Below are 57671 nucleotides of genomic sequence, written 5' to 3' on the forward strand. Positions count from 1 at the left end.
TATAACAACAATTATGCGCCTCCCCGCGGACGGGGCAACTACCGTAATGCCCCTAACCGTCCTTACTATAATAATCGTCCTTACAGCGATTGGCGCGGCCCTAACGATAATGCGGGCTATAGCGAATGGAGAAATGCACCGGCTTCAAGCATGGATCAAAATTATAAAGGCGAGCAAAGCGCTGACAATCGCGAAGAAGGGGATCAAGAGGGAAATGACTCTTATAAAGGAGAGTCTATGGACACAAATTATCGCCACACCAATCAATTTAATCCAGGCGGCCCTATGCAAGAAGACAGGCGGTTTGGAAATGCCCAGCGCCAGCCTATTGAAGTACAAGAGAGAACCCTTTCTATTATTAAGCCCGATGCCGTCCGTCAAGATCACATCGGTGATATTATCTCTCGCTTCGAACATGCGGGTTTGCATGTTGCCGGAATTAAAATGGTCCATTTGAACAAAAATCAGGCCGCTCAATTTTATCGCGTCCACCGCGACCGCCCATTTTTTCCTGGACTAGTGGATTTTATGGCATCCGGCCCTGTCATTGTCCTGGTTTTGGAAGGCGATCAAGCGGTTGCTAAAAACCGCCAGCTCATGGGAGCGACGGATCCCAAAAAGGCTGAAAAAGGAACAATCCGCGCCGACTATGCAGAATCGGTCAGCCAAAATGCAGTCCATGGCTCGGACAGTCCAGAGGCTGCTAAGGAAGAAATTCTGTTTTTCTTCCGCCCCAATGAACTTTATTCTCATACAAGTGAACAACAACAACAACAATAACTTCTTCTTGGCAGGACTCCTTTACGGAGTTCTGCTCTCGTCTTGAAGTTCGCTTTTTACATCTTAAAATTCGTTCCCAGATAAGTCCGCCGGACATTTTCATTGTGAATCAATTCGTCCACAGTCCCTTCTACCGTCACTTTTCCCTCTTGGACCAAATAACTTTTATCGACAACCGAAAAAATTTCACGGGCATTATGATCTGTAATTAAAATGCTGATATCTTTTTTGGCGAGCAGCTGGATCAGATGCTTGACATCTTGCACGGACAAGGGATCGATATTGGCGAAGGGCTCATCCAACATTAAAAAGGATGGATTAGTCACAAGCGACCGCGTAATTTCTACACGCCGGCGCTCGCCTCCTGAAAGGGCTGCCGCTTTCTTCTTTGCCAAATGTTCTAAGTGCAACTCGCCGAGCAATTGCTCGAGGCGCGCTTTGCGCTCTTGCTTTGAGAGCGGCAGGGTTTCTAAGATGCACAAAATATTCTGTTCAACAGTCAAGCTGCGAAAAACAGAGGGTTCTTGAGCCAGATATCCCATTCCCATGCGGGCCCGTTTATGCATGGGAGATTGGGTGACATCTTTTTCTTGAAAAAACACTTTTCCCTCATCCGGCCGGATTAACCCCACGGTCATATAAAAAGCCGTTGTTTTTCCAGCCCCGTTAGGACCCAATAACCCCACAATCTCGCCTCGACGCACTTGAAAGGACAAGCCATTGACAACCCGCCTGCCGCCATAATTTTTCACAAGATTCTCAACACTTAAACAAATAGAATAAGACTGGTCTGCCATGATAGCCTAAGGTTATTGGGATTTATCATCTAAGCGGAATCGCTGCCGCAGCTGATCCATTTCCTTTTCGATAAAAGTAAAACGCACGTCTCCTATGCCTTGGATGGATCCTTTCTGGCTCTTTTCATCGTGCCGAATTTTTAGGGAAGGGGCGCTCATTTTGACATTGTTTACCTTATCAAAGAATAACACGCGGCTGCCAGGCGAGCTGGATAGCAAAATCTCTTGAACAGCAGGAAAAAATTCTACGCGATCGGCCAGAGCATATTGCAGGACAGAGCTCGATTCTTGAAAATGACCGTCGAAGCGGTTGAGCATTTGCACATGCCCTTCCAGAGTGATTTTTGCAGGCACCATTTTTCCCGATTCCAAAGAATAAACGAGATGCATCCGATCGGCATACATATCGCCTAAGGCATTTTCAAAATAAATCTGCTTTCCCTCTTGAACTTCTCCTTGCAAATCCGTTGGGCTTTGCATCCGCATTTCATATTTTTCATGATCAATTTCCACTGGGCCGCAGCACACGACTCTATGAGCAATTCCTTTCTTGGAATCCATATAGGTCAACTCCGTATCTTGAGAAGAAACAATAGAGCGTATGTTCTTTTTACTGCCAGCGCCTCCCCTTTGAATGTCCGCTTCGTGATCAGTCTTAACATGGGCAATCCCTTCTTGATCGATGCGAATATGCCCTTTTAAATGCATACGCTGCTCTGTATCGAACCAAGTGAGTTCGTCTGCATTAAACCGAACATTCTGCCGCTGCTGATCCTTGCTTAAAGTATATAAAGTCCCCTGGGGCTGTGTCAGATGTAAGGAACGCTGGACTGTATCGACAACAATGCTTTGAGATTGAATGCGGTCGCCATTTAAATTTGTCGCCTGGCAAACAGGATGAGTTAGACCTGCAGACAGCGTCAAGAGGCCCTTAGTCGGGCTCATTTGAGAAGGCAATCGCTGATAAAACGCTTGATCTGCCAGAAGCAAATAATCTTGGTTGTAATGAACGCGTACATTTTGATTGGCTTGAATGGATTGCACAAGCGTCTTTAATTTCCCCTCTGATGGCTGGCGGATCAGATTAAATTGCATTTGCTCGCTTTTTACAATCAAAGGCGCACGCGCATGGAGCGTTTGGCCGTCTCTTTCGCCCGCATTGCTATAAATGACATCAGGCTGCCGAGCGTTTCCTAAAAAGATTCCTTGAAGCTTAAGAGAATCCACTTCTGCCTGCTGGCAATGCAGCTGTCCCCCTCCCTGCAGCTCAATGCGGACATCATCGCTAATTTTTAAAAGCGAAAAGCGACTTTTTTTATTTCCCTGGTCGGAAGGCATGACGATCAAGCGATGGGCAGAGATTTTCCCCAAGCCATGCTGGACTTCGACCGTTCCTACAAGAGAAATTTCTTGGCCATTATATTCGGCTTCCCCGGATGTGATCACCATTTGCTCTTCTGCTTCTTCTTCGCCTTTTAACTGCGCGTTTAAACAAGCAAGGACTAGCAAGGCTTTTATAATAATTTTCCACTGCCTCAAAATGCTTTCTCCCAATCTTGAAAGGTCGCTCGTATTCCTTGGGCTTTAAAAGAGGGCTCGCTTGGTGAAAAAGAGAGTTGGATGCGCTGCGCCTGGCCCTTCATGACAGGCTTAAAAGAGTCAAAAATATCCACCCATTCATGGCCAGGAATGGAGTAGCGAGCAAGGTCGACATCTTCGGCCGCCAATTCTTGGGTCTTATAGTGGTAAACCGCTTGTTGCGCCTGAAGGCAGCGGATCAGTTGATGAGAAGCGGAAAGATTGCCTTCTTCCTCTCTCTTTCCCTTTCTTTGATTAAGAGAGAGATTCAATGATTCCTGGCTTTCGCTTTGAGAAAAAATCAGTTTCTCCTGCATCAAACACGACACATTTTTAAAGTGTTCAACTAATTCCATAGAATCCGCCTGCTGTCCAAAAGTCAGCTCGGAGCTCGCGCTTTTTAAGCGCCATTGCAAGCGGCCTTGATCATTAATAAAAAAAATTTGCTTGGATACTTGGGAGCGTTGCTGCCTCGTTGTAAAAGGCTTTTTTTTATCCGTTTGCTGTTTGGAAGAATCGCTGTATTCTAGGAGCTTCAGATAGCGGTCGTGATCTTCCAGGCTAGGAGAATGGAAAAACCACAAGCTCCCGGCAACTAAAGCCGCTAAAATGCATATTAAGCCAACAATTTTTCTTTTAAACATATTTCCTTAAATTGATGGCTTATCCACTTTATTTTGCCTCTGAATCAGCTCATACAGTTCTTTAAATTGCGGAAGCAACCTGTCCAGCTCCCTAAAATCCATGACCGACGCGGCATCGCTTTTGGCCTCTGCAGGATTTGGATGGGATTCGATGAATAAGCAATTGGCGCCTGCCGCTAAAGCAGATTTAGCTAAAATGGGAATAAACTCCCGGTCCCCTCCAGACATTGTCCCCAGCCCGCCCGGCTTTTGCACGGAATGAGTGGCATCAAAGCAGATAGGATAGCCAAATTGCTGCATAATGGGAATGCCCCGCATGTCGCTAACCAGATTGTTATAGCCAAAGGTTGTCCCCCGATCGACTAAAATAATTTGATAATTGCCAACAGACGTAATTTTATCGACGACATTACCCATATCCCAGGGAGCCAGGAATTGCCCTTTTTTCACACTAATAATCGATCCTGTTTGCGCAGCTGCGATAATCAAATCGGTCTGGCGGCATAGAAAAGCAGGGATTTGGAGAATGTCACATACCTTCCCAGCTGCTGTTGCCTCTTCTACGGAATGAATATCTGTCACGACAGGCAAATCCAATTCTTTTTGCACGCGCTCTAAAATGCGCAGGCCTTCCTGCAGGCCGGGGCCGCGAAAAGAGCTGTAAGCGGACCGATTGGCCTTATCATAGCTGGATTTAAAAATTAAATGAACGCCGTGCTTGGCAAACATTTTTTTTAATGTTTCAGCGGCTTTAAGACAATGGTCTTCGCTTTCAATCACACACGGACCGGACATCACCACCAAAGGCTCATCGGGTCCAATAGCAAAATCTTTAACGGGAATTCGATGCATAATGACTCTCATGTAAATGACGGAGAATCATATTAGCCAACTTTATCATTTTTCTCCAGCAAGGAAACCATTTGCTGCGAATGACTTAATAGAGGATCGATCAACTCTTTTAAAAGATAGGATTCCCGCAGCTCTCCTCTTTTGACATGGACGCATGGGGTCAAATCAGCTAGCGGAATCAGGACAAAGAGGCGTTCTTGCCAACACGGATGCGGGATTTGCAACTCTTCATCCACATAAGCCATTTCGCCATGAAACAAGATGTCAATATCGATGGGCCTAGACGCCCACTTAGGCTTTGGAATTTTTCCCAACTCTTTTTCAATACGCTGGGTTTGCTGCAATAAAGCTTTGGGCATAAGAGTCGTTTGAAACGTACAAGCGGCATTGATAAAGAAGGCTTGATTTTCATTTCCCACAGGAGACGTCTGATAGAAGGAAGAAACGCGTAAGTCTTGCACATCGGGGACGCGGGCCAATTTTTCAATCGCTTGCTCTAAGAGCGTCCATGTCTTCGCTTGATTGCCGCCTAAGCTCAAGTACACTTGAGTAACGTCTCGTGTTTCCCCCTCTATCATTTTCCTTTTCATCAAATCCTTCTCAAAATCAAATTAAAATAAAAAAAATAAAATATATAGTTAACTAATTTAAATCAATACAAATGACTTCAGAAACAATCCTGCAATAAACAATTTTAATTTTAACAAATTAAATAATCCAAGTCCAACGCAACCAGCTCCCTTATTTGCGTGAATATTTTATGAAAAATTCCTTTTTAAATAAGCTCTTGGATATTTTGAACTTTAATCAAAGAGATGATATTTGCCGCTGTCAGTGTGATCGGACTGTTTTTATTGAAAAATAAATAAAAAATTTAGATTCGACAAGACCTTCTCTTTCAAGGAGGTCTTATGCAAGAGAACGTCAACAACAAGAAAAAATTAAAATTGAAGACACTCTGGTCGTGCTAAACAGGTAAGGCTCATAGCGTGAGATTGTAATGACAGATAAAATATTTGATCATTCCAATATGATTCTCTAACTTCTTTGAAAAGGATAATGTTTTTCTTACTAACCTGTGTTTAGAGTTTTATAAAAAACACACTTTATAGTTGTTATTTTTAATGAGGAAGGAACTCTTTGAGTCTCGGAAGTCTTTTTTTTATTTTAGCCACTTGATTCGGTGATAAAAAATTTCTAAATTCCAATATTTCTAAATTGAGAAAGGGAAGCCCATAGAAAGCATGAACGCCCCCCATTCTAAGGATTTTAAGTTGAGGAAATGCCTTGCCATTAAAGCTCACGGGAAATAATTGGAACCACTCTAATTCCTCCAGATTCGGTAAATTTAACTCATCTACATGACTAATCTGCGTATAGCTTAAATCAATTTTTCTAAGATTGGGACACCTCTTAGCAAGGGTGAGAATTTCATTTTCCGACAATTGTTCGCATGCCCTTATTGTTAACTCTCTAAGTTGAGATAAGGTCAAGCCTTCTAAACTGTCAATGTTCGTTCCTCCCAAATCTATTTTCTTAAGATTTGAAAATTTCTTTGCAATCTGGAGAAATTCCTGAACAGGCAATTGTTTGCAGTAACTTAGTCTTAACTCTTCTAGAATCGGCGAATCTAAGCCTTCTAAAGACTTTATATTGGAATCACATAAACTAAGTTTTCTCAAATTCGGACACTTTTGATGGAGGGGAAGTTTTCCTTCAAAGAATTCGCAATTCTGCAAATCTAACTCTTCAAGCTGGGGAAAATCCAAGCCTTCTATGCTTTCAATCTTATTACACCTCAAATTAAGCCGTTTAAGAGTTGGACAATTCTTTTTGAGGCTGTAGAAAAAATTTTCTGTAATTTCAAGGTGTCCTCCCTCCAACCTTAATTCCTCAAGATTTGGTAAGCTAAAAAATATTTTTGGATCTTTTTTTGAAAAATCATTAAAAATTAAATTAAGTTTCTTGAGATTAGGACTTTTTTGCTTGAGACTTTCAAAGAATTTTTCATTGATAGCCGTCGTGCATTTAACCAGATTTAATTCCTCAAGCTTTGGTAAATAAAAGTCTTCTATCAATAGGGAAGTCTGATAGAGATCAAGCTTGCTAAGATTTGGACTTCTTTGTGCAAGTAAATCAATATTACACTCAATGCCGTTCATTTTTTCGCGGGAATTTAATTTTAATTCTTCAAGTTGTGGTAAATGTAATCTTTCTACGCTATCAATCTGAGTTTGTTCTAGATTAAGCTTCTTAAGATTTGGACATGTCCTTGCCAGCTTGCTAAATTCCTCCTTAGGAAGATCTTGACAATCAGTCAAATTTAATTCTTCAAGTTGTGGTAAATCTAATCCTTCCAAGCGATCAATCCATGTCCATTCTAGATTAAGCTTCTTAAGATTTGGACAGGTCTTTGACAACTTGCTAAATTCCCATCCAGGAAGATTATGGCAATTAGCCAAATTTAATTCCTCGAGCTTTGGTAAATTTAAACTCCCTAAGCAAGCAATTTGAGTTCGTTCTAGATTAAGCCTCTTAAGATTTGGACATCTCTTTGCCAGCTCGCTAAATACTTTGCGGCAATTCGCTAAATTTAACTCCTCGAGCTTTGGTAAATCTATTCCTTCTAAGCTATCAATCTTAGTATTAGCCAACCCAAGCTTCTTGAGGTTAGGACACATCTTTGCCAGCTTGCTAAACTCCTCTTTAGGAAGATCGCGGCACCGATATAAGTTTAATTCTTCAAGCTCCGGCAAAGCTAATCCTTCTAAACTATCAATGCGAGTCCACTCTAGATTAAGTTTCTTCAGATTTGGATACGTCTTTGCCAGCTTTCTAAACTCCTCTTTCGGAAGATTGCGGCAATTCGCTAAACTTAATTCCTCGAGCTTTGGTAAATTTAATCCCTCTAAACAATCAATCTGCGTGTCCGCCAAGTTAAGCTTCCTTAGATTAGGAAAGATTGTGTTAATGCTGCCTAGCTCTTGAGCAGAAAGGCTATTGCATTCTTTTAATATTAGCTCTTCAATAGGAAAAGTGAATTCTTCGATGGATGGTGGCTCCTCACTAGGCTCTTCTTTAGGATAAGGAATAGAGAAAGAAAGAAAGTATCCTAAAAGATCTTCAGCTCCTTGATGGAGAAAATTAAGGGATTTGAATAAAAGAGAGGAAGTCGCGGAACTAAAGGATGAAGCAGCCTTTTTGGCCTTCAATCTCGTCATCTTAGTCCGCGAAAGATCGAGCCTTTTGAGCCGAGGGAATCTCTCTCTGATTAGCGCTATTTCTCCTTCAGGTACATTTAAGCAGTTTTGAAGATCTAACTCTTCAATCTGATTTTGTTCAGTACGCCTTAATTCATGCAAGCGGCTCATTTCTGTGCCTGATAAATCCAGGCTTTTCAAACTTGGGAGGGCTTGCAACATACTATTGGCAATTTCTACAATCTTTTCCGGTTTGCCTCTCAATAAGGATCTAATTGGCGGGATATGCGAAAGATAATGATTGGGAAAATAGGGAAGCAGCCTGAAATCTTTGCCTTGCTTGATGATATCTTCAAATATTTTTGCTGCTAAATCAGGAGGAAAAGAATAGGACTCGAGTTGCTTTAGCTCTGTTTGATCGGCTAGACTAAGCGCATCTATGTCTTCAGGTAAATATCTTACAAAAACTGCAGTGGCTTGATTTGCTAAACTAGAAACCATGTTTAACCTTATATGAATTAGAGGATGGATGTATTAAAACGCATAATAATCGATAGTTGAGGTTATTTTCTCCCTAGGAGGCAATAGGAGAGAACGCGAATCTAGGGCATTAGTGGTTTTAATGCACCTTCTTAGAGATTGAAGGTGTTTAGATTCAAGATTATTTTCTCCTAGAAAGGGATAATCTTGAATAGACAATTAGCAAGTCAAAGATCATCTCTTAATACTTATCCTAGATTTTATGCATAGCCATCACCAGGCTGTTCAACAAGTTTTCGAAATTACTTCCTTGATTGCAAATCAATTTAAAGAGAAAAGTTTTATATAAAATTTCTTTTTTATTTGAGTTAATAACCTCAAATTTGGGATTAATTAATTACAAATTCTAGTTGATTTCATAATTTTTAGAAGAATATGATAGGGCAACTTTTTTGAGGAGATCTTATGCAAACTACTCTTCCCCGCTTGTCGACATTGCCAATTGGAGCAACGCTTGATGGCCTGATGGGATATGCCTATGGTTATCTTGTCAAAGTCGATCCCGTTCTATCGGCATCTGTTTTTGTCGCTCACCATCTCGCTCAGCATATTCTTTTTCAAATTTGCAATTTGACTGTGGGGAACCGTCTGCTCCGCCCTGAAACCGTTCATGTCATCACTTATTCCCTTGTCTCCCTTTCTTTTGCGGCCGCTTTGCGGATTCTCAATTTGATCCATCAAACCGGATTCATGCTTCTAACGGGAATTTATACTGTTTCCATTATAGGCAAAATTGTCCGCATTCACATTCGGAATGAACATGCTCAGGCCGAAGCAATGGCTAGAATGGTCCAGGTATAAGGGAAAATTGAAACCTTTAAGGCGTATCTTCAATTAACCAATAACTTCTATTCGGTTATTTTTTCTCTCTAGAAAAGGGAAAAGAATGCGGATAGCGTTCCTAGTCATTGATGGCACGCCCCTAGAAACTAGAAAACGCATTTGAATTATCGCTGTTTAAAGACCTTTTGAGAGGGATTGGCAAAATTTTACTCTTTGAAAAGGAAAAATGCTTGAAAATAACCTTCTTTCCCCCTATCATGCTAGATTTTATTGCGATAACCCTTCTATTCTATCTTAACCTCTTGGACTGATAGCTCAGTGGATAGAGCACCCGCCTTCTAAGCGGGTGGTCGTAGGTTCGAATCCTACTCAGTCCGTTTGATTCCTAAAATGGTTTCCTAGCTATGTCAAAACTATTGAGCTCATCCTCGAATTGTATTTTAAGCAATTTTATTCCTCATTCGAATTCCTTTCCCAATCTGGAATCTGTCATTGCGTCTTTTCGAGAGCCGGCTTTTTTAGATCTCACCCTCCGCAAGCGTTTTAGAAAAGTCAACGAAACCTTATGCAAATTGATCCAAGAAGCACCTACCCAGTCATTTTTGCTTAGAGAAGTCTTAGATTTCATTGATCGCGTCAATCGAGAAGAAGTTTTAAACAGACCGTTTACTTTCACTTCCTTTGAATTTTGGCTGAACAATTTCTCTGATTTGTCCGAGCAGGATAATTATCAAGTGCGTGCTAAAATTGCAGGAAAATGGCTTCCTCGCAGCGACTACCAAGCTTTTTTTCCAATAGGCATGGACCGCTTTTATCAAGGGACGCATTTCGTGGCCGCACATCTCTCTCCAGACGTAGATACGATGATCGCCTCATTTTGGGGCTGGCTGGATGCTTTCGCCGCCCGCATTGGAACAAGCTTGCATCAATGGAGCCTGCCAGGAGGCCCTCCGGACTCTCCCGTGACTTCTATTTTCCGCGAGGTCTTCGGTCCTGGGGTTTTTGCCTATCTCCCGCATACGGCCCAGGCCTTAAGTTTAACAGCCATGGACCTTGTTACCCAAAAAAGTTTTAAGAAGGAACTAGGGAGTACTTTAACGGGAGAAATTGACCATGGCTTGAATGAAAAGTCGATCATTTTGGTCAATGAGCAGGGCCATTATTTAGGCGATTGGCGCAGCTCTGATGTGGAAATTGTCAGACAAATCACCATTTTGTTTAAATCTTGCTTGAGATGGTTTGAAAATAATCTTCACACGCAATTGATCTCTTTATTTGCTAAAGAACATCTTTCGGTTCAAGATTTCCCTGCTTTTAATTCTTCTATTTTCGATGTCAAAATTAAAGATTGCGAGCCTGCCCTTGAATTTAATGAAAGGCAAAAGAGCGACTTAAATGACTTTTTTCATAAAATTTTAGGGGTAGAGAAAGGGCTGGAAGGAACTTTTCGCGACCTCAACGAAGCACTCAATAAGCTTTCCCTTCCCGAGCTCGCCCGCTTTCAGGAAGCAGTAGAATCCTTGCCCTCCAGCGATATCTTTGACAAGCAAGGCCGCCTAAAAGAAGACCGCCCTCAAATTTTCCATTACTTGAAAAACATCATTGGTCAGTTAGATGCCGCTATCCATAGCGTGCGCAATTATGTGGAGCGCCTGGATGTCGTCCTCGGCATTAAGTATAAAGTATTAGATTTCCCGCTGCTTTACATTAACATGCGCAGCGATGTCGATGAGATGCGGCATAAAATTCAAAATTACGACTTCCTAACCGTCATTATTCAAGAACAAGACGATTCTCTTTTTCCAGTTGGAATTGTCAGAGCTGAAGATTTGCGCAAGACCGGCCTAGGAACTGTGAGCTTGAGGGATTTCTGCAATTTAGAAGAAATTAGAATGGCCCCTTATTTGGAAGTGATCAGCGTTATCGACCATCATAAGAGCCATTTAAGAACGCAAACGATTCCCGCTGCTTTAATTGGAGATGCCCAATCGTGCAACGTGTTGATTGCGGAGCAGGCATTTGCGCTTAATGACCAATACAGCTTAGGAGGCATGACGCCCGAGCAAATTGAAAGGCAGATTAAAGAAGTCAGCTCTTCTTTGAATTCTCCTAGCCAAATACGCATTTTGCAACGTCTATTACAGCGCCGCATAGCTGCGCAAAAGAATCAGCCATTTTATGTCCATCCTAAGCGGGAATTCGATGAATATCTTTTCTTCCTGCATGCCATTTTAGATGATACAGACCTTCTAACCAAGGTTTCGGCCCGCGATGTGAACTGCGTCGCCCAGCTTCTCAATCGATTAAAATCGCTTTCCATAGGCCAAGAAACCGAAATCGTCCATTTTGACGATCTTCCCAAAGATAAAACGTTTGCTAAGAAAGCTGCCCAGCGCATTTTGCAACAAGAAGATATGTATGCCCTCTATAAGAGCATTTACAGCTTCCGAGAATCAGAAGTAGAGTCCAACTTAGGCCTCTGCATTAATGGCCATTATTCGAATATTTTCTTAGATGCAAAAGAGCAGAATGGCTGTGCCCGTGTCGGTCAAACCAAGATATTTGCTTCCAATTTTCCTTATTTCTCAGAGCATGCTCACGAAATCCAAGAGATTTGGTTTGACAAATCTAGAGAAGTTAACCGCGAGCGCCCAGAAATTGACTTGCATATTCACATGATTAGCACAATTGCAAGCGCGGAAGAAGTCTATAAGAATCAAGTCGGCAATTACGCCCACCGCGATGAGGTTTGGTTTTGGATCCCCCCTACCCAGCAAGCCCACGACCACCTCAATAGCTTCTTAGCAGGATTCCAATTTGCCGTTAAAAATATTATTGAAAGCATGTCGTTAGAATTCTTAGGCCCAAATGCTAAAGAATACGCGCAAATCTTCTCGCACCATTTTTCAAGCGTTCCGCGAACAATCGTCGACAATTACCAGCAGGGAATTCCCATCGCCGTTTTAAAATTTAAAGCAGGGACTCTAAATTCCCGCAAATCCATGATTACCCCCTTCCTCCCTCGCTTATAAAAGAAACAATCAGCAATCCGATTTTCCAAGCAGACGAAAGGCAAACAAAATAGACAAGCGATCTCAAGAAATTGAATCGCTTTCTAAAATAAAACGTAGAAATAAAGTTGTCTTTTCTTAAAGTTCCCAATCGCCTAGCTCCAAGCGCGGACAGATCGGGAATAAATCAGAATTATTAAAAAATGGGAATAAGCGGTAACGCTATCAAGTTGGATTAAGAAGCACTTATTATTGCTACCAAACTTGACTGATAAGGAAGCTTAGGAATTATAGCAACCATGCATGCGCACAAAGCATGCGTCAAAGCGTAAGATGCTTTTATAACATATTACGCTCTAACTTGTCTTATTCCGGTCTTGAGTTTTCTTCTAAAATTTCTAAATTAACGCGAATTCCATTACGGCTTGCTACGGACATAAGAAGGGTGCGAATCGCATTAATCGTTTTGCCTTTTTTTCCAATGATCTTACCGATATCGGATTTTTCAACTGATAACTCGATAATCAGTGTTTGTGTGCCGCCAATCTCGTTAATCTTTACTTTGTCAGGATGATCCACCAAATTCTTGACTATATATGCTACAAATTCTTTCATAATTCGATCCTTTACAAATATGAAACGTTGATAACCTTCGACGTCGTATGCAATACAACTAAATTGCCCATTTGAACTGACGATAGCGGATTATTCTATAATTTTCTACTAAAAAACATTAAAATTATTTTTAGAAATTTAAGTTAGATTAACTTTTTCCTATAGCACGCCGTCAATTAGCCTTTTGATGGCAATCTTTACTTTATCTCAGATTCAATTAATAAAGTAACGGGGCCATCATTAGTTAAGGAGACCTGCATATCTGCACCAAATTCTCCTGTTTGAACCACTTCAATTTCCCTTTTTAACTCATCAATAAAGCGATGATAGAGGGGCAATGCTTGAGCGGGGGGAGCCGCTTGAAGAAAGTCTGGTCGCCGTCCACCCAGGCAATTTCCATACAGGGTAAATTGACTGACGACGAGAACATGGCCTTTAGCTTCTTTCAAGCTAACATTCATCTTCCCTTGGGCATCGCTGAAAATGCGCAAATGCGTCAATTTATTGACGCACCATAAGACTTGCTGGATTTGATCTTCTCGGTGTATGCCAAGTAAAACAAGCAATCCAGGCCCAATTGAGCTATATAATTGCTGGTTTATTTTAACAGAGGCCTCTAAAACACGCTGAATGACTAAACGCATTGTCTTTCCCTATGAGCTAACCTCTGCCCATTCCCTCCAATTCGGGCTAATTTTTTTGATAAAACGCAGCATGTCTTCAGGAGGATTTGCTTTAAAAGTCAATAATTGACCTGTTAAAGGATGCTTAAAGCGAAGAGTCGAGGCATGCAATAATTGATGGGAAACGGAATAATAATGATTGACGGAGGATTGACCATATAAAGGATCTCCTAGAACAGGCGTGCCTTTATATTTTAAATGGACGCGAATTTGATGCGTACGGCCTGTTGTAATGACCACTTGAACCAAGCTCAACTTTTCATTCCAAGCCAAAGTCTTGCAAATTGTTGTGGCAGGCCGCCCATTCGGAACAACGGCCATTTGCTTGCGATGAATGGGATGGCGTCCGATAGGAGCCTGTATTTCTCCATCCGGAGGCCTTCCAATACAAATGGCTAAATACTCTTTATAGACTTGCCGCGAAGCAAACAACTCAATGAGCTTTTGCTGAGCTTCCAATGTCTTGGCAGCGACAAGCAATCCCGATGTCTCCTTATCGAGCCGATGGACGATCCCTGGCCGTAAAGACTGCGGATCAACCGGCAAATGCTGGCAGTGATAGAGAAGCGCATTGACAAACGTGCCCGACCAGTTGCCAGGCGCCGGGTGGACAACCATGCCCACCGGCTTGTTAATCACCATCAGGTGCTCATCTTCATAAATAATGGCCAATGGAATGTTCTCAGGCGCGAGATTAATCTCTGGCAAAGCAGCAAATTGAACCTCTACCTCATCGCCCGCCTCTGGCTTAATCCTTTTTTTCACCGGAGATCCATTAAGCAAAACGAGATGCTCATCAATGAGATATTGAAAATAGGTGCGGGAATGAATGGCGCTAAAACGCCTAGCTAGGATTTTATCTAAACGCTCACCCGCTTCTTCTTCGGTAATCAGTAAAATATCTGTCTCTTCCATATTCCTATCACTCTATTCTCTCATTCCTTGCTTCGCTAGCCTGAGAGGGTTTCTTAAAACTCAGAATCGCCTATTTTTAAGAAATTCTCTGAGGGACCGCTAATAAGACCAACGGACAGCCGGCATAATCAAAGGCCGGAACAAGCCGCCTAAGCAAGCTGTAGATGTGGGCTTGCAGAGACTCAAGAGAAGACAATTCAACAAGCTGCCCCGCATACTTGCCCAGATAGATCTGATCCTGATAGGCAATTTTCTGTAAATAAGCGGGATCCCCTCCTTCAATAAATAGAGCCAGTTGGGACGCATCTAACTCCGTCAATGCTTTTTGATAACTAGAAGTCAAAGGAAATCCTAAGAATAACTGGTAGTCGAACATGACCTCATCTCAAGTTGATAAAAGCTTTTTCACTATAAAGCCGAGTTTTTTTGACCCTTTCAATTGCATCAAAGCGAGAGCTTTCCTAGCAGTCTAAAAGGAAAAATTCAAAACTCAGATTATTAATCTTTCACATGCTTATTGATTGGAGCTGCTAAAATTTTACCACGATGAAAACTTGAATCCAAGGTTTTTTAGAAACTAGCTTCTAATTCATACTAACCTGAGTTTGGAGCTTTTTTGCTCTTTCGACTGCGTCAAAGCAGCGGAGATGAACAAATGGCAAGGCGGCCAATATTAAAAAATAGGGACCGTCTTGCCATTTTTTATTTGCAAAAGCTTTCACGTCAGTCCAAAGGGCAAAAAAATTCAAACTCAGGTGAATAATCTAGTTTTCTTAGGAAAAAGGACCCGAATTCAAATCAGTAGAAATTTTAGGATTGCTTCTTAGGAAAATAAATTTATAGAAGGGATAATAAGGCTTTTTCTTTTAAGAAAATTACTATTCCCTTTCACAAAGGCACAAGAAGAATTTTATTTTCCTTCCGCGTCTTGTGATGCCTTGCGCCACATCTCTTTCAATCGCTCTTGATGATGCTTCATGTCATTACAGATATTCATGGCAATCCCCTGCATCATTTGCTTGTAAACGGCAGGAGCCGCTTTTTTAAAGGCGTCCAAGTTAGAATAACTAGAATTGGGAGATAAGGCTGTTCCATCGCCTGTAGTAGGCGTTTGGCCAGCCTGCGTCGCATCCGCAGCAGGTGCGGCTCCAGCTGTAGGATCTTCTGGCCCAGCAACGGGTGATGTATTTGTATTGGCAGACATACACAACCTTCTTAACTAGCTTAATAGAGAAATTCTATACTCTCTAATTCTAGAATAGCATATTTGTTTATAAATCACAACTTGGATTGAAGAATAAATTAAAATTTAGTAAAAATAAAATTATACATTACAGATCCAAACTTAAATATAATTAAATTATTGAATTTAAAAAGCTATCAACTAGAAAGTGTCAATCAATATATTCGTTCTAATAGTAAATAAATAGATAAATTTTTTAACAAACAATGAGAAAACAAAATTTTATAGTACATTAAACACTAAGATTAAACATTACAATAAAACTAAGGGAGCATCTTTTAAATCTTTTGAAGAAAAAATCAAAGAATTTTCCTCTCATATTCTCTCTACCCCTGCCTCAAATGCAATTCAAAACAAAAAAGAAGCCAAACAGCATTCAATAGAAGAGGAAAAAGAGGAATCAGAAAAAAAAGAAGAAGGATCGGAAAAGAAAGAGGAGGGATCGGACAGCGCTCCTTTACCAAAACCCATTCAAGCAACAAATGATACCTTGCCTACTCAGGTTTTACTTCCTCCTCAGTCCAAGAAAGATAAATTAAGCACGAAGGAAAAAGACAATCTTTCTTTAGAAAGATCTACCCAACACACGAGCACTCTTAAAGTTTCCCCCCTCTCCTTTGCAAAGCTCAAGTCAAGCAGAACGCCCTTTCCCTGAAGATTCACTGAATTCGGTTAAAAAAATGAAAGCTCAATTGATTCATTTTTATGTCAATCAACAAGTAAGATTAATGGATTTAAAGGAAAAATTGGCTTCTGCCTCTTCTAGCCAAAAAAGCAGTATTGAAAAGGCGATTTTAAAAATTGAACAAGCTGATATTAAAAGAGCTAGAATAGCTTTGAAAATTCGGGTGGCCCCCTTCTATTACAGAATTAGCTCAATACTTGGGAAAGTCTACAGTTTCTCTAAAAGGCATTCTTTTGGGACAAGCTTACGCCAAATCCATTTTAGATCGAACATCTCAAATCATTGATTGTCTAACGACAATCCAGCCAGAGGAATTTGGAGAATATGGCCATGTGATAGACAAATTGAGCCAACTAAAAGGCCAGAATGCCACGATCGATCAAATTGCCACTTTATTAAATATCAATAGACAAGAAGCTGTTGAAGTAGTGACCGGTTTATGGGCAAAAGCACAAAATACTCCCAAATTAGAGCTAGTCCAGGATTTACAAAGTCAAATTGAAAAGGAAGTAGCAGATTCTCTGAATATTAAAAGCGACGATATTATTGACTGGCTATCAAATATAGAAAAAGAAAGGCAACTTAAAGCAGATATCACTCGTTTAGGAGAAGAAAGAGTAGATTATTCTTCTCATTATTATTCTACAAATTATGAAATAGCTACAAAAAACACCTTCGATAAGCATCATATGGATTATATTTCTTCAGGAGTATGGACATTGTTTTCAAAAGGACCAGTACCGGCGGATAAAAATCCAGACCTTCAGTGGAAACTATTCTTAAATCCCAAATCTTCTGATTTTCAGCCCACCTTAGATTGAGCTCTTAAAGCTTTAAACTCTATGCCTTATATCAATGGAAAAATCGTGCAATCGGATAAGATTAAACGCAAATCTGATCAAACTGTCCTTGAAGATCCTTGCGAACCTAAACTTTTATTTTATTTTAATGGCCCAAATAGAGCAGAAGATTTTAAGAAGGCGATCAAACTATTAGAGAAGGAATTTGCCGATGCGGACTTAATTGGAGCTCCAGCAGGGAAGAGGGATCAAGGTCGTGGAAAAGTTGAGCAATGGGGTCCTTCTTTTACCAACATGCGCAACCGCCTCATGTTTTATACTCAAGGAGGATTTACCGAATCTGGTCGAGATCACGCTATAAGGGAAGGCAAGTTAAGCCAGTTGTTCGAAGGAACCAATTATTATTTACATAAAGGCTCAAAAGACCCCCTCGCAGATTTGCCTTCTACAACCTATTCTATGGATCAATTTTTACAAGATTTGGAGAAGCAGGTCGATTTATTTGATCAACCTTTTCATTTAATTAAGCTGCAAAATATTTTAAACAGGTTAAATCAAGATCCTCGCCCTTCTAAGCAAATTGAAAGTTGGAAAGGTAGTCTAAAGACACTGATCGAAAAGACAGCTTCTAATATGAGCCTTAACCGACAGCGAGCCATGCAAAAGCTGTTAGAAAATTGGGAAAATATGGGAGATGTCAATAATGCTGTGGCTAAAGAATTTTATAGAGATCTTGGCAAAAATTTAGAGGAGATTGACACTAATCGGGGAGTGATCAAGGGCAAGTTAACGTATATCTCTGAAAAAGCTCAGCAAAAAATTACTCTTTTAAAATCTGCTATTCTAGATGGGTCCAAAACGATCCCTGAACTAAAAGAGATGATTCCTCCTTCTTTTTTTCCCCTTTTTATTGAACAAGTAAAAAAGGATAATCCTGTTAGAGATATCCGATATCATTTAATTGATCAATTCATGGAAGCCTTTAATGCAAAAGCATTGGAAAAAGGAATTGTCCTCACTGAAATCGAGAAACAAAAAATTAAAGAACAGGTTAAAGAAGATACATACCTCAACGATGATTTTACTTTATCATATATACACGAACATGTGGGACCACGGTCTTATACATTTTCTGGATTTCTTTCGTCAAAGTCGCATAAGGATTCTCCTAATCTCTTGAAATTGGAAAAAGAATTAACAGAATCCGGAAGATCAAAAGAAGAAGAACCGAAATTTACCTTTGATGGCAAATTAAATTTTAAGTCTGGAATCGAATTGGCTATAGAGAAATTGACTAACGTTCAGCTACGTCAACAAGAGCGCTTACAAGCTGCAGAAAAAGGAGAGGCTGTTTCTATTCCCCAATACTTTCACACAACTAATGCTGATGCCGCTACTTCAATTGCTAAAACAGGTATTGAAGCGCTACCTGCCCAATCTGGATTTGGTGCTTTCTTTTCCACTGCCCCTGAATTTCGCTATGGTCATATTGCTTTTGGCCTACCTCGAACAGTTGAATTTGATAGTGAAAGGACAACATATTTGACTAACTCAACAGTGCCTTATCTTTTAAATGAAAAACATATATGGGTTGCATTGAAGGAATTAATCAACATCCATCCTCACATGATGATTCTTCGCCAAAATTTCTCTACTGCAATTCAACAGGCTATTGCCAAGACAATGGAAGATGTAGATACAACCGCCCTATCCTTAGAGCAAAAAATTGAGTTTGAAGAGCGGTTAGCACTTCTTTTAAATCGCTCTATAGCGTTCAGAGCAACGCCTCCTTCCGATACAGATGAGGAAAGATGGACTCTCAATTATCGAGATTTAGATAAATATAGTCATTTACCCCAAGGACGTATTCATCACATTTATAGCGATAAAAGCAAGAATAATTGGGTAAGTCGCATGATTAGGATGACTTTAGAAAAGTGTAAGATAAAGCCATCTACCGTCCCCAACTTAAATGATACATTTAACACTGAATTCGCTAAACACTTTAAACAGCACTATTATCATGCCGAAGACCCACGAGATGATTATAGCGTAAAAGGCCATACCAAAGAAAAATTAAGGGCGTGTGTCATTGCTCCGGATGATGAATTTAGGAAACATTATAAAAGTGACTATGACGCCCGCAACATAAAATCCAAATCAAGTGATTTTCAGACCTTATCTGAAGTTAAAAAGCAATTCAAGGAGGCTGGTATGGACGAAGACATAATAGAATTCATTCCTTTGAGCGAAATGTTGATAGAAAGAGATTTCTTGATAGCAGCCGATGCTAAAGTTCCTCAAAAATGGTAAAATTTTCAAGATTCTGATTGGTCACAAGAATACAAGACAGCCTGAATCAACTCAAAAGGGTAGCCTTTTCGCATGAGAGCAGCAAATACTTTTTGTTTTTCCTTGTATTGAGATAAATCTTTCGAGCGGTACTTGGTCTGAATTAAGCGGCGAATCGCCAGTGTTTCTTCTTCAGGATTTATCCATTGCTCTCGAATGTGCTGCAAATTCTCAGTAGATAGTCCTTTTGCCTGAAGTTTGGCTAGGATAACGCGCAGTCCTTGCTTTTTTTGATGAGCCCGAACAAAATTTTCAATCCAGGCCTCATCGTTGAGATATCCCCATTCTTGGCATTCTTGAATAATTTTTTGAATGGTAGGAGGCTGTACCAGCCGCTCGCGAAGAAGCTTATTCAGTTGCTCCGAGTGATAACTCTGAGCAGCCAGTCTGCGAATGACATAATTTTTCACCCGTTTATATTCTAACAGCTCAAATGCCGCCGTCCATTCCTGAATAGATAAACAGGTGGGAAAAGCGGGAAAACGCCCAAAAATGGCAATATGGACATCCCGCCAGGGTTCTCCGTCTAGAAAGACGGTTAGAATCTCTTTTCTTTCCGCTTTGGGCTTGCACTCTATCTTCAATGTTTCCCTCTAAGATTTGACCAAAACCAATTTTTTCACTTCTCTGTTTGCCATTCTCACCCCCTTGGCGGTCACCCCCTTAATGGCAACACTGTCTACCTGAAATTGCGCTTTTGTCACGGTCATGCGCGGTTTAGGAATAAACTGCAATTCAAGAGTATTCTGAGGCTCGGTCGAGATAAATTCCAAATTCATGCCTTCGTCCAAGTAACGGTACACTTTATCCAAAATAAATTTATCGATAATGAAACGCTTGGCATAGACATAATGCGTCTCCGGATCGCGATAGGCTACTGAAATGACCGTCTTTTTATCCGCAACTCCTACATAGACGACCTTATTGCCATTATGATGGACGTACTGCTTTTCCGGGATGTTAATCACTTGATAGGTTCCATCTTTGAAAATGACTAAGATTTTATCAAAGTTTGTACATTCGATCATGTGCTGGCTGGCCACTTTTGTGCCGACAAATCCAGAGGCTGGATCGAAGCCGACTTTGATCTGGCGCGTTTCCATTGCCCGTGTATTGACTTGCTGGATCGCCTGGACCTCTGTCCGTCTTGGATGGTCTTTGGTAAACTTTTTAATGAGTCCTTGCAGATAGCGGATGGCGACTTTTTTAATGCTCTTCAACTCTTTTTCAACGCGTGCCAGCTGCGTTGTATAAGATAAAATTTCTTCTTGGTTCTTCGTCAAGTCGAAACGAGAGATGCGGCGAATCGGAATGCTGAGCAAACGTTCGCGATCATCATGAGTCGGCTCACGCAAAAGTTGAGCATGAAAAGGCACCAGGCTAGTTGCAATGGTTTGATGCACCTTATCATAAGAATCTAAGTTCTCTATCAATTTATAGAGACGATTTTCGATAAAAATTTGCTCCAGGCTTTTTTCAAAAATCTTTTCCTTCAAACGGTCGCGCTCAATTTCCAGCTCGCGCCGCAAATACTCTTGAAGCTTCTCGGTGTGCAGCCTGAGAATGGAATCGACATCCGTCTCCCAAGGCATATTGTCTTTAATGACGACAATCTGGGAGCTTAACGAGACTTGGCATTCCGTATAGGCATAAAGCGCATCTAATAGATCCTGAGCATACTGTCCTCTTGGCAATTTGATTTCAATTTCGACTTGCTCTGCCGTATAGTCATGAATGGCTTCAATTTTGATTTTACCTTTTTTCGCCGCCTCATCAATGGAGCGGATCAGCGATTCTGTCGTCGTCCCATAGCAAATCTCTTTAATGACAAGCGTTTTGGCATCCCGAACCTCAATCTTCGCCCGCAGGCGAACCTTTCCTCTCCCTTTATCGTATTCGGAAGCATCCATAATTCCACCTGTTGGAAAATCAGGCAGAATGGTAAAAGGCTTGTCTTCTAAAATTGCAATTTCGGCCTCTAATAACTCGAGGAAGTTATGCGGGAAAATATGCGTCGACATCCCGACCGCAATGCCATCCGCCCCTTGCAGTAAAACAACCGGAATTTTCGCAGGCAGGCAGATAGGCTCTTGATGACGTCCGTCATAAGACGCAATCGTCGCCGTTAAATCCGCGTTAAATAACGTTTCTTTGGCCAAAGGTGTCAAACGCGTTTCGATATAACGCGCCGCAGCTGCCGGATCGCCGGTATAAAGGTTGCCGAAGTTTCCTTGCTTGTCAAGCAGATAGCCCTTATTGGCGATATTGATCAATGCCTCAACAATAGGGGCATCGCCATGGGGATGAAGGGCCATTGTTTGACCTGCCACATTGGCTACCTTGTGAAGTTTGCCGTCATGCATGAGCCAGAGCGTGTAAAGAATGCGGCGCTGGACAGGCTTAAGTCCATCAATCACATGAGGGATTGCCCGATCTAGAATGACATAGGAGGCATATTTGATGTAGTGATGCTGCATCAATTGTTTAATATCTTCCATGGAAATTCCCAAATTAAATGTAATTAGGTGAAGCGTTGGACAAATCTTGATTTTAACCGTAGGCCAAAGCAGACATACGTTTCGCTTTCTCTTTATACGCGTGTGCTTTGCGCTCTTCGGGTTTAATGCCTCTTACAGAAAACCTATAAAACGATTCATCCATCGCATTAGGGCATATCGTCAATTGGCCATGGCCTCCTATTCGCATTTTTTCCCTAAGAAAAGACTTCGAATTCCGCCATTGTCTAATTGCCGACACGCCTCAGGTACTTTGATTATCCCGCTTGCCCCTTTATGCTTCTGCGAGGGCTGCAGGTACCAGCTCATCTTCATTGATGAGATTCTGCATAATAAATTGCTTGCGCTCAGGAGTGTTTTTTCCCATATAGAACTGCAAAGTCGGCTTGATATCAGAAAAGGAATGAATCGTAACGGGAATCAAGCGAATATCCTTGCCGATAAATTGCTTAAATTCTGAAGGGGAAATTTCCCCTAACCCTTTAAAGCGAGTGACCTCTATGCCTTTTTTCAATTTAGCTATCGCCCGCTCTTTTTCTTCTTCGGAGTAGCAATAAATCGTTTGATCTTTATTGCGCACTTTAAAAAGAGGCGTTTCTAGAATATAGAGATGCCCATTGAGCACCAATCCTTCAAAATACGTGAGAAAGAAGGTGATCAATAGATTGCGGATATGCATGCCATCTACATCGGCATCGGTAGCCAAAATGACCTTATTATAGCGCAACAAGGCAATGTCATCTTCAATGTTAAGGGCATTCATCAAATTGAACATCTCTTCGTTCTTATAAAGCTGGTCAAGCTTCATACCGAATACGTTCAAAGGCTTGCCGCGCAAAGAAAAGACAGCTTGAGTCAGCGGATCACGAGAAGCGACAATTGAAGCGCTTGCCGAATCCCCTTCCGTCAAAAAGATCATGGTCTGATCACTATAGGCGGATTGGTCCTGGAAGTGGTATTTGCTATCCCTCAGCTTGGGGATTTTAAATGAAATTTTCTTTTGCTTCTCTTTGGCTTCTTTCTTGACAGCTGCCAGCTCGCGGCGCAGCTTTTCATTGAAGACTATGCGTTCAATGAGACGATTGGCCGTTTCAGGATGCTTGTGCAGCAGATTGACAACCGCCTCCTTCACCTCTTGCACAACCGGTCCGCGCAATTCGTTGTTCCCTAGCTTGTTTTTTGTCTGCGATTCAAAAATGGGATCTTTTACCCGAACCAAGACCGTTCCTACGATTCCCTCACGCACATCCACGCCTTGGAAGTTCTTTTTGGCAAACTCATTGACGCCTTTTAAGATTCCTTCGCGAAAAGCGGATAGATGCGTTCCCCCATCCGACGTGTATTGGCCGTTTACAAAGGAAAAATAGCTCTCTCCATAGCTATGCGTATGCAAGAAAGCAAACTCCAGCAATTTGCCCCGATAATGCAGAGGTTCATACAAACGATCCTCTGTCACTTCGGCATTCAATAGATCGAGAAGTCCATTAGACGATTGAATTTTCTCTCCGTTGAACTCAAGGATTAAACCGGAATTGAGATAAGCATAATGCCAAATTCTTTTGAGAATATATTCTTTTTGAAAGCGATATTTTTTGAAAATTTCAGGATCTGGGATAAATTCTACAAAAGTCCCATTCGTTTCGCTTGTTTTTCCTTTCTTCTCAGCTTTAAGATGCCCTTGGCTAAAGAGCGCCTCGACATATTCCCCATCGCGATGACTGCGTACTAGAAAATGACTGGACAGCGCATTGACAGCCTTCGTTCCGACCCCGTTGAGCCCGACAGAGAATTGGAAAACATCATCATTATATTTAGCTCCCGTATTGATTTGGCTGACACAATCGATCACTTTGCCCAGTGGAATGCCTCGCCCAAAATCCCGGACAGATACGCAGCCGCGGTCTTCATCGACTTGTACAATAATTTTTTTGCCATACTTCATTATAAATTCATCGACACTGTTATCGATGACTTCTTTTAGCATAATATATATGCCATCGTCAGGATTAGACCCATCGCCCAAGCGACCAATATACATACCCGAACGTAAACGAATATGAGCTAATGCATCTAATGTCTTAACCGTACTTTCGTCGTATTGTTTAGCCATAACTGTAAATTTTTTAAGTGGTGAACAAAGAAAATATACCGCAAAAAGAATTCAAAATCCAGCTCTTTTTAGCAATTAAATCCAAAAATTGCCAAATCATTAATTAACAATATTAACAAGAATAATTAATCCTATTTTATAAGAATTTAAGCTCTTTTTAAATTAGATATAGTTAATATTTTTCAATAGCGATTTGGAATCTAGCAATTCAAAGATCAGGGTAAAAATCTAAACGGCAGCCGAAACAATTCAGCCGGATTTTCCATTAATTGGATGACAAATGCTTTGATTTAGCACAGGAACTCTTGGCATACTTAGTGCAGTAAAGATATTTAACCCCGGAGATACGCTATGCTTTCCCCAACCTCTTCTCTGTTTGCCGATCAATCCATTCTCATCACCGGAGGAACCGGAAGCTTTGGAAGAGCGCTGGCTAAGCGTATTTTAACCGAAAACACTTGCCGCAAAGTGATCATTTTTAGCCGGGATGAGTGGAAGCAATGGGAGATGCGCCGAAGCGATCCCATTTTTGACCACCCGAAAATCCGTTATTTTTTAGGCGATGTCCGCGATGCGCAACGCTTGGCTCGCGCCTTCAATGAGGTCACCATGATTGTGCACGCCGCAGCCCTCAAGCAAGTGCCTGCTGCTGAATATAATCCTTCGGAATTTATTAAAACAAATATCAACGGGGCCATGAACATCATTGACATGGCCATCAATTGCGGCGTCAAAAAAGTCATTGCCCTTTCAACGGATAAAGCCGTCAATCCGGTTAATCTATATGGGGCCACTAAGCTGTGTTCGGATAAGTTATTTGTAGCGGGAAATGCTTATGTAGGAGCCAAAGGCCATCCCCTCTTTTCTGTTGTCCGCTATGGGAATGTAGCGGCCAGCCGCGGAAGCATTATTCCTTATTGGCAGAAACTGATCGACCAAGGCATCAAGGCTTTACCCGTGACGGATGAGCGCATGACGCGTTTCTGGATTACTCTTGACCAGTCCGTCGATTTTGTCTGTCAATGCTTTCAACAAATGAAGGGAGGGGAAATTTTCGTTCCCAAAATTCCCAGCATTAAAATTATGGACTTGGCAGAAGCCATCGCTCCGCACTTGCCTCGAGAAATTTGCGGCATTCGTCCGGGAGAAAAGCTCAACGAGCTCATGATCAGCGCAGACGATGCCCGCCATACAGCTGAGTTTGACCGCCACTATGTCATTCTTCCCGAGTTGGCGACTGATGAGCGCCTTCCAAGCGAGCATCTCTCTCTGCCCGTTGCCGGGACTCCCGTCCCACCCGATTTTGTGTATGCGTCTCATACCAATACCGACTGGCTTTCGGTCGAGGAAATACGCCGCTTTCTCTCGCTTTATAAGCAAGGCCATGAACCTGTTTTATAGCACAGTATCAACTAGACGCTATTCCTTAGCGCGGTCGGCAATCGGCCCTCCGCCCGCTTTATATTTATTAAAGCCTTTCGTGTACGATTCCTTGTGTTGCGAGGCAAAATCCTCGGCTGCAGCTAGAGAGGAGAAAAAAACATACTCGGTTTTTTCAACGGAATCAGATTGGCTAAGAGCTTCAGGATTTCCATAGAAGATAGGCAGGACATTGAACTCAAACTCTTCCGGGTTAGTACCTAAAGCAGGATGGAAAATCCCATCTTTCTTATCGGGATTATACTTCTTTTTATTTTTGGATTGAAAGACCTCTGCGGCGTAGCAATGCTGCCTACCTCTATTTCCGGGCTTCCTTTGCCCCGTTCCTCCACAGTAATGGCGAGACGTTCCTTTCTTTTTGTAAGAATAGATCCACCCTTGATGCTCGGGATCAACCATAGAATCCTGTAACTGTTTAACATAGCGGTCAAACCCGGGAGTGAATTGAATCCTAATTCTTCCCTCTTCATCCAAACGGACTGGATAGCGCTTAGGCGGAGTGAAAGGTTCACCAATTTGGGGAATTCCATAAGTCGTCGGCTTCTCTTCTGACCGTGCTAAACCACCAGCGCCTCCCTTGCGTTGATTATAAAGAGGATGAATGGCTCCTTTATGTTCAATAAACTTAGATTCAAATGCATTGAGATCTTCATCTGGCTGCAAGGCATATAATAAGCCGACTTCAAATTGGGCAAGGTTGTTTTTTATATCTTGTACAAACTGCTTATTTTCTTCCTTCTCTTCTTCGGAAAAGGATTTGCTTATGCCTGTATTAATAAGAGTGGCATACCTGCTCATGCGACTTTGAAAGGTTGATCCCGTTTTTCCGATCAAAAGGGTTTCCGGATCGGTCGCTTTATTTCGAAAGACGTAAATAAGCCGCTTAACACGCTTTAAATTTGCCGGAATTTCTATTGCGATTTTCTCGCCTCCTCCCCGTCCCTTTTTAATCTTTAAAGGAAACCATTGCTCGGGTTCATGGGAGGTAAAAAAGTCTTCTTGGTCTTCCAGACTTTGATTTAAAACTGATTCAGAAACCGGCTCCGATTCAAGCTCTGACTCTAATCCTGTGTCTAATGCCGGAATGTCTTTCGAAGAATAAGCCCACTCTACTTGCGAAGAGCTTGATCCTTGAATACTTAAAAACCCCGGATCCCAATAAGCTTTTTCTTCTTCCAAGAAAAGATCTTCCGAGATATCCGCAAATAAACGCCTGTTCACTTTAAAAACGGGTTGTTCTTCTCCAGAACACTCGCTAAACAGGCTTCCTTCAAAGCCGTCCCCTGCCTGTCCGTCTTCTGATTCTACTGGTAAGCCCTCACGAGAAGAAGACGCTTTCATAAGCACTCCCCCCTCTTCTAGATCTTCCATATCAGAGATGCCTGAAAACAAGCGCTTGGCCACTTTTTGAGACCGTTTCATTTCTCTGGAGAGCTTGAGCGTGCTCTCTTCCTCACTCTCTCTCGATCGCATCTTTTCTTCTGATGTTAATTTCGCAAATTTAAGCGGAGAAGAATAAGAAGGAGACCGATCTCTTTGGATAAAAATCGCCTGAACAGGAAGCGGAAGAACGCTAGTTTCCGGATTTAATATTTTTTGATTATTAACCAAAAAATTTTCTTTATCTTGAAATTGATCAAAAGAGAAATCTTTAAAATAACTATTAGATGAATACATATTTTTAACTTAAAATTTTAATTAAAAGTAGTTAATTTTAGGTTATTTATCTTTTAAAATTAACTAAAATAAAAAATTAATAGTTTAAATTATTATAATTAAATTTTAAATTCTAAACAAATTTAAAATTTAATTAAATGTTAAATAAAATTTAAACTAACTAATTAGTTAAATTTTTACTGCATTACCAATTTAAAATTTAAATTAAAAACCAACTAAAAGAATAACTATATCAATATTTATTAGATTGCTTGTATGGATAGGTTTTTGATCTACCAATAAGAGGGGATTAAAACCGCTAATGACCGAGATTCGCATTCTTTTTTCCTAGAAGCCGGTGTCAGATAGCGAGCCATATTTCATCCCATTGTCCCTTTATCTCAGGCTTTCTATTAGGGAGAAAATGATCGTGAATATAGACAATTAGCAATTTGACGACAGATTCTAAACGCTGCATTTATATGAAATTTAAAAGTATGATTTGGCAAGAATTGTTGAATTTTTTTATAAGAATGCTAAGAGGGTGTATTAAAGCCCCTAATAATCGATATTTGAGAGTATTTTCTTCCTAGGAGACGATAGGAAATAGCGAGCACTATTGAGTGGATAATAGTGCTCGCTATTTCCTATTGCTTCCTTGGAGGAAGGAATGCGAATCTTGGTCATTAGCGGTTTTAATATTCCCTCTAAGAAGGTTTTTTTAAATTGCTAATTGCTTATATTCAAGATTATTTTCTTCTCGGAAAAAGAACTTGAAATTAGATCCCGTGCATTCGATGGTTTCTAAAAATACAATTTTCCCGACTGAAAGAGAGGAGCTGGGCCTTATGCGGATAGGTGTAGTCGGTATTAATCACAAATTGGCTGATTTGAAATTGCGGGAAGCTTTAGCAAAGGCTTGTCAAAGGCGGTTTGGCCCTACGTCGCTTGTGCAGGACAACCATCACTTTATTTTACTCTCCACTTGTAACCGCACAGAAGTCTATTTTAGTTCAGAAGATCTAGCGATTACGCATACTTATCTATTAAGCATCTTACGCCACGAGGTAGCCGAAGAATTTGATCATAAACTATACTCTTATTTTGGCGTGGATTGCTTTTGCCATCTGACCCGGGTGACATCAGGATTAGACAGTGCGATTATAGCCGAAACGGAAATTCAAGGGCAGGTCAAGGCGGCGTATGAAGGGGCAGCCGATTGCCGGCTTTTACCGAAAGAATTGCATTTTTTATTTCAAAAATCGCTTGGAATAGCAAAAAAAATTCGAACAGAATTGCAGTTAGGACGTGGCATGCCCAATTTAGAGCATGCCATTTTACAGACAGGAAAGCATTTTTTTAAAACATCAGAGCCCGTCCGTGTTCTATTTGTTGGCGCATCGGAAATTAACCAGAAGATTATGGGATTCTTGAAAGGTAAGAATTTCGCCAGCATGACGCTATGCAACCGATCCGATGAATCCGCCCGGGCGCTGGCCGGCGAATATAACATTGATCTGCTAGAATGGAGTCAATTAAATGATTGGCATCAGTATGATTGGATTATTTTCGGCACAAAATCGCCTGACTATCTCATCAAGCGAAAAGACGTAGCCAAAGATCTTGCCGGGCATAAATTAATCATGGATCTCTGTGTTCCACGAAATGTGGAGCCTCAACTAGGGCAAGACCCGCGCATTACTCTCTTGAATATCGATCAAATTAACCGTCTGCTGAGAATTCGCCACCGTTGCATGACGCATACATTGGCTGAAGCGGAAAGACGTGTCATTCAAGCGACCCATCTGCATACAAACCGTTATTTGCATAACGAGCAATCCAAAATTACCCTTTTAGCTGTAACGGCTTAGGAGCTGCCCTAAAAGCCATCATAATCTATTATTTGAGGCTTTTAGATTGCATCCATTCCATGCCAATTGAGAGAAAGGCAGCCGCCTATGGAGCCTCTGCCATTCTCTTATTTGTCTTGGGAGCCGACGATTAGAAGTCGGCCCTTCCAGGGTAACGGGGGAAAGGAATGACATCTCGAATATTCTCCATGCCCGTTGTAAACTGAACCAAGCGCTCGAATCCGGCTCCAAATCCAGAATGAGGAACGCTGCCGTACTTGCGCAATTCTAAATACCACCAATACTCTTCGGCCGGCAAATTAAATTCCTTTAATTTGGCCTCTAAATAGCTCAAGCGCTCTTCACGCTGGCTGCCTCCGATAATTTCTCCTACTTTTGGAACTAAAACGTCCATGGCAGCAACTGTTTTATTATCATCGTTGGCACGCATATAGAAGGCTTTAATTTGTTTGGGGTAATCTGTTAAAATAACAGGCTTAGCGAAGAATTCTTCCGCAAGGAAGCGTTCGTGTTCGGACTGCAGGTCAAGCCCCCATTTAACGGGAAATTCAAACTTTTTATCCGCTTTCTCCAAAATACGCACGGCATAGGAATAAGAGGTTCTTTCAAAAGGTGTATTGACCACATGCTCCAAGCGATCGATTAATCCGGTGGAGACATGTTTGTTAAAAAACTGCATATCCTCTTGGCAATTATCGAGCACGTATTTGAGCACATACTTTAAATACGCTTCAGCGCAGTCCATGTTATCATTTAAATCGGCAAAAGCCATTTCCGGCTCAATCATCCAAAATTCAGCCAAGTGGCGTGAGGTATTGGAGTTTTCAGCGCGGAAAGTTGGTCCAAACGTGTAAATATCCGATAAGGCACAGGCATAAATCTCGCCATTCAACTGACCGGATACGGTCAAAAAGGCTGGCTTGCCAAAAAAATCTTGGGTGTAATCGACTTTTCCTTGAGGAGTTTTGGGCGGATTGGCGGGATCTAATGTTGTCACACGGAACATTTTACCGGCCCCTTCGCAGTCAGATCCTGTAATAATAGGAGTATGGATATAGAGAAAGCCTCGGCTTTGAAAAAACTGATGCGTAGCAAATGCTAAAGCATTGCGCACACGGGTCACGGCTCCGATGGTATTGGTGCGCGGACGCAGATGGGCAATTGAACGCAAGAATTCAAACGTATGGCGCTTCTTTTGCAAAGGATAGGCTTCCGGATCGCATTTGCCAATAATTGTAATTTCCGTCGCATGCATTTCTAGCGATTGTTCCTTTCCTGGACTTTCAACGATTGTTCCCGTAGCAGAGATGGAAACACCTGTTGAAAGCTGATCAATCCAATTGGCATAGCCGGGAATATCGGGAGTCGCAACAATTTGGAAATTAGACAGAGTAGATCCGTCATTTATTTCAACAAAAGCAAAGGTTTTTTGGTTCCGAACAGTCCGTATCCATCCTTTAATGTTGATAACATGCCCGACCAATGAAGGAGAGCCCGGATGCGGAAATTTGAGGTCTTTAATTTTTGTACGCATGAATTACTCCGCTAACGTTAATGTTTCTTTTGTGGGCAAAACAAATGCTTTCAATTCTTGGATTTCCTTTGCCCATAACTCAGGTCCATCGGGTGTTTCTAAGTATTTTGGCAAATGGCGGGTTCTCTCATCTGACATGAGAAATCTAAAGCATTCCCATCCAATCTTGCCTTCTCCTAAAGGTTGATGCCGATCGACTCGCGAGCCCACATCCTTTAAAGAGTCATTAAGATGAAAGGCATAAAGATGCTGCAGACCTATCACCCGATCAAATTCCGCCAATGTTTGATCCCATGCTTCAGGAGTCCGGATATCATAACCGGCAACGAAAATATGGCAGGTATCAATGCACACCCCAATCGGAATTTTATGTTCAACAGCTTTGAGAATATAGGCCAACTGCTCAAAACGATGCCCGACAGAAGAGCCTTGCCCGGCAGTTGCCTCTAGCAATAAACGCGTCTTGCCTTGCTCTAAAAGAGGTTCCATTAGCAGAAGGCTTTCTATAATGCGATCCAAACACTCTTGTACATCGCCAGTCAGTGCCGCACCTGGATGAAAATTGAGAAAAGCCAACTCAAGTTGACAGCAACGGGCTATCTCCTCTTGAAAAGCCAATCGACTTTTTATTAAATTCTCTTCGTTGGGACATCCCAAATTAATTAAATAGCTGTCATGGCTCATTAATTGCTTTAGTCCCGTTTCAGCCACGGTTTTTTGCCAAAGGGCCAAATCCTCGCTCGTTATCGCCCGTCCTTTCCACTGCTTTTGATTGCTGGTAAAGAATTGAATTGTCGTTGCTCCGATCCGCTGCCCTTCCAGCAAAGCACGGTAAAGCCCGCCTGAAGTTGAGGTATGCGCTCCAATTAAAATCTCTTGAGAAGTCATTTTTTTCCTATTGCTATTGTGCGAAGGTGTTTTCCCAACCCGGTAATCGCCTAGATTCGCCATGTAATCTGCTTGAGAAATAATTTCGAATAGAGGCATGATAAGCTTGTGAACACACCCTAAATTTTAGCAAAGCCTTTTGCTTCTTGACAAGAATAACAGATACTCGATTAAGTCTCATCCATGAAAGATTCCACTCATTCGATTCGGCAATCGGCCAAGCGTTTTTTTTCGGGAACGTTATTGAGCCGAATAGCTGGCATGCTAAGAGACATGGCAATGGCTTATGCATTTGGCACTCAGCCTGCCGTTTCTTCCTTTATGGTCGCCTTCCGCTTAGCCCATGTCTGCCGGCGCCTTTTTGGAGAAGGAGCTCTCCAGTCTGCCTTTATTCCCGAATTTGAATCTTTGCGCCATCGATCAGAGCAACAGGCATTTGCTTTTTTTCGGGATTTAGCCGCTACGTTGACTGTTTTTTTATGCCTGCTTATTCTGGCCGGTTGCCTAGGGATTGGAGCCTTGCTGCAATGGGGGGACTTGAAAGCCTCTCAGCAAGATCTTCTTTTTCTTACTTTGCTCATGCTTCCCAGCCTTCTGTTTATTTGTTTATTTGGGCTTAATGCCTCCTTGCTGCAATGTGAAAAAAGCTATTTTACTCCCAGCGTCGCTCCAGTCGCTTTTAACGGGGTCTGGATTCTGGCAGTTTTACTTCTCAGGCCTTTAGAGCCCGCTAGCGCCATGCCTTTATTGGCTTGCGGCGTCATCTTCGCCTGCCTCTGCCAGTGGCTGACGACGCTGCCTCAAACGCTATTTCTCTTAAAACGCGCCTTATCGGCCTCTTTTTGGCAACGCCTGCATGTCTTTTCACCCGATGTGCGGCGCATGGGCAAGCCTCTTTTTTTGGGAATAGTGGGGGTCGCCGCCTCCCAAATCAACAATGCCGTCGATCCCTTGTTTGCCTATTATGCAGAATCAGAAGGACCAGCCATGCTCTGGTATGCCATCCGCCTCCAACAGCTACCTTTGGCACTGTTTGGAATCGCCATTGCAGGGGCAATCCTTCCCCCTCTTTCCAGAGCCCTGAAAGCGCAGGATTGGGAACGCTATCGCCATTTCCTCAATGACGCCCTAATCAATACGTTCACCCTTATGTTGCCTTTGACCGCTGCCCTTTTAGTCCTAGGGGATAGCAGCGTCAACTTCATTTATGGCAGAGGCGATTTTACAAACGAATCGATCTGTGGGACAACTCGTTGCCTGTGGGCATACGGCATTGGACTCCTCCCCTCTTCGCTTGTCCTGATTTTAGCTCCGGCCTTTTATGCTCAAGGCAATTATCGCCTTCCCGCTTTAGGGTCTTTTTTAACCATGCTCATCAATTGTTTTTTAAATACCCTTTTCATCACTGTTTTTGAATGGGGAGCGATGAGTGTCGCCTTGTCAACCAGTTTCAGCGCATGGGTCAATTTATTCCTTTTAGGCTGGTCCCTTTATAGGCAGGCACGCCTTGTCTTCACTCCAGCCCTCGTCCTTCATGTGGCAAAAACCTGCTTGGCCGCTTTGGCAGCCTTTCTGGGAACTTGCTTATTTAGAAATTATCTTCAGTATACGTCTTTGACGACTATTTTATGGAATGAAGGCCCCTTCTTTTCCAGAGAGCTTTCCAATCAATTTTTTGCCCTTACCAATTCCACTGCCTGCTTTGCTTTTTTATTCTTTTTAAGCTGTTGGATTCTTCGCTTGTCTTTTGCTTCAGGCTCCCCTCTCTCCGAAGTCTCTTCTCCTGAAGCTATTCAATCCAACTAAAAAGAATTGTTTCAGCTTTCCAAGAAAAAAATTTTGTTTATTTTTTAACAACTTTATTTATAATTGACTTTATTTAATAAAAACATTAGAATCATTTTTTTTATTAAGGATTTTACATGTTTATTTTAAGTTTCCTTTTTCCTAATCCTAAACCTGTATACATAGCTCCTAATATTTCTCATTTTAAAGAAGACGAGAAAAAGTGTTATAATGAAATCGTCTCATACTTCCTAAAGAATTCGGAAGCGCGCAGTTCGCATTCCTTTTTATCCCCCACTCCGGAAAGGCAAACGTATTATATTACTTTCTGTAGATCAGCCTCTTGGACAGATTTAGAAGCTCTCTTTAAGGCTGCAAAAGATAAGACCGCTTACCCCGAAATTATAGATGATTGGCTTAAGCTCATTGAGCAGGTGAACTCTCTTAATAAGGCCCGTTCTGATCGGCTATCAGAAGAATCAAGTTATACGGACCAGCTTAAAGTAGCACATCACCAGGCTATGGTAAAGCTAACAGATCAATGGAATAATAAAGCCTATCGTGAGGATAATGCCTTAAAATCATGCCTTAACGCGCTTGTGTATCATTGGCAAAAATTCTGGGTTTTTGTGGAGAACAAGGAAATTCCTTTAAACTCAAGAGGTTTGCATGTAAAAGTCGGGCTTCCTAAAGAGGAGGTCAACCTAGAATTCTATGTCAACAGAGCAACAAAAGCCGTTCTGGTGGTAGAAGAGACTGAATGCGAATCCGTGAATTGGCCCATCTCTCCACAGGTGGAAGCAATAAAGATTATTCGCCCCAAAAAAATAGAAGTTCAAAGAAAAGTCTTCGGGCCGCAAACACCTCATGCTATTAATAAGACCTTTCAACAAGGGGTACAAGGAGTACAAGAAGTACAGAGACTCCGGGAATCAGGCTCCCAAATCCAATTACAAGAAGCCCATTTTCCGTTTGTTATTCAAGAAATGATAGAAGAAGGAATGAGGGTCACTGCCGATGCCATTAGAATTGATGAAATTGTCACCAAGGCTCTTAGCGAAGTGAATGCAAGATTAGCTGAAAAACCGAATGGGGAATTCTAAGCAGGGTATATTAAAACCTAATAGCCCTACTTGAGATGATTATCCGTCTAGGACGCATCACTAAATCGCTAATAGCCTAAATCGAGTTCTTTCCCCTAGCAGAAGAAGACCTTGCTTAATTGACGACAGGCTCTAGACGAAAAACGCTTGAATCTAAGTTGTTAGCGGCTTTACTATCCCCTTAATAAAGCGTTAAGCATGGCTGGCCTGCAGTCAGAGATTAAATAACCCGAAACACATCTCTTAATAGGGAAAGCAAGACCTCAATGATAATCAACCAAATGATTGTCCATTCCAAACGGCTTGAGTGCTGATGATTTAATTCATTGCCCAGCATTTCAAAGAGTTCGTGGACAACATCTAAGCGTTGATTCAACACTTCCACGCGCGCATCGATATCCAAGTAATTATCTGTCATGGCATAAAGGGGCTCAAGCTCCGAATATTCCCAAAAAAATTCGGGCGTATCTAATACATCTAAATGCAAGTTAATGGAATTGCGTTCAATAAATAGATCTCCCATTTTCTTGCGGATTTCTTGCCTTGACAAGGGGATCCGGCCATGCTTTGCCAAGTCCTCCGGAATATGCTTGGTGTGGTTGAACGTACGCCGAATCGCGTTCTCGAATGTCCCCAATTTGACTGATTGGGCCAATCCATGTGAAATAGCCAAGCGGTTGAGCACATCGCGATTAGGCAGAATGATTTCATCTCCGACTATTTTGGGGACATCGCCGAAGGTGAACGTGAATTCATCCATTTCCACATCTTCGATTGCTAAAGGCTGTTCTTCAAAATTTTTGATTAAATTGAGATAAAAACGGCATTTTTCAGGCGTGAGCCCCCAGCAAACAGTAGCCCCATAGGAAAAATAAAACACATCGCCAATCGACTCGCCCGGAACGGGAAAATGGATGACATCCCGATAAAGCGAAGCCCCTTGCGACTTTAAACTTTCATATAAAGATTTGATTTGATAGGAGGAGGCTGTGCAATAGGCTCGGCAATCCATAGTAATTCTACAATTAATTGATGTTGTCTTCTGTGATAAAAGAAAATGATTTTGTTTGGAAGGAATACAAATGCAAGCTAAGAAATAGAGTTGCGAAAGAGGGGACTTGAACCCCTACGAGGAAACCCTCACTACCACCTCAAAGTAGCGCGTATACCAATTCCGCCACTTTCGCATATAGAGAAAAAGAAGCATACCAGTTTTACGCTATAACAAGCAACAGATTTTCGCTATTTTTGCATGCGTTCCTTAAAAAAAATCTCCATTTTAGCCTTAAAATCAGCAGGAAGAAGAACTTGGGTTAAATCTTGAAAGGTTTTGCAATCCATTAATTTATATAATACGTCTAATTCTTTTTGTTGTAAATATAGCGAGCCCGGCACGTGATGTTGAAGACAGAAAAGATCGGACTGATAAGAATAGGCTTGCGAAACAAGCGGCTGCTGGCAATGGCTGCAGCGTAAAGGGAACGTTAACAGCCCTTCATGCTTAAGGAGCTTCAGGCGAAAACTTGTAGTCAATATAGCCGGATAGGGAATAGCGGGGATTTTTTCTAAATAATATTTCAATAAGGCATAAAGCTGAGGAGATGGCTTGCCAACCCATTGCGTAGCATATAGGACTTGCAACAGCTCGCAGCCTGCTTCTAAGGAAGATAATTGTTGGCGGAGCGGGCGATACGAGTCCAGCAGGGAAATTTCCTGACAACTAAAAATTTCTCCCTTTTTTTCTTTAAAAATGACTTCTACTCTTGTCAAGGGCATGCAAATTCCCTGCACTCCCCTTTTTTTGCTCCGGCTGCCTTTATAAAGAAGCTTGATTAACCCAGCATCTTGAGTGAATAAAACGAGAATTTGATCATAATCTCGGAAAGGGATGGTGCGCAAAATAATGCCTTCCGTGCGCTGAAACGACTCTGACATGTCTTCCTTGTTTCTCTTTCTAATGCTTTGGCATTCCAAAAACATGCGTATTCATTTTTTATTTTCCTCTAAGATTTTAAATTGGACTGCGGAGAAGAAGAAAAAAGCTTGCCGAAAGCGGATAATTTTTGACTTATAATTCTATGCCTTATATATTTTAGTCTCTTAGCTGTTAAAATGCACTAATTCTCAGATGCACCGATAGCTCAATGGATAGAGTACCCGGCTTCGAACCGGGTGGTTAGAGGTTCGAGCCCTCTTCGGTGCACATTATATAATCTTGTGGATAAACAACTTTCTATCTTATCTCAAACTTCTCATGCCTTTGCTTCCTGGATGCGCGACCGATTGGGCAAGGGTTTCCAGCATGCCGAGCTCGTTTATGAAGAGTGGTGCCGAACCGGAAAATTGACGGGTCATCACCCTGCCTTCAAAAATGCCCAAGCCCTTTTGCAAGAGATCATTGCTCTGACGGACTTTTCTGCGCTTTCTTTATCATCTGAGCAGACAGACGGCAAGACGGGCAAATTTCTTCTTAAGACAACCGATGGCCTAGAAATCGAATCCGTTCTTATTCCCATGCAGGCCGGAGGAACATTATGCGTCTCCTCTCAAGTTGGCTGCCGCATGGGCTGTGCTTTTTGCGAAACCGGGCGCATGGGGCTTTTGCGCAATCTCAAGCCAGAAGAAATTGTCAGCCAATTATTCGTTGCCCGCTTCCTGCTAAATTTCTCTGTGCGCAATATTGTTTTCATGGGAATGGGAGAACCCTTTGACAACTACGATGCCGTTATCCAAGCCTTCCGCATCCTTACAGATCCGCATGGCTTTGGCTTTGGCCCGAATCACCTGACAATTTCTACCAGCGGATGCATCGACGGCATCTATCGCTTGATGAATGAGAATGGCCCGCTTCCCAATCTGGCCGTCTCGCTGAATGCGCCGACGGACGAGCTCCGCTGCAAGCTGATGCCCATTACGCGTAAGTATCCCTTATCGATGCTTTATGAAGCCATAAAAGCATTTTGCAGCCAGACAGGCAGACAGGTGCTCATTGCTTATGTGCTTATAAAAGGCCAGAATGATTCTTTAGCCCATGCGGACCAGCTCGCCCATTATCTGAGGGGCCTAGACGTTAAAATCAACTTAATTCCTTATAACCCGCAAAGCAACGACCGCTATCAGCCTCCAGAACAACCCATTCTAGAAGCCTTTACAGCTCATTTGCGCAACCAAGGTTACTATACATTGCTCCGCCAGACTAAAGGACAAAAGATCATGGCCGCCTGCGGGCAATTGGGCAACCTGGAATTGAAGCGCCGGCGCGCAGCCCTCCCTCGCTTGCCTGTCGTTGAGTAAACGAAGAGCATAAGCTTAGTTTATAAAGCAACCACGACATCCATGGGCAAATGGTCCGTGGGAGCGCTTTGCCGGTCCGTTACGACTCGCCGGATCTCAGCCCGCGCAGAGTTGATATCGCCTTCCTGTCCCAATTGATCTTTAGGAACCCACGCTCCATCAAAGCGCGCTGTGTTGGCCGTTTGCGGCCCGCTTGCCCATTTTCGTGTTCCCCATAGAACAGACTCTTCTTTTTGAATGGCGGGATGGGGAACATAATCGCTTGAGCCATTCCAAAACGCTTCCCATGCCGATTTTAAGCGCAAGACAAGGTTTTTTTTCGCGAACGGGCCGACATACCAACTTCCAGCAGGCTCTGCGCGTGGAATACCAGTTGCCGGTCGGATCATCCTGGCTTCATCGCTCTCTAAGAAGCGCGGCGAGCCTGCAGTCCTGTTGCCGAGCTCGTCGTGGTCTAAAGCAAAAACATCTGTAAAATGCTTTTCCATTTCTTCAAAGAAGGCCGCTTCTGTCGGATTAATCTCTCCCCATGCGGTTATTTTAGAGGCATTGAAATCGCCTACGAGAATTTGGGGAATGAAAGGATCGCGCGCGCGATCTTCTTTTATCCAGCGGACGATGTGCTTGGCCTGTTCTACGCGAGCCGCCGCCCTTTCTTTACCTAATAGGGCCTGCAAGTGCGCGCTATAGACCGCTATCTCTTTTCCATCCTTCTCAATCGTCGCCCTCAATAAGCCGCGAGGCGACCACCCCTCGGGCCCAATTAAATTTTTAAAGAGCCGTACGCTAAAGTGCTTAATAGGATATTTGCTTGCAATAATGCAGCCATTGTTGAGCCCTAGTCCATGAGGAGCTACGCTATGAATCATATAGGGATAAACCCTTTTAATCTCCTCGCATAAAAGACGCGTTCCATCGATATGAAAAGCCTCCTGGAAACAAATCATATCGGGTTGGTGCGGATCGTTTAAGAGATGTTGCGCCACCTCGTGCGCCCGTTCCTTGACAGGCCTTAAATCTCCTACTATGCCAAAAAATTCATAGACAAAGCCCAAATTATGGGTACGAATATGGAGTTCATTTTGATTAGAAGAAGGCTGTGCCTGAGACAGATGCGAGAAATCGATAAAAGATAAGCTTGGACGACGCACATGAGAATAAACATGCAGCGGCAATCCCATCGTTAGAGATACCAGAGCAAAAGGCAGGGATAAAAAAGCACCTGCCAAACAGCTGGCGCGACGTACGGCATTTAGCATGCCTCTTTCCTTATCTGCGCCAGGAGCCGGTTGTATAACTGAAGCCAATAAACGCAAAGAAAGTTTCCAGGGGCTTAACAGCATTTGAGCAAATTGATCGATTCTCTCATCTATTGCCTGCCTATGCGTTCTAAATTGAGAGCTCTTGATTTCATTTAACTGGCTCTTAGAAATCGCTAATTGAGAATTCAAAGAAATATGACTATATCCTAAAGAAGCATGTAAAGAACTCATATTAATGGTAGGCATAGTTTCCTTTAATTATTAAAGGACTAATTATACATGCAATTTAATTAAAAAACACAATAAAAAGCATATAATTAACAAACAACTCAATTTAGATTAATACGGTTTGGAATAGCAATTTCTTCTTGGCAGGCGAGAGGAAAGGAGTGTATAATTAAAGCTACAAAGGCTTGTTCATCGCCTTATTATCATTTCATAGATCAATTATGAATTCTCTTATTAATCTTTTTATTTTTGACGAGAGATCGCCCTATTTAGTATAAGAGTTTTTCGCTGAATAGGAAATTTTTTATTTGCAACGTATAATTCCTAGGCAGAGATCTGACAAAATGATATAAAAAATGAACTTTCAACTATAACGTCAACGTTAACCATCGAGGTACGTATGAATCGCAAAGAAAGAGCCTTAGAATTTGTGAATGAGGGATACAATATCAAGATTACAGGACGCCACGTAGAAATTACGGATCCGATGAAAGATTATGCTATAGAGAAAATTTCTAAGATTGAGCGATTCATGAATCGCATTATTGACGTAACCGTCATTATGGACATTCAACGATTTGACCACCGAGTAGAAATTATCTTAAAAGCCGGAAATATCAAGATTACAAGTCAAGCCTCTAGCCAGGACATGTATGCATCTATTGATAAGGCAGTCGACAAGCTAGAAGCGCAGATTCGCCGGTATAAGTCCAAAATTCAAGATCATCATGCCAAAGGACGGGCAATCATTGACATGAACGTCAATATTCTCCGCCGCCCTGCAGAGGAAGAAGAGCTTGATCTAGAGGAAGAAGTGGATAATGCCACGACTGCCGATCAGCTTCGTCCACATGAAATCATCAAGCAAGAAACGCTTCCCTTAAAAACGTTAACTTATGACGAAGCCATCATGAAGATGGAACTTTCCAACGATGCTTTCTTAATTTTTAAAAATGAAGCAGACCAGAAGTTAAAGGTCATTTATCGCCGCAAAGATAGCAATTACGGCATTATTGAACCAGAGTGTTAACAGTTTTCTATGCCTGATCAGACTACCCAACTCTTCTGTCTTTTGCGAAAGAAATGGATTGCAGCTACTCCGGAAGAGAAGATCAGGCAAAACTTCGTTCTTTCTTTAACTCAGCAGTTAGGTTACCCCCTGGGGTGTTTGGCCATGGAGAAATCTCTTAGCCAAATGCCCCATCTGCAGCACCTCTCGCAGAGCTCCCTTCCCAATCGCCGAACAGACATCATTGTATTTGCTCAAGGGCTTCATCCTCATTATGCTTATTATCCGCTTTTGCTCATTGAATGTAAGGCCGTTCCTTTAAACGCCAAGGTTATGCGTCAAATCGTTGGCTATAACCGTTACCTCCAAGCCTATTTCTTAGCCCTTGTCAATCAAAACGAGAATCTTTTCGGCTGGTATGATGCAGACTTAAACGATTTTTCCTTTAGAGCAGGTGTGCCGCCTTATGTCGTCCTCCTTCAACAAGCCCAGTCTCTACTTCAGCCTATACCAAGATAATCTTTTGGCTAGGGTGTGCACCAAATTGCTAATTGCCTAGATTTGGTTCCTACGAAGAAAATCATCTTCCTTATTGAGAGCTGCTTTTTCTTCGCCACTCAGGTTGGGAATAGAAGATCGGTATTCCTTTTATAATAGCTAGAGAATTTCTCTGTTTTTTCTAATAGTTCAGAATAGCTGAAGGGATTAAACAACTCAGTGAAAGCCCAATCGATCTTTTAAATAAGCCAGTAGGGTTGCAAAAAGAAGAAAAAATCAAACTCCAATCCAAAAAAATCCCCCTAAGCAGGGGTCTACATTAGAAAAACAAGCCCCTACTTCTTTAAAAGAACGCTTTACTGATTTTGTATGAAATGTAGCAAATATCGGTCATCGACAAAGAAGAATAACACTTAAGATGAAAATGGCTATTAAACCTGAGTTTTGATGGCCATTTTATTCCTTAGGTGTTTTATCGTTTAATTGTATCTTAGCCCAATCTTCTACAAGATTTGAATGATCAGGCAGACTTGCACTGAGTAAATTACCTCTTATTCTTTATTCACTTGCAGCGTTATTTCGAGATCCCTTTTGTTTAAGGACTCTTTTTTCGGCTTCGCTAAGCTGTTCAACTTGAGGCGTTATGGTTATATTTATAATTTTACCTGTGAAGGAAAAGGGAACCTGATAGTCTTTGTCATCTACAGGAGTTCCGGTATCCACCCCTATATCGAATGTTTCATCCCACTGTAAAATAAAGGGGATGGTATGAGCCATATGCTTACTCTCAATTGTCTGACCATCAACTTTTAATGTTCCTTGACCACCTTTACCAAAGCCTGGACCGGCATAGTTAAAATCGTATACGATGGTATGCCTTCCAGGAGAGAGCTCTTCCTTACCTTCCCATCGGATCCTTTCATAATTGAAAAAATTCCAGACAAAGACTGGTTTGTTCTTCAATACATACAATCCATAGCCTCCAAAGCGCCCGCCTTGGGTGACTAACATTCCCTCTGCTCCTTCTTTGGGGATTTCTATCTCAGCTGTGATGGTATAAGATTTATCTAAAAGATGAGGCGCTGCACCCCAAGGCACCTAAGTCAGCTGTCTCTTTTGCTATTGATTTAAGAGGAATCGAAGCGTCTGCCTCTTTTGCTGAAAATTCTACAAGTTTAATCGTTGATATTCCACAAGCTAGTCTTTTGGAGACCTTTACAGGATCAACGAGAGAAGAGAGCTTAGCTCTTTTTAAAGAATATATTAGAGATGCGGGAAAACATCATCGGTTATTAAAAGCTTATGCCAGATACTCTCCTATTGATCCAATAGCTGGAAATCCTAATAGCTTGATGGCTCAAATGGGTCAAGCGGATTACGTAATTGGCCATTTGTCCCCTTTAAGTGGATGTCAGTGTGGTTGGACTGCACAACCACTTGTAAACCAAGTCCAAATAGGATCTCATATAGGTCGAAGTTTTACTGGGGGATTTGACACGACGTCTGTAACTATTCCATTGCGTTATTCCTATTCATGGGATCTCAATCATGCTTTTATTATAGATGCCCCTCTTACCTATCTTAGAAATGCCGGAGCCTCGTCATTAGTTGGATCTTTGGGAATTGGCCTTCGATTACCCATGGGGAACGGCTGGTCAATTACCCCTATCGTTCGCTTTGGCTCCGGTGGATCCTTAGATTTATGTACATCGGGGCTTTTGCCTCAGCTGGGATAACAAGCGTATTTAATTATAAAATTGGTGATTTTGTGGCCAGTTTAACTAATTACGCTGGTTACATCACTTCCACAAATCTTTGGTTATCAGGAGTTAACTTCAATTATCATCTGCATAATTACATTTTAAAAAATGGATTGTCCTTAACCTCTTGTGAGGGTTGGCGTTTATGCGGAAGAACCATTAATTTGAGTTTATCCCTAATAGATTCTTTCTTTGGCAGAAATCATTTATATATCAGGCACTATGATGAAATAGGATTCTATCTCATCACAGAACATTTAAACCCTTGCTTAAAATATGATAGCCTATCTATTGGCTTTGCATTCCAATTCGGACAACATGATTATAAAGGGTATTTTCTAAATTTAACTTATCAATTCTAAAGGCAGAGATAAATTAGAGTTTTGAGAAAGACCTGTATGTTACTTCTTAATACCCATTCCATTAAAGTCTGCATGCCGGCCGCAACTCTAATAGGGCCGTTGGCTGCAATGACTAAACGGTGGTTTGTATTTGCAGAAAACTCAATGAACGTGGTCTCCATTTGATCTCTGAATATAGGTTTCAAGCACTCCTGATTTCCCCTTTCATTTCTCTAATGGTCGAATCTCAACTATACTGGATTAGGGCAGCTTCTTTGGAAGAAAAGCTGATTAAGGGAGCATGAATAATGCAAGGGATTCTTTTGAGTCAATCCTTCTTGGGAAAAATAACTTCAAAGCCTGGGTATTAAACTTTTTGATTTAGTTTAAGCAAAATGTTAAAATAAAATTAGAAATCAAGAACTTTTAACTACCCTTCTATAGAAAGGTAAAGAATAAGCATAAAATTTTGGCTTAGCCGGTCCTTTCAAGCAAGCTTTTTGCTCGGCCAAATTGTAAATTTTTTAAAAGCTTTGTCTACCTTCGAAAGTTTTTTATTGGGGCATTATGAGAGATAAAAATCAGATTGAATCTCTTCTTACTCAGGTAGCGGATTTGATTAATATGATCCAAAATCACACGGGTCCGATTTCAGATAATATTTCTTCTCGCGTCCTGGAAGAAATTGAGAGATTGGAAAAAGCCATTGCTCTTTTTGATGAAATCAACCGCAAGAGTTTGGAAGAAGCGAACATTGATATCGAACGTTTGCGCATGGAATTTGCCCGATCGCCTTTGATCACGCCTAAAGATAAGCAATTGATGCAGCGCGCTCGCGATATTGAGAGGGATGCTAAGAATCTGCAACTAGCCTTTTCTAAAGTAATTGAGCGAGGACAAAGCTCGTCCGCAGCTTTAGAAAAAGCCGCTAAGGATCCCTTGAAGCAGCAGATCAAGGAGCGCCGCAAGCGCTTCAAGCCGCTGGGAGGCAATAAAAACTGGATTCCTATGTAAGGACGCGCGCAATTTTGTTTAATGAGAGCTCATGTTTGATCCAGATTTATTTCGCAAAAATTTACCTCTCTTTGCCCTTATCAATCCCTCTTTGGCTCAAAAATTTTCCCTGTTAGCCGAAAGAATAGAGAACAATTTGTCTTGTCTTGTCCCTTCCAACACAGAGGGAGAGCTCAATATTCGCTTTGAAAAAGACGGCCATGCCTACTATTTGCATGCTGCAGAAGGTCCCAAGCAGGAAGCGCATGCCTGGTTTCAAAAATTAAACTTAGAGACTTGCGAAGTCTTGTATATTTATGGATTGGGGCTAGGCTACTTGTATGAAGCGGCCTTGCCTTGGCTGAAAGCCAATCCCAATCGCTACCTCGTTTTTTTAGAAGATGAAGAAGCCATTATCGAGTTTTGGCTGGGCACTCCATTTGCTGCTGAGATTTTAAACGATATTCAAGTCGATATCCGCAGCCTATTCCAATTTGAGCAGGATCGCTCCATCATCAGACGTCTCACGCAAGACAATATGCTTCGCCCTGCCGCCATCACGGCACTTCCTTCCTATCAAACGCATAAAGCTTCCCCATTTGCCCTGCTGCAGGATTTGATCGCCTTTGAGACTGCAGAGCAAAATATCCGCTATCAAGAGCATGCCCGCTTCGGCGTGGATTTCTTTAATAATTTCTATCGCAACCTTCTTCAACTTCCCCACTCTTATTTAGCGCAAGGCTTATTCGGCCAATTCAAAGGCATTCCGGCAATTATCTGCGGGGCAGGCCCTTCCTTGATCAAACACATTCCCCTGTTGAAAGACTTGGGTCAGCGGGCCCTTCTTTTTGGTCCCGGAAGCTCCCTGAATGTCCTTAGTTACCACAACGTGCTTCCCCATTTTGGCGTCAATATCGATCCAACGGAAGAGACTTTTCACCGCCAAATTATGAATCGCGCCTTTGAAACGCCGATTTTTTATCGCAACCGCATTTATTATGAAGCGTTGGCAGCCATACATGGCCCTCGCCTATTTATTTCAGGATCCACTTATGCCATCTCGAATTGGTTCGAATCCCAACTGAATATAGAAACCATCCCGATCGAAGCAGGCTATAGCGTTATTCATACGGCTCTGCAGATTGCGGTTTTACTCGGCTGCAGTCCCATTATTTTCGTGGGAATGGACCTTGCTTTTCATCCCGGCCAACATTATGCACAAGGCATCGAAAGGCATCCGCTTTTCCCTCAGCAAGATACAAAACCACATTTAGGCGCTCCCATTGAAGTCAAAAATATTAAAGGCGAGCCCATCTGGAGCTATTGGCCTTGGCTTGCAGAAGCACAATGGCTCGACCTTTATAGCCGCACTCATCCCGACTTGACTCTATTAAATGCAACAGAAGAGGGAATCGGCCTTTTTTCCATTCCCAATGTTTCCTTGGCGGAAGTCAATAGGACTTATCTGGCTAAAACCTATGATTTGGAAAAGATGATCCATGAATCTATTCAAAAAGCAGGACAAGTCCCCGTCAATAGCGAGAAAATTGAAGAAAGCCTTTCAAATTTTTATTCAAGCTTGAAGACCTGCGGAGCCTTATGCGTGGCTATTTTACAAGAAAGCCATGCCGCTTTGCAGAAGCAGCCCTCTTCTTTTCCAAGCCATTTAATTCAGCAAAAAGAGGAGGAATTAAAGAAAGAAAATGGCTTTAATTATTTGCTGGAGCAGTTTGACGATTTCTTCTTAACTTTTATCCAAAAAGATTTGCGCAATTTAGCCCGTTTGCCTTCGGAGACTGAACGGGCACAGCAACTGGCTAAATTGACAGAAGAGCGCTACCAATTTTTAATTCAGGCAATAACAATTAATTTAAAAATTATAGAGAATGCTTTAAATGAAAATAGGAATTTTAGAAAAAATGTAGGTAAAGCCCCTATTCCGGCGCCTCTTTCGCAAGACGCATTTACACATGAAGCGAGCCAGAAGCAAAGTTATTACTATCCTACCGGCGCCATTTATAGCCACTCTTCTTACCAAGAGGGCCAAAGAGAGGGCAAGCAGCTTTATTATTATGTGGATGGGACGCTGAAAACGGAATTGCATTACAAGAACGGTTTTTTAGATGGAGTTGTCCATCTTTATTATCCCAATGGACAGCTCAAGCGAGAGCTCCATTTTCAGCAAGGCCAAAGAGAAGGAATAGAAAAAAGTTGGTATGAGAATGGACAGCTTTTTACAGAAGTAGACTATCACCAAAATATTGCCAAACGCGCGCGCTGTTGGTTTTCCGACGGTACATTAGCAAAGGATATCCAGATATGATCAAACCAGCTTTTAATGAGGATCTATTTAACGCAAACTGGGAATTATTGGCTCAAATTAATCCTTTGGCCGCCTATCGCCTAGAGTTTGTTTGGGAAGAGTACAAGCTAACGCCTTGTGAAACGGAAAAGGGAGAATTCAACCTCTGCAGCAGCCGTTATGGAATCAAAAATTATTATCATAGCCAGAAGGGAGCCTTGGACGAGGCACAGGCGCAACTGAGTCAAGACGTCTTAGCAAAGGCTGATGTCCTCTATATATTCGGCCTAGGCTTGGGCTATTTTTATGACGCTATCCTACCATGGCTGCAACAGAATCAAGACCGCCATGTCGTTTTTTTAGAAGATGATTTAGAGGTCATTTCCTATTTTTTGCATACGGAGCGGGCTGCTGATCTTTTAAGAAATCCTCAAGTCACCTTGTTTTATTTTCATGAATACATTCAAGACTATGACCGTTTTTGCCAGCTTCTCATGACTTTTTCCAATCGCCGTCTTCAATTTCTTACCCTTCCCTATTATGCAGCCAAGCGAGAAATACAGGCCCTGATACTTTGCTATAACATCCTCCACGATTCTTCTTTAATGTCCACCATTCACAATGAATATTTATCCGGACAGACGGGCTTCTTAGCGAATTTCTATCGCAATTTTCTTCTTATGTATCAATCCTCCTATGCAGCAAGCGGCCTGTTTGGCCAATTTAAAAATATCCCTGCCATTATTTGCGGAGCCGGTCCTTCTATTCATAAAAATATTTACTTATTAAAATCCCTTGCCGATCGGGCGCTTATTTTTGCTGGAGGATCGTCTTTAAATGTGCTCAACCACGTCGGCATCACTCCCCATTTTGGACTGGGAGTCGATCCCAATTCCGAGCAATATCATCGCCTGCTAGCTAACCACACTTTCTATCTTCCCTATCTTTATAGGCCAAGAGTATCCCATGAAGCATTTCAGCTCATGCAAGGTCCAAAATTGTATATTCCCGGATCGGTCAATCGGCTGGCCTCATGGTTTGAAAAGAAATTGGACATGCCGGCCGAATCTATTGATGAAGGACATAACGTGGTCAATCTTTGCACAGAGATTGCCTATCGCATGGGATGCAATCCCATCATTTACGTAGGAATGGACCTTGCCTTTACAGAGATTCAATCTTATGCTTCCGGGATTAACACCCATCCTTTATGGATAGAGCTTAGCCAGCCTTATTCGACAACGAATTTGGAGACCGTGCGGCGTCAAGACATTAATGGAAAATGGATCAATACAAAATGGGATTGGATTGCCGAATCCGCCTGGCTTAGCCATTTTGCCCAGCAGCATCCTGATGTAAAGATGATTAACGCAACAGAGGGCGGCCTAGGCTTTGCGCCTGTCCCCAATTATCCATTAGCCGAAGTTGCCAATCAATACCTAAAAAAATCCTATGATCTGTCTGATTGGGTTCATGCGGACATCCAAAACAGCAAGCTCAATATTAAGCAATCGACCATTTTCAATTTGATTACCGAAGTAAAAATGAGTTTGACGCGTTGCATCAATATTTTAAAGCAAGTCATAGAAGAAAAGACCCCCCTATTCAATAGCACAGAAGATCTCTCTCAAGTGGAATTTTATACTCCTCAAACTATTTTGCAAGAGAGCGAGATGCAAAATGAGTTGGGATATCAGCATTTTTTAACCCTATTTGAAAATGCCTATCTTTATATTCAAAATGCCAAGCAAATGACCTATCATCGCCACCCTCCCTCTTTTTCCCAACACCTTGGCCGCTACCACTTCTTGCTCTCGATCGCCAATCAAAATATTAATTTAATGACACGTGCTGTCCATCGCTTCATCACCTCCCCTCCTCCCATTACCTATTCGCAAGAGTCCCGTTCCTTTTCCCATCCTCCCAAGGAAGTGTATCAATTCAGCGAAGGCCGCTTGCAAATCAAAGATCCAGAGCTCGGCATTTTCATCGATGATCTCTATTCCTTTACCCCTCAAACAGACCGCCTGGCATACTACTATCCAAATGAGCAGCTCAAAGGCGAAATGTTCTACTTCGAGCAGCGGTTGCACGGTCCCTCTCGCTTTTACAATCCTCAAGGAGGGCTATTAGCAGAAAGCTGGTTTTTCAAAGGAAACTGCGAGGGAAAAAGCCTGCAATACTATCCTTCAGGCAACGTGTCCAGCATTCGCCGCTTTAAGCATAATCTCCTATTCGGCAAGCAAGAGTATTTTTATGAAAATGGCACCCCCCACGTCATCATGCATTACCAAGAAGGCTTTTTACATGGCGAAGTATTGATTTATACGATCACAGGCAAGCTGATCAGAGAACTTCATTACCACAAGGGACAGCGCCATGGGGTAGAGAAAATGTGGGATAACAACGGACAATTGCTGATGGAGTGCCATTATCAAGAAGGAACGCCGGTCGGTCAAGCACGCCAATGGGATCCAAAAGGATGGTTATTTAAAGAAGTCACTTTTCACCGGTTTCCCAATGATTTTGATCTATCTATTTGGAATGCCGAAGGAAAAAGGATTCAATTTTTCGAACATGGCATCGAAGATTTTTCCGCTCTCTATGAAGATACCCAAAAAACGGCAAATGAGCTGGATGCAACCTTGCAAGGTATGCTCAAGCAACTTTATCCCCTCGTAGAGCAAAAATTTAAAGACTCTCCGTCCGACATCGAAGAGCAATTTTCTGCTATTAAGGACTCTATACAAGAGATGCAAAAACTAAGGACCAATTTAGATGAAATTATGCAAGATAATCTGAAGAGGGCTGAAGAGGCTAAACGCAAACAACAATTGTTAGGACAAGAGGAATGAAAAAAGATTTGCAATCCCAATTGACAAAGAATTTAGCCTTTTTACAAAAAATTGACTCAAAACTGGCCTTCCAGCTTCAGACAACCGATCCTAGCGACGTGCAATTTTGCCGGACGGAAGCGGGGGAACTGAATTTAAAAAGAGAATATGAAGGCCAAACCTATTTTTACCACTCCCCCCTATCTGCGAAACAGGAAGCAAGGGACTGGTTCGAATCTCTCAATTTGCAGCAGGCCGAAATTCTCTACATTTATGGAATCGGATTGGGCTATTACTATGCCGCCGCCAAAGAATGGTTAAAAGAGCAAAAAAACCGCATGCTCATTTTTTTAGAAGAAGACATAGCCGTCCTTCATCGCTTATTTGAGACCGAGACAGGCTCGCACCTGCTTAAAGACCCGCAAGTCCAGCTTGTTTATTTTCAAGATATGTCAGCAGAAAAAGCCCTTTTTAATGAATTATCATGGACCTATTTTGCCAGTCCCTTTGAAGTCGCTTGCTTAAAGCTTTATCAAGACGTCAATCCCTCGGGATTTTTGCAGCTGCACCATCAACTCTCTTATGATCTTATTGAAAAAAGGGCCTTTGTCGATGAATATTTCCAGTACGGAGTGCCTTTCTTTCGCAATTTCTATCCCAATTTGTTCAGTCTGCCTAAGGCATATTTAGGCAATGGTCTCTTCAATCAATTTAGCCAAGTTCCAGCCATTATTTGCGGCGCCGGCCCTTCCTTAAATAAGAATATAGAATTGTTAAAAACTTTGACCGATCGTGCGCTTCTTTTTGCCGGCAGTTCGGCTTTAAATGCCCTCATTCCCAAAGAGATTATTCCCCATTTTGGAGTCGCCATCGATCCTAATAGAGCCCAAGTGCCACGCGTAGCGGTGGCAGCTCCCTACCACGTCCCCTTTTTCTACCGCAATCGTTTGTTTCAAGAAGCCCTTCAGGCGATTTCCGGGCCCCGCTTGTATTTGACCGGAACAGGAGGCTATGATATTTCCACATGGTTTGAGGAACAATTGGGAATAGAAGAAGAAAGCTTGGATGAGGGGCACAATGTCGTCAACTTTTGCATTGAAATTGCCCATGCTTTAGGTTGCGATCCCATTATCCTTGTAGGCGTTGATCTGGCTTTTACAGATCAGCAGCACTACGCAGATGGCATTATCGCCAACCTTCAATTAACAGAAGAAGATTTTAAAACCCGCGAAGACTTCGATTCTCAACCTTTGCTTAAAGAAGATATTCATGGAAAGCCCATTTATACGTTATGGAAATGGATCACAGAGTCTGAATGGATTGCAGAATTTGCCAAGAACCACCCCGAAGTCTCAATCATTAATGCAACCGAAGGAGGACTTGGATTTAAAGGCATTCCCAACCTAAAGCTTCAGGAAGCCGCCAATATGTTTTTGCGTTCGACAGAAGATTTTAAAACGCGCATTCATAAAGAAATTGAGAAGCATTCCTTATCCTTCATTCAGTCAACACAGCTAATCCATTTGCTCCGGCAATTGCAAAACAGCTTGGACCGTTGCATAGAACTGTTCAATAAATTGATCCAGGAAGGAGGACAATTAGCCGACCGCATCCAAAAAGGCCTTCCGGTTCCCGAGTCTCTTCAAACGCCAGCTATTTCTCTTTTAGAGGCGGATGTGGAAGAACAAATCGGCTATCAGTATCTTATCGATACATTCAACCAAATTTATATTCGCGCCCACCACCGCACCATTCAAAATTTGCGCTCGCCGAAGCGCAGGCTGCCCCCCAAAAAGCGCTTGCTTGAAACATTAGCCTTACAGAAAGAGCGGTTAAATTTTCTTCGCGATGTTGCCCGTGTCAATCGGGAGCTGATTCAGCGCGCCCTCGATGGACAAGCCAAACAAGGAGAGGCCGGTTTCAACCTATAAACAGGTATATTAAAATAGCTAATGGCTTAGATGCAGGCTCTTTTCCCTTAGGCATATCTCTAAATTCAACAACTTGAAGGAATATGCGAAGAGAGCCCCCTCGCCTTGTTCGTCAAGGCAAATCACAAAAAAGGCTTGGGGGGTCTATTTTTAAATTGACCAAACCATCGACACTACAAAAGCCGGCAAGCTTGCGCAATCTTCCACTCTTCTTGGGTATGAATAACGAGAGTGCGAATAGAGGCCCCTTCTGCTGAAATATCTTGATCCGGCTGGCAATTGAGATTTTTCTGCTCATCGATTTGAATGCCAAAACAGCTAAGCCCTCGGCAAGCCCCTGAGCGGATATAAGCTGCATTCTCCCCAACCCCCCCCGTAAAGCTCAATACATCAATTCCTCCTAAAGAAGCCATATAAGCTCCAATGAACGCTTTTAAACGGTAAATATACATCTGTAAGGCTAGCTGAGCCCGTTCGCTATTTTTAGCTAAAATTTCACGCATATCAGAAGAGCCAGTGATGCCTTTTAATCCCGACTCAAAATTTAAAATATGATCCAATTCTTGCGGCGACATGCCCTGCTCGCGCATGGCGTATAAAAGAATGCCCGGATCAATCGAACCGCAACGCGATCCCATCATCAGCCCTTCTAAAGGCGTAAGTCCCATCGTCGTATCTTGGCTTTTTCCTTTAGAAATAGCGCATAAAGACGCTCCATTGCCCAAATGGCAATTAATGATTTTCAAAGAAGAAGCCTCTCTTCCAAGAAAGCTTGCAATGCGCTCTGCACAATATTGATGGCTAATTCCATGAAATCCATACCTTTGCACACCCTTTTCTTTCCAAGAATAAGGAAGCGGATAAGTCTTTACAACATCAGGCATAGAAGTATGAAAAGCCGTATCAAAAACGGCAATTTGAACCGCTTCGGGAAAGAATTTTTCCATCAATTCAATCCCCTCTAAATTAGCCGGATTATGAAGTGGGGCTAAAGGAATAAGCTGGCGAATGTGCGCTTTGACCTCTGCATTGACGCGAACAGGCTGTTGAAAAAGAGCTCCACCATGAACAACGCGATGTCCAATTCTTTCAATTTCCGAAAGCCCTTCTATGACTTGAGTAGGCCCGCTCCACAAACTTTTTATTAAACATCGAAGGCCTTCTTGTAAATCCTTGGCTTCTAATGACCGCGTAATCTTTTCTTCCTTTTGTCTTTGAATAGAAAAAAAACGGGATTTTTGTCCCCTCCCCCAATCTAAGCTTCCTTTCCATAAGGGATCGGCAAGTTCTTCGCCCTTTAAGTCAAACAAAGATAACTTATGTGAGCTAGAGCCTACATTGACGACTAAAATTTTCATGTGTTTGTCTCAATCGAATATTTAAAAACTTTATTCGGTTTACTACATCGGCTTTTTATTGTTTAGCATTTTAGCTCTCCGCTGAAATGATTAGACTCTACCCTAATTTTTGCTTTCCAATGGCTAGTTCGTCCACCCCTCAAATCTGGGTCATTAGCGGTTTTAATACACCCTCTTACGTTAGGCCTTTTCTTTTAATTGCAAGATTTAAATCTCAAACAGTTAATTACAACCACCAAAATAATTATTAAAACATTTAATACCATTGTTTTTTTAACAAAATAAAAATTATAATTAATATTAACAATGTTTGTCTTTTTATTATTAGGAGGAGAATAATGCATAATATCCATCCTCACTCTCCTTCCCCTTCTTTGCTTACTCAGGAAGAAGCCAAAGCTCTAGCCGAGGCGAAAATTAGCGTTAAAGCTGAAGAAGGTCAAAAAATTGGAATTATTACGACAGCAAGCGGACGTTCCTTTTCTGTTAAGTTAGTTAGCCGTGATGGTTCTTTTTTGAATCAGACCACTTTAGAGCAAATGGCTGGAAAGGTGGCTTATATGCTTTTGCAAAACGGCTTATTAACCGATCAATTTCAGGGGGCCCGTATCAATCAAGAAGGAATTGCCTTAAAGAAGCATCAAGAAGGAAATAAGGCTCCTGAAGGAAACAAAACGCCAGAAAAGTCTTCCTCTAAGGAAGATATTCTTTATGATAATCCGATCAAGCATACGGAAGCTTCTTTAAAAGCTTATCAAGCTTTGACCACATTTGCTAGAGAACGCCTTACAAAATCCGAAGAATCAAATAGAGATACGAAGCCTTCGGATTTAGGCTCCCAAGCTCCCCTTCCGCTTAAAACCCCACAGTCTGACTTGCAAAATCCAAAGGCGCCTTTGTCTGGAACAGAAAAAGCTCCCTCTCCCCTTGCTTCTGAAGAGACGGAAAAAGCTTCTCAAAGGCCACAAACCATTGAAACGCCTCCTACCGAATTGCCCAAAGAGAAAAAGGAAGCCTTGCTTTCTAAAGAGGACAAGGACATCTATCGCAATAAGATTGATCAATTAATGGAAAAATCCCTTGAACTTGCAACAGGAAACAAGCAGACCTCTCACAAACTGACCCTGCGGGATGGCGAGCTTCAAATCGCAGAAAGACGACTCGGTGTAAAGGGCCGTCAAGGAACGAGCAAACAGGCCCGGCAGACAGCAAAAGAAACGATAGCTTTGTTAAAGATAGGCCTAGAAAACAACTTATTTAATCAGAATGACGTCAAAAAATTAGAAAATTTAAAAGAAAATTTAGCTAAGCAGCTTGAAGCGACTCTTAATAAGCAGCCTGAATTACAAGAGGAATTTGATCAGGTTTTCGCTAATATAGATCAGCAAAAGGCCAATTTTCCCAAAGTTGAGACTTTTGCCGATAAAATAAAAGCGCTTCAACTACAAGCCGTGAAGGAAAGCAAGGAGGATCCCAAAGCCGGCTTAAAAGCCATTTTTAATTTTTTATTACAGCCCGAACAAAAAGAATTCCGCCAGCTCTTTGCTGCTGCAGGCCGTTCCATGTCCTTCATTAAGGAAGATAAAGACAATGTCGCCCTCCTAATTGATATCATGAAAGCGAAACTGGACGAGCATGTAAAAAAAAGAGAGGCGCACGAGCCGGGCAATCCCTATGACCTAAAGCCGGATGTCATTGCCGAAAAAGAGGTGATTTTTACCTTGGCACGGGAACTTGTTGAACGTGGGATGATTAATCCAGAGGATGTAAAAGATCTCGTTAAAATAGGAAAAGAAGATAAAAAATTTACCATCAAAGACTTAGCTTCAAATTTAGATCACGCTAAGCCAGCCGCTAATCCCCAAGCAGCAAACATTGTTGCCAATTTAAAAGTGCAAGATTCCCAAGTCTCTATAAGGGAAGAGTTGCATAAGATAGCCAAAGGCAACGGAACCAAAGGATTTATGGAAAATTTCGCTAGCGATCTAAGCCGGCTATCGGCCATTGGCATAAAAAACATTCACTCTTCAGAGCTAAACAACCAGGCTTGGTCTAAAAAAGACAAAAGAGAGGAAACAAGTCCTAATGTCGTTTTCTCCACTCGGTTAACGAATCAAATTTCTGATATGCTTTCAACAAGCCTTGTTCTGAATGGTAGCTTGTCTCCTAAAGATCGCACGCGCCTTTATGAATTTTATGTTAAAACGGCCTATTATTTAGCCAACGAACATGTCCCTCGTGATTATAATACAGTCCAGAGCATTCTGGCAGCGATTGAAAATTCTTCCGTTTATAATTTGAGAAAACAAGACGAGGAAGTAGACGGAATCAAGCTATCCAAAAAAACAACAGAGCAATTAGAGGAGTTGAGATTTATATTTAATTCCTCCGGTTCATATAAAAATCAAAGAATAAGGTATCGCCAGGCCCAAGAAAGCGGAACCCCCTATATTCCTTATTTAGGTACGATGCTGACGGATATGACATTTATCTTGGACGGTAATAAAGAAAAATTTGCAGAAAATACTCTACCCCAACAGGCTCAGGGACACGATATTTTAAATTTAGGAGCCCTTAAGCTTGCGGGGGGTGTCCATAGGGACTTAGAGCTAGCCCAGCAAATGATTGAAATTTCCAAACCTCCCCATAATATGAGCTCTCAACCTTCCTATGAGCCTCTCCACTACGATTTGCAGGGTCAATTATTGCAAATAGATTTCCCTAATGCGGATGAAATATTGGGAGAGCGAAGAAAAGAACTTAGAAAGAAAAAAGCCTGAGGGCATCTCAGCATTCGTAATTTCTCACTAGAAAGCTGTATGCCTGCCTCTCTTTATTGAAGGCCGATTGAGTCTAAAAATTGATTTCTTGCAAGCCGCGTTCTTAAAAGCCGCGCTAAAACCCATCATATAGGAGGCTATTTTCCCTAAAGGCCAACGTAGCAGGCAATATTGAGTGAATATAGCCCGCCCTATTACATCGGTTCTTAGGGAAAAGCCCTCGAAGCTAGGTCATTAGCAATTTTAGAACAACCTCTTAGGTCAAATTATATTCTTGCAGTTTGCTGCGTAGCTCCTTGAGGCTGATTCCCAATGTTTCAGCCGCTTTTGTGCGGTTCTGATGCATCTGCAAAGTCTCGACAATGAGCTGTTTTTCCAGCTCTTGAATCGTTTTGCCTGCTATCATATTGACTCCCGCCTCTTCTAGATAGAGGTGATCGCCTTGAATCACTTTTCCCGGATCCATCACGATCGAACGCTCGATGACATTGGCAAGCTCGCGCACATTACCCGGCCATCGATACTGGAGCAGCTTATTTTGCGCTTCCGTGCTGAGTCTTTTTCTTTCCAAGTGGTTTTCCCGGCACATCCGTTCCATGAAGTGTTCAGCTAAGGGGATAATGTCTTCCCGCCGCTCTCGCAAAGGGGGCAGATAGATGGGAACGACATTTAAGCGATAATAAAGATCTTCGCGCAAGACTTTACTGGCGATCGCCTCCTTCATGTCGCGGTTGGAGGTGGAAATCAAGCGGACATCTACTTTAATCGGTTTGGAACCGCCTACGCGCTCAAACTCTTGCTCTTGGGTGACGCGTAGCAGCTTGGCTTGCAGCACGAGAGGGATTTCCGTAATTTCATCTAGAAGAAGAGATCCTCCATTAGCAAGCTCGAAGCGTCCTAGCCGCTTTGTCGAAGCGCCTGTAAAAGCCCCTTTTTCGTGACCAAAGAATTCCGATTCGACCAAGGTTTCGGGAACGGCAGCGCAATTGACTTTGATAAAGGGTTGATTGGCCCTCGGTGAGCTATAGTGAATGACATGGGCAATGACTTCCTTTCCCGTTCCCGTTTCTCCATTAATAAACACATTAGCGTTGCTTTTGGCAATTCGTTCGATATCTTTTAGGACTTGCTTCATTGCTGGACTTTCGGCAATGACTTCCCGCGCATAGCGATTTCCCGCAACTTGTTCGCGCAAGTAGTCGTTTTCTTCGACTAAGGCAACATGCTGATTAGCCTTTTCAATATTAGCTAGGAGGCTTTCAAGGGAAAAAGGCTTAATCAAATAATGAAAAGCTCCCGCTTTCATTGCTTCAACGGCATTCTCGATTGTACCAAAGGCAGTAATAACAATGACGAGCGTGCGAGGAGATAGCTCCTTGACTTTGCGTAAGACATCCATGCCGGACAGACCCGGCATTTTCATATCTGTAATGACCATGTCAAAAGCTTGATCTTGTAAAAGCTTGACAGCCTTTTCTCCATTTTCAGCAGCAACAGCCTCAATATTTTTCCGCTTAAGGGCTTCGACCAGGAAATTTCTCATTAACAGCTCATCATCAACCACGAGGATTTTTTCAATAGACATAGTGCCTCACTCTACTGCTTTTAAGGGAAGTTTAATCATAAAGGTTGTGCCTTTGCCAATTTCTGATTGGACTTCAATCCATCCCTGATGGGCTTGAATGACTTTATGGACTTCGGCCAGTCCTAGTCCGGTCCCTCCTTCTTTAGTTGTAAAAAAAGGAGAAAAAATTTTAGGAAGGTCATCTTTTGGAATGCCAATTCCTGTGTCTTGGATCAAAATTAAGCCATAATCCTTCTCTTGATCGACCGTGACAGATAGCTTTCCCCCTTCCGGCATAGCTTGAATGGCATTAACAAATAGGTTTAAAAGCGCCGATTTAAAGAGGTCCGGATCGATAGGAAGAACTAAATGGGGAACTTTTTTGTTAAACTCAAAGAATAAACGCTCATTCCACGCTTGATCGGCCTGTAAAAGCGGACGCATTTCTTCAAGATATCCAATGATATCTATCAACTCGAAATGGGGATGAAAAGGACGGGTATAATTAAGAATGTTTGAAACAAAATGATTGAGGCTGTCTGTGCCTTCCATAATATAAGTGGCCATCTGCTGTAAATCCGGACGATCTCTTAAATCTTGGTGCAGCAAAGTCGCAAACCCTTTTATTCCTCCTAGCGGATTGCGGATTTCATGAGCCAAATGTGCGGCCATTTCTCCCAATTCCTTTAAACGATCATGGCGATTGGCAATTTGCTGAAGACGGCGCACCTCTGTAATGTTGCGGATCAAGACAAGCAATCCTTGTATAGGAGACTCGGTCGGTTGACGGTAGTCTAAAGGATAAGACTGGCTTCCCAGCGCCACAAAAGTCGCTTCGACTTCCAATTCTTTTTTTTCCCCCTCCTTAGTTGTCCAAGAGACAAAAGAGACCTTGGGGCAGAAATTAGAATGAAGGGCTTCTTTTAATGAAAATCCCAAAAAGGGATCGCTGAAAAAATCGCAAAAGGGATGGAAGAGCAGCTCTTTTCGCGGAATCCCCAGCAACGATTCTGCTGCCGCATTATAAGTCGTCACCACGCCATTGGCATCTATAAATAAAATTCCCTGTGAAATATGTTGTAAGATCGCTTCCAAGTAATGCGTGACAAAGTCCAGCTCGGCCAATTTTCCCGCCA

44 protein-coding genes, 3 tRNA genes and 1 pseudogene (1 of these 48 cut by a window edge) are annotated in these 57671 nt (G+C 42.1%); 20 read left to right on the forward strand and 28 right to left on the reverse strand.

Annotated features, from left to right (window positions below):
• Positions 1–285 precede the first annotated feature (285 nt).
• Positions 286–780, forward strand: coding sequence for a nucleoside-diphosphate kinase (ndk, locus tag BN3769_RS15210; RefSeq protein WP_068467483.1), 495 nt, complete (start codon positions 286–288; stop codon positions 778–780).
• A 56-nt stretch (positions 781–836) separates the two neighbouring features.
• Here ndk and lptB read toward each other — a convergent pair whose 3' ends face one another.
• The 7 genes and pseudogenes from lptB to BN3769_RS02255 all read right to left on the reverse strand — a co-directional run bounded on the left by lptB (position 837) and on the right by BN3769_RS02255 (position 8352).
• Positions 837–1577, reverse strand: coding sequence for an LPS export ABC transporter ATP-binding protein (lptB, locus tag BN3769_RS02230; protein ID WP_068467114.1), 741 nt, complete (start codon positions 1575–1577; stop codon positions 837–839).
• 12 nt (positions 1578–1589) lie between these two features.
• Positions 1590–3116, reverse strand: a complete 1527-nt coding sequence (locus BN3769_RS02235; RefSeq protein WP_154017789.1) for a hypothetical protein — start codon at positions 3114–3116, stop codon at positions 1590–1592.
• Positions 3113–3799, reverse strand: a complete 687-nt coding sequence (locus BN3769_RS02240) for a hypothetical protein (protein WP_068467118.1) — start codon at positions 3797–3799, stop codon at positions 3113–3115. The genes BN3769_RS02235 and BN3769_RS02240 overlap by 4 nt, the downstream gene beginning before the upstream one ends.
• A 6-nt stretch (positions 3800–3805) precedes the next feature.
• Entirely contained in the window at positions 3806–4651 is an 846-nt protein-coding gene (gene kdsA, locus BN3769_RS02245; RefSeq protein WP_154017790.1) for a 3-deoxy-8-phosphooctulonate synthase, read from the reverse strand.
• A 32-nt stretch (positions 4652–4683) separates the two neighbouring features.
• A complete protein-coding gene (folK, locus tag BN3769_RS02250; RefSeq protein WP_068467122.1) occupies positions 4684–5241 on the reverse strand; it encodes a 2-amino-4-hydroxy-6-hydroxymethyldihydropteridine diphosphokinase in 558 nt (185 codons plus the stop codon).
• Positions 5242–5633: 392 nt separating this feature from the next.
• Positions 5634–5729: pseudogene (locus tag BN3769_RS14620) on the reverse strand (IS1 family transposase); the annotation flags it as partial.
• Between the two features lie 43 nt (positions 5730–5772).
• Entirely contained in the window at positions 5773–8352 is a 2580-nt protein-coding gene (locus BN3769_RS02255) for a leucine-rich repeat domain-containing protein (protein ID WP_068467124.1), read from the reverse strand.
• Positions 8353–8796: 444 nt separating this feature from the next.
• Here BN3769_RS02255 and BN3769_RS02260 point away from each other — a divergent pair, with 444 nt between their 5' ends.
• From BN3769_RS02260 to BN3769_RS02270, 3 genes are all read left to right on the forward strand, one after another.
• Positions 8797–9192 (forward strand): hypothetical protein, encoded by a 396-nt coding sequence (locus BN3769_RS02260; protein ID WP_068467125.1) that lies wholly within the window; start codon positions 8797–8799, stop codon positions 9190–9192.
• A 286-nt stretch (positions 9193–9478) separates the two neighbouring features.
• Positions 9479–9551: transfer RNA gene (locus BN3769_RS02265), tRNA-Arg, on the forward strand.
• A 27-nt stretch (positions 9552–9578) separates the two neighbouring features.
• Entirely contained in the window at positions 9579–12206 is a 2628-nt protein-coding gene (locus BN3769_RS02270) for a hypothetical protein (RefSeq protein ID WP_068467127.1), read from the forward strand.
• Between the two features lie 345 nt (positions 12207–12551).
• Here the strand turns inward: BN3769_RS02270 and BN3769_RS02275 are convergent, their stop codons facing one another.
• The 6 genes from BN3769_RS02275 to BN3769_RS15115 all read right to left on the reverse strand — a co-directional run bounded on the left by BN3769_RS02275 (position 12552) and on the right by BN3769_RS15115 (position 16112).
• Complete coding sequence (locus BN3769_RS02275) at positions 12552–12800, reverse strand: KH domain-containing protein (RefSeq protein WP_011174907.1); 249 nt, start codon at positions 12798–12800, stop codon at positions 12552–12554.
• A gap of 197 nt (positions 12801–12997) precedes the next feature.
• On the reverse strand, positions 12998–13444 hold the full coding sequence (gene dtd / locus BN3769_RS02280; protein WP_068467129.1) for a D-aminoacyl-tRNA deacylase: 447 nt from the start codon (positions 13442–13444) through the stop codon (positions 12998–13000).
• Positions 13445–13453: 9 nt separating this feature from the next.
• Positions 13454–14398: an RluA family pseudouridine synthase gene (locus BN3769_RS02285; RefSeq protein WP_068467131.1), complete on the reverse strand. Its 945-nt coding sequence runs from the start codon at positions 14396–14398 to the stop codon at positions 13454–13456.
• 76 nt (positions 14399–14474) lie between these two features.
• Positions 14475–14774: a hypothetical protein gene (locus BN3769_RS02290; protein WP_068467133.1), complete on the reverse strand. Its 300-nt coding sequence runs from the start codon at positions 14772–14774 to the stop codon at positions 14475–14477.
• 534 nt (positions 14775–15308) lie between these two features.
• Positions 15309–15602 (reverse strand): hypothetical protein, encoded by a 294-nt coding sequence (locus tag BN3769_RS02295; protein ID WP_068467135.1) that lies wholly within the window; start codon positions 15600–15602, stop codon positions 15309–15311.
• A gap of 387 nt (positions 15603–15989) precedes the next feature.
• Complete coding sequence (locus BN3769_RS15115) at positions 15990–16112, reverse strand: hypothetical protein (RefSeq protein WP_255354170.1); 123 nt, start codon at positions 16110–16112, stop codon at positions 15990–15992.
• Between the two features lie 447 nt (positions 16113–16559).
• Between BN3769_RS15115 and BN3769_RS02305 the strand changes: the two genes are divergently transcribed.
• Positions 16560–17147, forward strand: a complete 588-nt coding sequence (locus BN3769_RS02305) for a hypothetical protein (RefSeq protein WP_068467139.1) — start codon at positions 16560–16562, stop codon at positions 17145–17147.
• A 21-nt stretch (positions 17148–17168) separates the two neighbouring features.
• Positions 17169–19439 carry a hypothetical protein gene (locus tag BN3769_RS02310; RefSeq protein WP_068467141.1) on the forward strand — a complete coding sequence of 757 codons (2271 nt, stop codon included), beginning with the start codon at positions 17169–17171 and terminating at the stop codon, positions 19437–19439.
• A 5-nt stretch (positions 19440–19444) separates the two neighbouring features.
• On the opposite strand, the gene BN3769_RS02315 is transcribed toward BN3769_RS02310, so the two are convergent.
• The 3 genes from BN3769_RS02315 to BN3769_RS02325 all read right to left on the reverse strand — a co-directional run bounded on the left by BN3769_RS02315 (position 19445) and on the right by BN3769_RS02325 (position 24104).
• Positions 19445–20062, reverse strand: a complete 618-nt coding sequence (locus BN3769_RS02315) for a regulatory protein RecX (protein WP_068467144.1) — start codon at positions 20060–20062, stop codon at positions 19445–19447.
• A 9-nt stretch (positions 20063–20071) separates the two neighbouring features.
• Positions 20072–21976, reverse strand: coding sequence for a DNA topoisomerase IV subunit A (locus tag BN3769_RS02320; protein ID WP_068467146.1), 1905 nt, complete (start codon positions 21974–21976; stop codon positions 20072–20074).
• A 292-nt stretch (positions 21977–22268) separates the two neighbouring features.
• The gene (locus tag BN3769_RS02325) at positions 22269–24104 is read right to left on the reverse strand and encodes a DNA topoisomerase IV subunit B (RefSeq protein WP_068467147.1); all 1836 of its coding nucleotides are present in this window, start codon (positions 24102–24104) and stop codon (positions 22269–22271) included.
• Positions 24105–24455: 351 nt separating this feature from the next.
• On the opposite strand from BN3769_RS02325, the gene pseB reads away from it, so the two are divergent.
• Complete coding sequence (gene pseB, locus BN3769_RS02330; protein ID WP_068467149.1) at positions 24456–25505, forward strand: UDP-N-acetylglucosamine 4,6-dehydratase (inverting); 1050 nt, start codon at positions 24456–24458, stop codon at positions 25503–25505.
• 18 nt (positions 25506–25523) lie between these two features.
• Here pseB and BN3769_RS02335 read toward each other — a convergent pair whose 3' ends face one another.
• Positions 25524–27221, reverse strand: a complete 1698-nt coding sequence (locus tag BN3769_RS02335) for a hypothetical protein (RefSeq protein WP_068467151.1) — start codon at positions 27219–27221, stop codon at positions 25524–25526.
• A gap of 827 nt (positions 27222–28048) precedes the next feature.
• Here BN3769_RS02335 and BN3769_RS02340 point away from each other — a divergent pair.
• Entirely contained in the window at positions 28049–29071 is a 1023-nt protein-coding gene (locus BN3769_RS02340; protein ID WP_068467485.1) for a glutamyl-tRNA reductase, read from the forward strand.
• Between the two features lie 130 nt (positions 29072–29201).
• Here the strand turns inward: BN3769_RS02340 and asnS are convergent, their stop codons facing one another.
• Complete coding sequence (gene asnS / locus BN3769_RS02345; RefSeq protein ID WP_068467153.1) at positions 29202–30605, reverse strand: asparagine--tRNA ligase; 1404 nt, start codon at positions 30603–30605, stop codon at positions 29202–29204.
• A gap of 3 nt (positions 30606–30608) precedes the next feature.
• Positions 30609–31493: a deoxyribonuclease IV gene (locus tag BN3769_RS02350; RefSeq protein WP_068467486.1), complete on the reverse strand. Its 885-nt coding sequence runs from the start codon at positions 31491–31493 to the stop codon at positions 30609–30611.
• Positions 31494–31676: 183 nt separating this feature from the next.
• On the opposite strand from BN3769_RS02350, the gene murJ reads away from it, so the two are divergent.
• Positions 31677–33299 carry a murein biosynthesis integral membrane protein MurJ gene (murJ, locus tag BN3769_RS02355; protein WP_068467155.1) on the forward strand — a complete coding sequence of 541 codons (1623 nt, stop codon included), beginning with the start codon at positions 31677–31679 and terminating at the stop codon, positions 33297–33299.
• A 116-nt stretch (positions 33300–33415) separates the two neighbouring features.
• Positions 33416–34381 carry a hypothetical protein gene (locus tag BN3769_RS02360; protein WP_068467157.1) on the forward strand — a complete coding sequence of 322 codons (966 nt, stop codon included), beginning with the start codon at positions 33416–33418 and terminating at the stop codon, positions 34379–34381.
• Positions 34382–34601: 220 nt separating this feature from the next.
• Here the strand turns inward: BN3769_RS02360 and BN3769_RS02365 are convergent, their stop codons facing one another.
• The 3 genes from BN3769_RS02365 to recO form a co-directional block, all read right to left on the reverse strand.
• Entirely contained in the window at positions 34602–35393 is a 792-nt protein-coding gene (locus tag BN3769_RS02365) for an RMD1 family protein (protein WP_068467488.1), read from the reverse strand.
• Positions 35394–35484: 91 nt separating this feature from the next.
• Positions 35485–35568 (reverse strand) — tRNA-Leu (locus tag BN3769_RS02370).
• A gap of 55 nt (positions 35569–35623) precedes the next feature.
• Positions 35624–36316, reverse strand: coding sequence for a DNA repair protein RecO (gene recO / locus BN3769_RS02375; protein WP_068467159.1), 693 nt, complete (start codon positions 36314–36316; stop codon positions 35624–35626).
• A 195-nt stretch (positions 36317–36511) separates the two neighbouring features.
• Here recO and BN3769_RS02380 point away from each other — a divergent pair.
• Positions 36512–36584 (forward strand) — tRNA-Arg (locus tag BN3769_RS02380).
• Positions 36585–36598: 14 nt separating this feature from the next.
• Positions 36599–37675: a 23S rRNA (adenine(2503)-C(2))-methyltransferase RlmN gene (gene rlmN, locus BN3769_RS02385; protein WP_068467161.1), complete on the forward strand. Its 1077-nt coding sequence runs from the start codon at positions 36599–36601 to the stop codon at positions 37673–37675.
• A gap of 20 nt (positions 37676–37695) precedes the next feature.
• Here the strand turns inward: rlmN and BN3769_RS02390 are convergent, their stop codons facing one another.
• A complete protein-coding gene (locus BN3769_RS02390) occupies positions 37696–39183 on the reverse strand; it encodes an endonuclease/exonuclease/phosphatase family protein (protein WP_068467163.1) in 1488 nt (495 codons plus the stop codon).
• Positions 39184–39565: 382 nt separating this feature from the next.
• On the opposite strand from BN3769_RS02390, the gene hpf reads away from it, so the two are divergent.
• Together hpf and BN3769_RS02400 are read left to right on the forward strand one after the other, a co-directional pair.
• Positions 39566–40195 (forward strand): ribosome hibernation-promoting factor, HPF/YfiA family, encoded by a 630-nt coding sequence (gene hpf, locus BN3769_RS02395; protein ID WP_068467165.1) that lies wholly within the window; start codon positions 39566–39568, stop codon positions 40193–40195.
• Between the two features lie 9 nt (positions 40196–40204).
• The gene (locus tag BN3769_RS02400) at positions 40205–40693 is read left to right on the forward strand and encodes a type I restriction enzyme HsdR N-terminal domain-containing protein (protein ID WP_068467167.1); all 489 of its coding nucleotides are present in this window, start codon (positions 40205–40207) and stop codon (positions 40691–40693) included.
• A 537-nt stretch (positions 40694–41230) separates the two neighbouring features.
• Here the strand turns inward: BN3769_RS02400 and BN3769_RS02405 are convergent.
• A complete protein-coding gene (locus BN3769_RS02405) occupies positions 41231–41770 on the reverse strand; it encodes a hypothetical protein (RefSeq protein WP_068467170.1) in 540 nt (179 codons plus the stop codon).
• 107 nt (positions 41771–41877) lie between these two features.
• Here BN3769_RS02405 and BN3769_RS02410 point away from each other — a divergent pair, with 107 nt between their 5' ends.
• Complete coding sequence (locus BN3769_RS02410; RefSeq protein ID WP_068467172.1) at positions 41878–42408, forward strand: hypothetical protein; 531 nt, start codon at positions 41878–41880, stop codon at positions 42406–42408.
• A gap of 382 nt (positions 42409–42790) precedes the next feature.
• Here BN3769_RS02410 and BN3769_RS14625 read toward each other — a convergent pair whose 3' ends face one another.
• Positions 42791–42955 carry a hypothetical protein gene (locus tag BN3769_RS14625; RefSeq protein ID WP_154017791.1) on the reverse strand — a complete coding sequence of 55 codons (165 nt, stop codon included), beginning with the start codon at positions 42953–42955 and terminating at the stop codon, positions 42791–42793.
• Positions 42956–43340: 385 nt separating this feature from the next.
• Here BN3769_RS14625 and BN3769_RS02420 point away from each other — a divergent pair, with 385 nt between their 5' ends.
• From BN3769_RS02420 to BN3769_RS02435, 4 genes are read left to right on the forward strand one after another with little or no spacing between them, the layout of a single operon-like run.
• Positions 43341–43787, forward strand: coding sequence for a hypothetical protein (locus BN3769_RS02420; RefSeq protein ID WP_068467178.1), 447 nt, complete (start codon positions 43341–43343; stop codon positions 43785–43787).
• A gap of 31 nt (positions 43788–43818) precedes the next feature.
• Entirely contained in the window at positions 43819–46089 is a 2271-nt protein-coding gene (locus BN3769_RS02425; protein ID WP_068467180.1) for a 6-hydroxymethylpterin diphosphokinase MptE-like protein, read from the forward strand.
• Positions 46086–48923: a 6-hydroxymethylpterin diphosphokinase MptE-like protein gene (locus BN3769_RS02430; RefSeq protein ID WP_068467182.1), complete on the forward strand. Its 2838-nt coding sequence runs from the start codon at positions 46086–46088 to the stop codon at positions 48921–48923. Before BN3769_RS02425 ends, BN3769_RS02430 begins: the two co-directional genes overlap by 4 nt.
• Positions 48920–50833 carry a motility associated factor glycosyltransferase family protein gene (locus BN3769_RS02435; RefSeq protein ID WP_068467184.1) on the forward strand — a complete coding sequence of 638 codons (1914 nt, stop codon included), beginning with the start codon at positions 48920–48922 and terminating at the stop codon, positions 50831–50833. The genes BN3769_RS02430 and BN3769_RS02435 overlap by 4 nt, the downstream gene beginning before the upstream one ends.
• Positions 50834–51006: 173 nt before the next feature.
• Here the strand turns inward: BN3769_RS02435 and BN3769_RS02440 are convergent, their stop codons facing one another.
• Positions 51007–52191: an acetate/propionate family kinase gene (locus BN3769_RS02440; RefSeq protein WP_068467186.1), complete on the reverse strand. Its 1185-nt coding sequence runs from the start codon at positions 52189–52191 to the stop codon at positions 51007–51009.
• A gap of 338 nt (positions 52192–52529) precedes the next feature.
• Between BN3769_RS02440 and BN3769_RS02445 the strand changes: the two genes are divergently transcribed.
• Positions 52530–54971 (forward strand): RasGEF domain-containing protein, encoded by a 2442-nt coding sequence (locus BN3769_RS02445; RefSeq protein ID WP_068467188.1) that lies wholly within the window; start codon positions 52530–52532, stop codon positions 54969–54971.
• A gap of 256 nt (positions 54972–55227) precedes the next feature.
• Here the strand turns inward: BN3769_RS02445 and BN3769_RS02450 are convergent, their stop codons facing one another.
• Positions 55228–56556 (reverse strand): sigma-54-dependent transcriptional regulator, encoded by a 1329-nt coding sequence (locus BN3769_RS02450; RefSeq protein ID WP_068467190.1) that lies wholly within the window; start codon positions 56554–56556, stop codon positions 55228–55230.
• 6 nt (positions 56557–56562) lie between these two features.
• A protein-coding gene (locus tag BN3769_RS02455; protein WP_068467192.1) for a two-component system sensor histidine kinase NtrB crosses the window boundary here: on the reverse strand, positions 56563–57671 show its 3' portion. The gene runs 172 nt beyond the window's last position; 1109 of the gene's 1281 nt are visible here — the last part of the coding sequence; its start codon lies beyond the right edge, outside the window; its stop codon occupies positions 56563–56565.

The sequence above is a fragment of the Candidatus Protochlamydia phocaeensis genome (assembly GCF_001545115.1).
GTDB classification, from domain to species: domain Bacteria; phylum Chlamydiota; class Chlamydiia; order Chlamydiales; family Parachlamydiaceae; genus Protochlamydia_A; species Protochlamydia_A phocaeensis.

Bases quoted from the DNA above. Each gene is read 5' to 3' on its own strand.
- BN3769_RS02320 (WP_068467146.1), bottom strand. From the start codon at position 21,976: ATGGAAGATATTAAACAATTGATGCAGCATCACTACATCAAATATGCC.
- murJ (WP_068467155.1), top strand. From the start codon at position 31,677: ATGAAAGATTCCACTCATTCGATTCGGCAATCGGCCAAGCGTTTTTTT.
- ndk (WP_068467483.1), top strand. From the start codon at position 286: ATGCAAGAAGACAGGCGGTTTGGAAATGCCCAGCGCCAGCCTATTGAA.
- BN3769_RS02285 (WP_068467131.1), bottom strand. From the start codon at position 14,398: ATGGAAGAGACAGATATTTTACTGATTACCGAAGAAGAAGCGGGTGAG.
- BN3769_RS02255 (WP_068467124.1), bottom strand. From the start codon at position 8,352: ATGGTTTCTAGTTTAGCAAATCAAGCCACTGCAGTTTTTGTAAGATAT.
- BN3769_RS02240 (WP_068467118.1), bottom strand. From the start codon at position 3,799: ATGTTTAAAAGAAAAATTGTTGGCTTAATATGCATTTTAGCGGCTTTA.
- BN3769_RS02365 (WP_068467488.1), bottom strand. From the start codon at position 35,393: ATGGATTGCCGAGCCTATTGCACAGCCTCCTCCTATCAAATCAAATCT.
- hpf (WP_068467165.1), top strand. From the start codon at position 39,566: ATGAATCGCAAAGAAAGAGCCTTAGAATTTGTGAATGAGGGATACAAT.
- BN3769_RS02360 (WP_068467157.1), top strand. From the start codon at position 33,416: ATGTTTATTTTAAGTTTCCTTTTTCCTAATCCTAAACCTGTATACATA.
- asnS (WP_068467153.1), bottom strand. From the start codon at position 30,605: ATGCGTACAAAAATTAAAGACCTCAAATTTCCGCATCCGGGCTCTCCT.
- BN3769_RS15115 (WP_255354170.1), bottom strand. From the start codon at position 16,112: ATGGGTTTTGGTAAAGGAGCGCTGTCCGATCCCTCCTCTTTCTTTTCC.
- BN3769_RS02275 (WP_011174907.1), bottom strand. From the start codon at position 12,800: ATGAAAGAATTTGTAGCATATATAGTCAAGAATTTGGTGGATCATCCT.
- BN3769_RS02450 (WP_068467190.1), bottom strand. From the start codon at position 56,556: ATGTCTATTGAAAAAATCCTCGTGGTTGATGATGAGCTGTTAATGAGA.
- BN3769_RS02420 (WP_068467178.1), top strand. From the start codon at position 43,341: ATGAGAGATAAAAATCAGATTGAATCTCTTCTTACTCAGGTAGCGGAT.
- BN3769_RS14625 (WP_154017791.1), bottom strand. From the start codon at position 42,955: ATGGAGACCACGTTCATTGAGTTTTCTGCAAATACAAACCACCGTTTA.
- folK (WP_068467122.1), bottom strand. From the start codon at position 5,241: ATGAAAAGGAAAATGATAGAGGGGGAAACACGAGACGTTACTCAAGTG.
- BN3769_RS02400 (WP_068467167.1), top strand. From the start codon at position 40,205: ATGCCTGATCAGACTACCCAACTCTTCTGTCTTTTGCGAAAGAAATGG.
- BN3769_RS02445 (WP_068467188.1), top strand. From the start codon at position 52,530: ATGCATAATATCCATCCTCACTCTCCTTCCCCTTCTTTGCTTACTCAG.
- kdsA (WP_154017790.1), bottom strand. From the start codon at position 4,651: ATGCATCGAATTCCCGTTAAAGATTTTGCTATTGGACCCGATGAGCCT.
- BN3769_RS02430 (WP_068467182.1), top strand. From the start codon at position 46,086: ATGATCAAACCAGCTTTTAATGAGGATCTATTTAACGCAAACTGGGAA.
- BN3769_RS02390 (WP_068467163.1), bottom strand. From the start codon at position 39,183: ATGCCTACCATTAATATGAGTTCTTTACATGCTTCTTTAGGATATAGT.
- BN3769_RS02290 (WP_068467133.1), bottom strand. From the start codon at position 14,774: ATGTTCGACTACCAGTTATTCTTAGGATTTCCTTTGACTTCTAGTTAT.
- pseB (WP_068467149.1), top strand. From the start codon at position 24,456: ATGCTTTCCCCAACCTCTTCTCTGTTTGCCGATCAATCCATTCTCATC.
- BN3769_RS02310 (WP_068467141.1), top strand. From the start codon at position 17,169: ATGCCTTATATCAATGGAAAAATCGTGCAATCGGATAAGATTAAACGC.
- BN3769_RS02270 (WP_068467127.1), top strand. From the start codon at position 9,579: ATGTCAAAACTATTGAGCTCATCCTCGAATTGTATTTTAAGCAATTTT.
- BN3769_RS02260 (WP_068467125.1), top strand. From the start codon at position 8,797: ATGCAAACTACTCTTCCCCGCTTGTCGACATTGCCAATTGGAGCAACG.
- BN3769_RS02435 (WP_068467184.1), top strand. From the start codon at position 48,920: ATGAAAAAAGATTTGCAATCCCAATTGACAAAGAATTTAGCCTTTTTA.
- BN3769_RS02440 (WP_068467186.1), bottom strand. From the start codon at position 52,191: ATGAAAATTTTAGTCGTCAATGTAGGCTCTAGCTCACATAAGTTATCT.
- BN3769_RS02340 (WP_068467485.1), top strand. From the start codon at position 28,049: ATGCGGATAGGTGTAGTCGGTATTAATCACAAATTGGCTGATTTGAAA.
- BN3769_RS02295 (WP_068467135.1), bottom strand. From the start codon at position 15,602: ATGTCTGCCAATACAAATACATCACCCGTTGCTGGGCCAGAAGATCCT.
- BN3769_RS02425 (WP_068467180.1), top strand. From the start codon at position 43,819: ATGTTTGATCCAGATTTATTTCGCAAAAATTTACCTCTCTTTGCCCTT.
- lptB (WP_068467114.1), bottom strand. From the start codon at position 1,577: ATGGCAGACCAGTCTTATTCTATTTGTTTAAGTGTTGAGAATCTTGTG.
- BN3769_RS02335 (WP_068467151.1), bottom strand. From the start codon at position 27,221: ATGTATTCATCTAATAGTTATTTTAAAGATTTCTCTTTTGATCAATTT.
- BN3769_RS02325 (WP_068467147.1), bottom strand. From the start codon at position 24,104: ATGGCTAAACAATACGACGAAAGTACGGTTAAGACATTAGATGCATTA.
- BN3769_RS02350 (WP_068467486.1), bottom strand. From the start codon at position 31,493: ATGACTTCTCAAGAGATTTTAATTGGAGCGCATACCTCAACTTCAGGC.
- recO (WP_068467159.1), bottom strand. From the start codon at position 36,316: ATGTCAGAGTCGTTTCAGCGCACGGAAGGCATTATTTTGCGCACCATC.
- dtd (WP_068467129.1), bottom strand. From the start codon at position 13,444: ATGCGTTTAGTCATTCAGCGTGTTTTAGAGGCCTCTGTTAAAATAAAC.